50 protein-coding genes (1 of these 50 running past the window's edge) are annotated in these 57,671 nt (G+C 64.4%); 30 read left to right on the top strand and 20 right to left on the bottom strand.

The genetic code is table 11. The features are described 5' to 3' along the window. The 13 genes from ACUYMY_RS18445 to brxL form a co-directional block, all read left to right on the top strand. A protein-coding gene (locus tag ACUYMY_RS18445; RefSeq protein ID WP_481705150.1) for a DUF8175 domain-containg protein crosses the window boundary here: on the top strand, nucleotides 1-404 show its 3' portion. 325 nt of this gene lie to the left of the window's left edge; 404 of the gene's 729 nt are visible here — the last part of the coding sequence; its start codon lies beyond the left edge, outside the window; the stop codon is at nucleotides 402-404. Then, on the top strand, nucleotides 404-1,714 hold the full coding sequence (locus ACUYMY_RS18440) for a TrbL/VirB6 family protein (protein ID WP_481705149.1): 1,311 nt from the start codon (nucleotides 404-406) through the stop codon (nucleotides 1,712-1,714). Before ACUYMY_RS18445 ends, ACUYMY_RS18440 begins: the two co-directional genes overlap by 1 nt. A gap of 1 nt (nucleotide 1,715) precedes the next feature. Further along, entirely contained in the window at nucleotides 1,716-3,227 is a 1,512-nt protein-coding gene (locus tag ACUYMY_RS18435; protein ID WP_481705148.1) for an SCO6880 family protein, read from the top strand. Between the two features lie 32 nt (nucleotides 3,228-3,259). Beyond that, entirely contained in the window at nucleotides 3,260-4,825 is a 1,566-nt protein-coding gene (locus tag ACUYMY_RS18430; protein ID WP_481705147.1) for an ATP/GTP-binding protein, read from the top strand. Further along, nucleotides 4,825-6,600, top strand: a complete 1,776-nt coding sequence (locus ACUYMY_RS18425; RefSeq protein WP_481705146.1) for a type IV secretory system conjugative DNA transfer family protein — start codon at nucleotides 4,825-4,827, stop codon at nucleotides 6,598-6,600. Before ACUYMY_RS18430 ends, ACUYMY_RS18425 begins: the two co-directional genes overlap by 1 nt. After that, a complete protein-coding gene (locus ACUYMY_RS18420; RefSeq protein ID WP_481705145.1) occupies nucleotides 6,593-7,009 on the top strand; it encodes a DUF4913 domain-containing protein in 417 nt (138 codons plus the stop codon). The genes ACUYMY_RS18425 and ACUYMY_RS18420 overlap by 8 nt, the downstream gene beginning before the upstream one ends. A 108-nt stretch (nucleotides 7,010-7,117) precedes the next feature. Then, a complete protein-coding gene (locus ACUYMY_RS18415; RefSeq protein WP_481705144.1) occupies nucleotides 7,118-7,318 on the top strand; it encodes a helix-turn-helix domain-containing protein in 201 nt (66 codons plus the stop codon). A 54-nt stretch (nucleotides 7,319-7,372) separates the two neighbouring features. After that, complete coding sequence (locus ACUYMY_RS18410) at nucleotides 7,373-7,987, top strand: DUF1819 family protein (RefSeq protein ID WP_481705143.1); 615 nt, start codon at nucleotides 7,373-7,375, stop codon at nucleotides 7,985-7,987. Then, on the top strand, nucleotides 7,984-8,586 hold the full coding sequence (locus ACUYMY_RS18405) for a DUF1788 domain-containing protein (RefSeq protein WP_481705142.1): 603 nt from the start codon (nucleotides 7,984-7,986) through the stop codon (nucleotides 8,584-8,586). Before ACUYMY_RS18410 ends, ACUYMY_RS18405 begins: the two co-directional genes overlap by 4 nt. Nucleotides 8,587-8,588: 2 nt before the next feature. Further along, nucleotides 8,589-12,053, top strand: coding sequence for a BREX system P-loop protein BrxC (gene brxC, locus ACUYMY_RS18400; protein WP_481705158.1), 3,465 nt, complete (start codon nucleotides 8,589-8,591; stop codon nucleotides 12,051-12,053). Then, nucleotides 12,053-15,550, top strand: coding sequence for a BREX-1 system adenine-specific DNA-methyltransferase PglX (gene pglX / locus ACUYMY_RS18395; RefSeq protein ID WP_481705141.1), 3,498 nt, complete (start codon nucleotides 12,053-12,055; stop codon nucleotides 15,548-15,550). The genes brxC and pglX overlap by 1 nt, the downstream gene beginning before the upstream one ends. A gap of 16 nt (nucleotides 15,551-15,566) precedes the next feature. After that, nucleotides 15,567-18,035 (top strand): BREX-1 system phosphatase PglZ type A, encoded by a 2,469-nt coding sequence (gene pglZ, locus ACUYMY_RS18390; protein ID WP_481705140.1) that lies wholly within the window; start codon nucleotides 15,567-15,569, stop codon nucleotides 18,033-18,035. 14 nt (nucleotides 18,036-18,049) lie between these two features. Next, nucleotides 18,050-20,197 carry a BREX system Lon protease-like protein BrxL gene (gene brxL / locus ACUYMY_RS18385; protein ID WP_481705139.1) on the top strand — a complete coding sequence of 716 codons (2,148 nt, stop codon included), beginning with the start codon at nucleotides 18,050-18,052 and terminating at the stop codon, nucleotides 20,195-20,197. 107 nt (nucleotides 20,198-20,304) lie between these two features. On the opposite strand, the gene ACUYMY_RS18380 is transcribed toward brxL, so the two are convergent. Both ACUYMY_RS18380 and ACUYMY_RS18375 read right to left on the bottom strand, forming a co-directional pair. After that, a complete protein-coding gene (locus ACUYMY_RS18380) occupies nucleotides 20,305-21,024 on the bottom strand; it encodes a hypothetical protein (RefSeq protein ID WP_481705138.1) in 720 nt (239 codons plus the stop codon). A gap of 156 nt (nucleotides 21,025-21,180) precedes the next feature. Further along, nucleotides 21,181-21,405, bottom strand: coding sequence for a ribbon-helix-helix protein, CopG family (locus ACUYMY_RS18375; RefSeq protein WP_481705137.1), 225 nt, complete (start codon nucleotides 21,403-21,405; stop codon nucleotides 21,181-21,183). A gap of 450 nt (nucleotides 21,406-21,855) precedes the next feature. Here ACUYMY_RS18375 and ACUYMY_RS18370 point away from each other — a divergent pair, with 450 nt between their 5' ends. After that, nucleotides 21,856-22,194 (top strand): hypothetical protein, encoded by a 339-nt coding sequence (locus tag ACUYMY_RS18370; RefSeq protein ID WP_481705136.1) that lies wholly within the window; start codon nucleotides 21,856-21,858, stop codon nucleotides 22,192-22,194. Then, nucleotides 22,191-22,547 (top strand): hypothetical protein, encoded by a 357-nt coding sequence (locus ACUYMY_RS18365; RefSeq protein ID WP_481705135.1) that lies wholly within the window; start codon nucleotides 22,191-22,193, stop codon nucleotides 22,545-22,547. Before ACUYMY_RS18370 ends, ACUYMY_RS18365 begins: the two co-directional genes overlap by 4 nt. A 6-nt stretch (nucleotides 22,548-22,553) precedes the next feature. On the opposite strand, the gene ACUYMY_RS18360 is transcribed toward ACUYMY_RS18365, so the two are convergent. From ACUYMY_RS18360 to mobC, 3 genes are read right to left on the bottom strand one after another with little or no spacing between them, the layout of a single operon-like run. Then, nucleotides 22,554-23,342, bottom strand: a complete 789-nt coding sequence (locus ACUYMY_RS18360; protein ID WP_481705134.1) for a hypothetical protein — start codon at nucleotides 23,340-23,342, stop codon at nucleotides 22,554-22,556. A gap of 17 nt (nucleotides 23,343-23,359) precedes the next feature. Beyond that, entirely contained in the window at nucleotides 23,360-24,916 is a 1,557-nt protein-coding gene (locus ACUYMY_RS18355) for a relaxase/mobilization nuclease domain-containing protein (protein WP_481705133.1), read from the bottom strand. Next, a complete protein-coding gene (mobC, locus tag ACUYMY_RS18350) occupies nucleotides 24,916-25,221 on the bottom strand; it encodes a plasmid mobilization relaxosome protein MobC (RefSeq protein WP_481705132.1) in 306 nt (101 codons plus the stop codon). Before mobC ends, ACUYMY_RS18355 begins: the two co-directional genes overlap by 1 nt. A gap of 293 nt (nucleotides 25,222-25,514) precedes the next feature. Between mobC and ACUYMY_RS18345 the strand changes: the two genes are divergently transcribed. The 3 genes from ACUYMY_RS18345 (at nucleotide 25,515) to ACUYMY_RS18335 (ending at nucleotide 27,992) form a co-directional block, all read left to right on the top strand. Continuing rightward, complete coding sequence (locus ACUYMY_RS18345) at nucleotides 25,515-25,835, top strand: hypothetical protein (RefSeq protein WP_481705131.1); 321 nt, start codon at nucleotides 25,515-25,517, stop codon at nucleotides 25,833-25,835. Between the two features lie 451 nt (nucleotides 25,836-26,286). Next, nucleotides 26,287-27,060: a DUF5677 domain-containing protein gene (locus ACUYMY_RS18340; protein ID WP_481705130.1), complete on the top strand. Its 774-nt coding sequence runs from the start codon at nucleotides 26,287-26,289 to the stop codon at nucleotides 27,058-27,060. Nucleotides 27,061-27,080: 20 nt separating this feature from the next. Further along, nucleotides 27,081-27,992 (top strand): HNH endonuclease, encoded by a 912-nt coding sequence (locus ACUYMY_RS18335; RefSeq protein WP_481705129.1) that lies wholly within the window; start codon nucleotides 27,081-27,083, stop codon nucleotides 27,990-27,992. Between the two features lie 116 nt (nucleotides 27,993-28,108). On the opposite strand, the gene ACUYMY_RS18330 is transcribed toward ACUYMY_RS18335, so the two are convergent. After that, on the bottom strand, nucleotides 28,109-29,833 hold the full coding sequence (locus tag ACUYMY_RS18330; RefSeq protein WP_481705128.1) for a hypothetical protein: 1,725 nt from the start codon (nucleotides 29,831-29,833) through the stop codon (nucleotides 28,109-28,111). A 640-nt stretch (nucleotides 29,834-30,473) separates the two neighbouring features. On the opposite strand from ACUYMY_RS18330, the gene ACUYMY_RS18325 reads away from it, so the two are divergent. Then, entirely contained in the window at nucleotides 30,474-31,580 is a 1,107-nt protein-coding gene (locus ACUYMY_RS18325; RefSeq protein WP_481705127.1) for an SRA domain-containing endonuclease, read from the top strand. 186 nt (nucleotides 31,581-31,766) lie between these two features. Here ACUYMY_RS18325 and ACUYMY_RS18320 read toward each other — a convergent pair whose 3' ends face one another. From ACUYMY_RS18320 to ACUYMY_RS18305, 4 genes are all read right to left on the bottom strand, one after another. Then, nucleotides 31,767-32,789, bottom strand: a complete 1,023-nt coding sequence (locus tag ACUYMY_RS18320) for a zeta toxin family protein (protein WP_481705126.1) — start codon at nucleotides 32,787-32,789, stop codon at nucleotides 31,767-31,769. Nucleotides 32,790-32,806: 17 nt separating this feature from the next. Next, complete coding sequence (locus ACUYMY_RS18315) at nucleotides 32,807-33,286, bottom strand: helix-turn-helix domain-containing protein (protein ID WP_481705125.1); 480 nt, start codon at nucleotides 33,284-33,286, stop codon at nucleotides 32,807-32,809. A 214-nt stretch (nucleotides 33,287-33,500) separates the two neighbouring features. Beyond that, nucleotides 33,501-33,824, bottom strand: a complete 324-nt coding sequence (locus ACUYMY_RS18310) for a hypothetical protein (RefSeq protein WP_481705124.1) — start codon at nucleotides 33,822-33,824, stop codon at nucleotides 33,501-33,503. A 1,537-nt stretch (nucleotides 33,825-35,361) separates the two neighbouring features. Then, nucleotides 35,362-35,925 carry a hypothetical protein gene (locus ACUYMY_RS18305; protein WP_481705123.1) on the bottom strand — a complete coding sequence of 188 codons (564 nt, stop codon included), beginning with the start codon at nucleotides 35,923-35,925 and terminating at the stop codon, nucleotides 35,362-35,364. 261 nt (nucleotides 35,926-36,186) lie between these two features. Here ACUYMY_RS18305 and ACUYMY_RS18300 point away from each other — a divergent pair, with 261 nt between their 5' ends. Both ACUYMY_RS18300 and ACUYMY_RS18295 read left to right on the top strand, forming a co-directional pair. Then, entirely contained in the window at nucleotides 36,187-36,828 is a 642-nt protein-coding gene (locus ACUYMY_RS18300) for a recombinase family protein (RefSeq protein ID WP_481705122.1), read from the top strand. A 90-nt stretch (nucleotides 36,829-36,918) separates the two neighbouring features. Then, complete coding sequence (locus ACUYMY_RS18295; RefSeq protein WP_481705121.1) at nucleotides 36,919-37,602, top strand: hypothetical protein; 684 nt, start codon at nucleotides 36,919-36,921, stop codon at nucleotides 37,600-37,602. A gap of 139 nt (nucleotides 37,603-37,741) precedes the next feature. Here the strand turns inward: ACUYMY_RS18295 and ACUYMY_RS18290 are convergent, their stop codons facing one another. The 4 genes from ACUYMY_RS18290 to ACUYMY_RS18275 form a co-directional block, all read right to left on the bottom strand. Continuing rightward, the gene (locus ACUYMY_RS18290; protein ID WP_481705120.1) at nucleotides 37,742-38,686 is read right to left on the bottom strand and encodes a hypothetical protein; all 945 of its coding nucleotides are present in this window, start codon (nucleotides 38,684-38,686) and stop codon (nucleotides 37,742-37,744) included. Between the two features lie 77 nt (nucleotides 38,687-38,763). Further along, nucleotides 38,764-39,000 (bottom strand): helix-turn-helix domain-containing protein, encoded by a 237-nt coding sequence (locus ACUYMY_RS18285; RefSeq protein ID WP_481705119.1) that lies wholly within the window; start codon nucleotides 38,998-39,000, stop codon nucleotides 38,764-38,766. A 47-nt stretch (nucleotides 39,001-39,047) separates the two neighbouring features. Further along, on the bottom strand, nucleotides 39,048-40,043 hold the full coding sequence (locus tag ACUYMY_RS18280) for an ATP-dependent DNA ligase (RefSeq protein ID WP_481705118.1): 996 nt from the start codon (nucleotides 40,041-40,043) through the stop codon (nucleotides 39,048-39,050). 112 nt (nucleotides 40,044-40,155) lie between these two features. Further along, nucleotides 40,156-40,983 (bottom strand): PDDEXK nuclease domain-containing protein, encoded by an 828-nt coding sequence (locus ACUYMY_RS18275; protein WP_481705117.1) that lies wholly within the window; start codon nucleotides 40,981-40,983, stop codon nucleotides 40,156-40,158. A 59-nt stretch (nucleotides 40,984-41,042) separates the two neighbouring features. Here ACUYMY_RS18275 and ACUYMY_RS18270 point away from each other — a divergent pair, with 59 nt between their 5' ends. From ACUYMY_RS18270 to ACUYMY_RS18260, 3 genes are all read left to right on the top strand, one after another. Further along, nucleotides 41,043-42,242, top strand: coding sequence for a tyrosine-type recombinase/integrase (locus tag ACUYMY_RS18270; RefSeq protein WP_481703727.1), 1,200 nt, complete (start codon nucleotides 41,043-41,045; stop codon nucleotides 42,240-42,242). Between the two features lie 134 nt (nucleotides 42,243-42,376). Further along, entirely contained in the window at nucleotides 42,377-44,593 is a 2,217-nt protein-coding gene (locus tag ACUYMY_RS18265; protein WP_481703726.1) for a tyrosine-type recombinase/integrase, read from the top strand. Nucleotides 44,594-44,925: 332 nt separating this feature from the next. After that, nucleotides 44,926-45,192 carry an META domain-containing protein gene (locus tag ACUYMY_RS18260; protein ID WP_481703725.1) on the top strand — a complete coding sequence of 89 codons (267 nt, stop codon included), beginning with the start codon at nucleotides 44,926-44,928 and terminating at the stop codon, nucleotides 45,190-45,192. A 134-nt stretch (nucleotides 45,193-45,326) separates the two neighbouring features. Here ACUYMY_RS18260 and ACUYMY_RS18255 read toward each other — a convergent pair whose 3' ends face one another. The 4 genes from ACUYMY_RS18255 to nrdH all read right to left on the bottom strand — a co-directional run bounded on the left by ACUYMY_RS18255 (nucleotide 45,327) and on the right by nrdH (nucleotide 47,438). Then, complete coding sequence (locus tag ACUYMY_RS18255) at nucleotides 45,327-45,587, bottom strand: DUF1016 N-terminal domain-containing protein (RefSeq protein ID WP_481705116.1); 261 nt, start codon at nucleotides 45,585-45,587, stop codon at nucleotides 45,327-45,329. A gap of 96 nt (nucleotides 45,588-45,683) precedes the next feature. Further along, complete coding sequence (locus ACUYMY_RS18250) at nucleotides 45,684-46,271, bottom strand: DNA-binding protein (protein ID WP_481705115.1); 588 nt, start codon at nucleotides 46,269-46,271, stop codon at nucleotides 45,684-45,686. A gap of 112 nt (nucleotides 46,272-46,383) precedes the next feature. Then, a complete protein-coding gene (locus tag ACUYMY_RS18245) occupies nucleotides 46,384-47,166 on the bottom strand; it encodes a single-stranded DNA-binding protein (protein WP_481705114.1) in 783 nt (260 codons plus the stop codon). A gap of 14 nt (nucleotides 47,167-47,180) precedes the next feature. Further along, the gene (gene nrdH / locus ACUYMY_RS18240; protein ID WP_481705113.1) at nucleotides 47,181-47,438 is read right to left on the bottom strand and encodes a glutaredoxin-like protein NrdH; all 258 of its coding nucleotides are present in this window, start codon (nucleotides 47,436-47,438) and stop codon (nucleotides 47,181-47,183) included. 927 nt (nucleotides 47,439-48,365) lie between these two features. On the opposite strand from nrdH, the gene ACUYMY_RS18235 reads away from it, so the two are divergent. From ACUYMY_RS18235 to ACUYMY_RS18210, 6 genes are all read left to right on the top strand, one after another. Beyond that, entirely contained in the window at nucleotides 48,366-49,820 is a 1,455-nt protein-coding gene (locus tag ACUYMY_RS18235) for a DUF3375 family protein (RefSeq protein ID WP_481705112.1), read from the top strand. Continuing rightward, the gene (locus ACUYMY_RS18230; RefSeq protein WP_481705111.1) at nucleotides 49,817-50,518 is read left to right on the top strand and encodes a DUF4194 domain-containing protein; all 702 of its coding nucleotides are present in this window, start codon (nucleotides 49,817-49,819) and stop codon (nucleotides 50,516-50,518) included. Before ACUYMY_RS18235 ends, ACUYMY_RS18230 begins: the two co-directional genes overlap by 4 nt. After that, complete coding sequence (locus ACUYMY_RS18225; RefSeq protein WP_481705110.1) at nucleotides 50,515-53,958, top strand: ATP-binding protein; 3,444 nt, start codon at nucleotides 50,515-50,517, stop codon at nucleotides 53,956-53,958. Before ACUYMY_RS18230 ends, ACUYMY_RS18225 begins: the two co-directional genes overlap by 4 nt. Continuing rightward, nucleotides 53,958-55,157: a Wadjet anti-phage system protein JetD domain-containing protein gene (locus tag ACUYMY_RS18220; protein WP_481705109.1), complete on the top strand. Its 1,200-nt coding sequence runs from the start codon at nucleotides 53,958-53,960 to the stop codon at nucleotides 55,155-55,157. The genes ACUYMY_RS18225 and ACUYMY_RS18220 overlap by 1 nt, the downstream gene beginning before the upstream one ends. Before the next feature lie 76 nt (nucleotides 55,158-55,233). Continuing rightward, nucleotides 55,234-55,518: a hypothetical protein gene (locus ACUYMY_RS18215; protein WP_481705108.1), complete on the top strand. Its 285-nt coding sequence runs from the start codon at nucleotides 55,234-55,236 to the stop codon at nucleotides 55,516-55,518. A gap of 388 nt (nucleotides 55,519-55,906) precedes the next feature. Next, nucleotides 55,907-56,173, top strand: a complete 267-nt coding sequence (locus ACUYMY_RS18210) for a helicase associated domain-containing protein (protein ID WP_481705107.1) — start codon at nucleotides 55,907-55,909, stop codon at nucleotides 56,171-56,173. Nucleotides 56,174-56,361: 188 nt separating this feature from the next. On the opposite strand, the gene ACUYMY_RS18205 is transcribed toward ACUYMY_RS18210, so the two are convergent. Further along, on the bottom strand, nucleotides 56,362-56,757 hold the full coding sequence (locus ACUYMY_RS18205) for a ParB family protein (RefSeq protein WP_481705106.1): 396 nt from the start codon (nucleotides 56,755-56,757) through the stop codon (nucleotides 56,362-56,364). Then, nucleotides 56,754-57,671 (bottom strand): ParA family protein (locus ACUYMY_RS18200; protein ID WP_481705105.1); only part of this gene is annotated, 918 nt, incomplete at its 5' end. The genes ACUYMY_RS18200 and ACUYMY_RS18205, both read right to left, overlap by 4 nt.

The following is a 57,671-nucleotide window of genomic DNA, read 5'->3' as shown; positions in this document are numbered from 1 at the left end:
AAATGGAGCCCAACGGCCTCCGTTCATGCTTTGCGCATTCACCCACCGGTGCCCTCTATGCGGCGGCCAACGTGACAGTCCTTTCGGCTGCCGGGAAGGCCCGACTCGTGTACGAGCATCTTGCCGTCCCGAGCCCCGAACGTGATGCGCTCCTCGATCAGCCGGAACCCACCCAGTCGGCCGGGCCCACAGCACAGATCGCAGGGTTCCAGATCCGCTCCTACAGCAATGACAGAGCCGTGATTGTCATCGCGGCCAGAGGTGCCAACGGCGCCCTTGTCTCCGTCCCAGTACCCCTGGAATGGCACGGTGGCGATTGGAAGGTAATTGTCCCCGCCACCGGCACCACAGGCGGAGGACAGATCTCGGACTTGTCCCGCTTCGTCCCCTGGTCGGGCGCCTGATGGCCTGCGAGGGTTGGGAATCCCTCAGCCTCAGCTGCCATGCCGGCGAGGCTCTCCAGGACGTTGCCAGCGATTCAATCAAGAACATGGCAGATGCCATCGCCGACGCCGTTGGCCAGACCGTAAAAACGTTGGGCACATTCTGGGTGAATGTGGGGACCCCGGATCTGACTGCCGTACCGGGCGGGAGCACAGCGAGTGAGCCGGTGCTGTTCTTGCAGAACAGCCTCTACTTCTGGACTGCTTCACTGGCGGTGCTCTCCGTCCTAGTGGGGGCGGGCAAGATGATCATCGAGCGCAGGGGTGCTCCGCTGCGCGATCTGGCACGTTCGCTGGCAACGCTCGTGGTGGTCTCGGGAGCCGGCGTAGCAGCAGTCGGACTACTGACCGTTGCTGCCGACAAGTTCTCGGTCTGGATCATCGAGAGTTCGACGAACGGCACATCGTTCAACGACAACATCAGCGCCATGCTGGTGCTCTCGCAGAGCAGCCCAGTGGGGGCAGTCATGATCATCCTTCTGGGGCTGATCGCGATTCTCGCTTCGGTCATCCAGATCGTGCTCATGATCGTCCGAGGCGGCATGCTCGTCATCCTGACCGGGATCTTCCCCACGGCCGCGGCCTTCACCAATACCGAGGCCGGTAAAGGCTGGTTCCAGAAGTGCACTTCCTGGCTGATCGCCTTCATCCTCTACAAGCCTGCCGCCGCCATCGTCTACGCGACGGCGTTCCGGCTCACCGGCACCAAAGTTTTCGGCAATGTAGGCGACGGCAAGGACTTCGGCTCGGCTCTGTTGACGACGGTCACGGGCTTAGCGCTGATGGTCGTGGCCCTGTTCGCCATGCCAGCCCTGATGCGGTTTGTGACCCCGATGGTCGGCGCCGTCGCGGGCGGCAGTGGAGCGCTGGCTGTCGGAGCCGTCGCCGGCCTCGCATCCGGCGCGGTCAGTCTGGGCAGCGCAGGTCGGGGCGGGGGCGGATCGGCAAGCACGACCACCAGTTCATCCAATCAGTCCTCCGAGTCAGAAGGGCCCTCGGGCACCGCAGGCCAGGGCACAGCCGGGGACCCAGGCATGGCTGGCAAGACCGGCGGCCATGGAACGGCGGCCGCTCCCGCTGCATCCGGGGCACAGACCGCCCCGGCCGCGTCGTCGGCAGGAGGAAGTGCGGCTGCCGGCGGAGGAGCTGCTGCCGCTGGAGCGGGCCCGATTGGGGTCGGTCTGGCCGCCGCGCAGAAGGGCGTCGAGGCCGGCCAGGCTGCTGCGGGGGCGGTAAAGACCATTGGCGAAGAAGCAACGGGGGGTGCCTGACATGGCGGCTGTCGAGAAGACGTACCGGGAACCGACCTACGGCAATTGGAGACGGCCGCGCAAGGCGGGCATCGGCACCTTGGGCGGCCTTGCCACGGCCGGGCTGTTCGTCGGTCTCATTGTCACGGTGATCTGTCTCTTCGTCGGCGGCTGGCTCGCCGGCCTTGTCGCTCTGTTCGTCCTCGGGCTGGTGCTGGCCGTGGTTTCGGTGACTGACAAGCACAACAAGTCTGTGGGGGAGCGCGCCTTTGCGCGGCTGGCGTTTCGCGCGGCCCGGCGCCGAAAGGCGAATATCTACCGTTCCGGGCCGCTGGGGCTGACACCATGGGGCGAGTACCAGCTGCCGGGGATCTCGGCTGGGTCAAAGCTGTACGAGTTCGCGGACTCCTACGGCCGCCCGTTCGCACTGGTGCACCTTCCCTCCACGGCGCACTACACGGTGGTTTTCGGCACCCAGCCGGACGGTGCGTCCCTGGTCGATCCGGAGCAGATCGATGCCTGGGTGGCCAACTGGGGCGGTTGGCTGGCGTCTCTGTCCAACGAGCCGGCCGTGGTGGCTGCTTCCGTCACGGTCGAGACCGCTCCCGATTCGGGGGCGCGTCTGCGCCGGGAAGTAGAGTCGAACATCCACGAGGACGCCCCGGCGATCGCCAAGGCTATGCTCCGGGAGGCCCTCGAGACGTATCCGCAGGGGTCGGCCACGATCCGTGCCTGGGTCGCGCTGACGTTCAGCGCTGCGGCCCGCGCCGGCGGGAAGCGCCGGACGGCCGAGGAGATCTCTCGGGATCTGGCCTCCCGCCTTCCCGGACTGACCGAACGCTTGGAATCCACCGGCGCCGGGGCCTGCGCTCCGCTGAACGCGCAGGAGCTGTGCGAGCTCGTGCGGGTCGCCTACGACCCGGCGGCCGCGCGCCTCATCGACGAAGCCCACTACCAGGGAACACCGGTCGACCTATCCTGGGGCGACGTCGGCCCGTCCGCCCACCAAGCCGGCTGGGACAGCTACCGCCACGACTCCGGCCAGTCGATGTCCTGGACCATGACCGGAGCGCCGCGCGGCCACGTCCTCGCCTCCGTGCTCGCCCGTCTCGTGGCCCCTCACGGAGAGATCGACCGCAAGCGCGTCACGCTGCTATACCGGCCCATCGAGTCCGGCAGAGCCGCGGCCATCGTGGAGTCGGACCAGACCAACGCCCTAACCCGGGCCTCCTCGACCAATCGCCCCACAGCCCGCTCCCTTGTGGACGCCCGCGCTGCGCAGGCCACGGCAGCGGAAGAGGCCAAGGGAGCTGGTCTGCTGAACTTCGGCATGGTCGTCACGGCCACCGTGCTGTCCCCCCGAGGCCTGGACGATGCCGTGGCCGTCGTGGAGGGCAACCTCGGCCCCTCTGCCCGCCTGCTGCTGCGACGGGCCTACGGCTCCCAAGACTCGGCGTTCGCAGCCTCCCTGCCGCTCGGCCTGGTCCTGCCCAAGCACCTGAAGGTGCCTGAAGAGATCCGCGAGGCGATGTGAAGTTCGGCAGCAGGACGAAGCGCAAGCCCCCCTTGTCCCGGAGCAGCTCGAGCACGCCGGCACCGGCCGCCGCCCGCCGGCCGGGCCTCCGCGGCTGGCGCGGGGGCGGCCAGGGCGAAGCAGTGTTCGTCACGGCCGCCGACGAGTGGCGGGGCACCTCCGTCCAGGTCTGCGGGCTGTGGCCCTTCGTGGGCGGCAGCGGCACCCCGATCCTGGGTGTGCCGATCGGCGTCCACACGGACACCGGCGCACCCTTCGGGGGAGACCCGATCAGCTGGTTCATGCACGGGATGATCAACAACCCCTCGATGTTCGTCCTGGGGCTGCCGCACTACGGCAAGTCCACGCTGGTGCGGCACATCGTCCTGGGCCTGGCCGGCCGAGGGATCAGCCCCCTGATCTTGGGGGACCTGAAGCCGGACTACGTGGACCTCATCCGTGCTCTCGGGGGCCAGGTCATCAGCCTGGGACCCGGCCGTGGCCACCTGAACGTCCTCGACCCGGGCGAGGCCACAGGAGCGGCCGTCCGGCTGCTCGCCGCGGCAGAAGAGCACCGGGACGAGGCCAGCCGGTTTGTGGACCGGGATACCTCTGCGGGCCTGCTCGCGGCCGCCGTGAAGGCCGAGAAGCTGGCCGAGCAGCTCATGGCCGACTCGCACAACCGGCGCCTGAACATGGTCACGGCGCTGATCACGATCGTGCGGAACCAGAAGCCCAGCGCCCATGAGGAATCCCTGATCGACCGTGCCCTGCACATCCTGGACGAGCGCTTGGACCGGGCCCCGCTGATCGGGGACCTGATCGAGGTCATCAAGGACGCCCCCGCCGAACTGCGGGACATCGCACTGGACCGCGGCGACATGGAACGGTACCTCGACGCGACGGACCAGCTGCGGCAGTCGCTCTACTCACTCGACGGCTCGGGCCGGTTCTCGGACATGTTCTCCAAGCCCACGGACCAGCCGATGGACCTCACCAAGCCAGTGGTCTTCGACCTCTCGGGGATCTCCGACACCCAGCGGGACATCCAGGCCGCCTGCCTGCTGGCCTGCTGGTCGACCGGGTTCGCCACCGTCCAGGTGGCCCACGCATTGGCCGATGCCGGCCTCGAGCCGCGGCGGAACTACTTCGTCGTCATGGACGAACTGTGGCGGGCGCTGCGCTCTGGCGAGGGAATGGTGGACCGCGTCGACTCCCTGACCCGCCTCAACCGCACCGAGGGCGTGGGCCAGGCCATGATCACCCACACCATGAGCGACCTGGAGGCCCTGCCCACCGAGTCCGAGCGGATGAAGGCCCGCGGCTTCGTCGAGCGCTCGGGCATGGTCGTCTGCGGCGCGCTGCCCAGTGGCGAGATGGAGAAGCTGAACAAGGCTGTCACGCTCTCACGCGCCGAGCAGGCCCGCCTCATCTCCTGGGCCGACCCCGGGTCGTGGACCGACGTCGGCGGCTCCCGCAAGCGCGTCCGTCCCGGCCTGGGGAAGTTCCTCTTCAAGGTCGGCGGCCGCCCGGGCATCCCGGTCGCGCTCAAGCTCACCAGCGTGGAGGAATCGCTGCACGACACCAACAAGCGCTGGCACGACGGAGGGGAGAACTGATGGGTGCACCGACCAGCGGCAAGCGCTCCCAGCTCGACGGCGAGACGATCCTGCTCTGGATCTTCATCGCCGCCGTGGTGCTCGGAGTCGGCTCCGTCACGGGCGCCGTCCATCTGGGATCCTTGCTGGCCGACGACGGCCAGGTACTGCCGGCGAACCCGTTCGAGCTGGTCATCGGCCTGTTCACGGGGGCGGTCATCTGGCCGGCGGCCGCCACGTGGGTGCTGGTCGGCTTCGGCGCGATAGTCGTGCTGGTGGCCGTTCTGGTGGTCCGTGCCATGTTGCGCCGCCGCTCCCGGCGCTCTCGGGTGGACGTCGCCGCACAGCACATGGCCAAGGGCAAGGACCTGCGGGCACTGAGCCTGCGCGGTGCCACAGCGACTGCAGAGCGCCTGGGCGTGAAGGACTCGCCCGGTGTCCCCGTCGGCAAGACGGTCCTGGGCGGCCAAACGGTCTACGGCTCCTGGGAGGACATGCACATCGACATCTGGGGACCGCGCACAGGAAAGACGACCTCCCGGGCGATCCCCGCGATCCTCGCCGCCCCCGGCGCCGTCCTGGTGACCTCGAACAAGCGCGACATCGTCGACCACACCCGCGACGTGCGCGCCGCCGACGGCCCAGTCTGGGTCTTCGACCCGCAGGCCGTCGCGCTCGAGGAGCCCATCTGGTGGTGGAACCCCCTCTCCTACGTGACCGACGAGGTCCGTGCAGCCCGCCTTGCCGACCACTTCGCCGCCGGCTCACGCGGCCCCGACGCCAAGACGGACGCCTACTTCGACCCCGCCGGCCAGGACCTCCTGGCCGGCCTCCTGCTCGCCGCCGCCCTCGACGACCGCCCGATCACACAGGTCCACACCTGGCTCACCCGCCCAGCCGACGACGAGGCCGTGGACATCCTCAAGGTCCACGGCTACAGCCAGACCTCCAACGCCGTCGCCGGCATCGTCAACGCCCCCGAGAAGCAGCGCGGCGGCGTCTACGGCACCGCGCTCCAGATGGCCTCCTGCCTCACCAACCGGCAGGTCGCCCGATGGGTCACCCCCCAGAGCGCCGACGACAGCCGGCCGCAGTTCGACCCGGCAGCATTCCTCCAGTCCAAGAGCACGCTGTACAGCCTGTCCAAGGAGGGCAAGGGCACCGCCAGCCCGCTCGTCACCGCCCTGACCGTCGCCGTCGTGGAGGCCGCCGAAGAGCTCGCCGTCCACTCCCGCGGCGGACGGCTCGCCACCCCGATGGTCGGCGTGCTGGACGAGGCCGCGAACGTGTGCCGCTGGCGCGAGCTCCCCAACCTGTACAGCCACTATGGCTCCCGCGGCATCATCCTGATGACCATCCTCCAGTCCTGGTCACAAGGCGTGGAGGTCTGGGGCCGGGACGGCATGCGCAAGCTCTGGAGCGCCGCCAACATCAAGGTCTATGGCGGCGGCGTCGCCGAGTCAGAGTTCCTCAACGAGCTCGCCCAGCTCGTGGGGGAGTACCGCTACTCCAACACCACTAGAAGCCGCTCGAGGCAGGGCACCTCCTACAGCCACGACGACGACCGCAAAGAGCGCACCCTCGACGTCGCCGACCTCGCCGCGCTCCCGCGGGGCCGCGCGGTCATGTTCGCCTCCGGTGCCCCCGCCGCGCTGCTGAAGACCGTCCCTTGGAGTAAAGGGCCGCATGCGGCGGCAGTGGCGGCCTCGGCCGCAGGCCACGACCCTGCAAATCGGCCGGCGGCCGCCAGCACCGGCAGCCGCTGGGTCGCCGCCGCCGGAACCTCCGATGAGTGAGGGCCTGGGGGAGTGGGACGACGAGTTCGTCGACGACGGCCAGCCCGAGGACGAGACGATCGAGGCCGTACCCGAGCTGTTCTTTCCGAACCTCGCCACCTTCGTCAGCGAGCACCTTTCCCTCGTGTACCGGCGGCAGATTAATCCCGGAGGCGGGACCACCTGGTGCCCCCAGTGGTGGAAGCACGCCGAGGCCATCAGCCGCCTCGAAGCACTTTGGCGCGCATGGGAGCATCTTCGCTTGGACGGGGTCACTGGGATGAGCGTCTGGTGGCGCGACCACGCAGATCACCACATGGGGATCCTGCTCTCCGCTGACGGGCCGTTCAAGGGCTGCAGCCCAGAAGATGGCCATCGCTCAAAGCTCGGACCACTGCCGTGTGAGGAACCGCCGGTCGGGCTGTTCTAACCCCGACAGGGCTCAACCTGATATACATAGCGAAACGGGGTTAGACCCGGCTTCCTTCGGTCACTTGGAGGAACTGATTCTTAGCGCTACCGATCGGCTGGAGGTTTCATGCCCAACCCTTGGCTCTCAGCCGACGACATTGCGATTCACCTGGGGGTTACGAAGGAGACCGTGTACGCGTGGATCGCGGAGAAGGGCCTGCCCGCCCACAGGGTGGGGCGGCTCTGGAAGTTCCAAACGAGCGAGGTCGATGAGTGGGTCCGAAGCGGTAGCGCAGGTTCGTCGGACGGGAGCTCCGGCGATGCATGATCGATGCGCCTGACGATAGTTCGAAGGAAATCAGGTGAGAGGAACGAGGAATCAATGAATGGGGAAGTCGTGCCCGCTGTGCGGTACGCCCTCTCGTTCACTACCGGCACACTCCTCACCCGCGAGGCAACGCTCCTTGCACCGCTCTACCTCGAGCACCACGCCTGGGAGTCCGTTCGTAACCTTGCCGTCCAAGACAACCTTCTCCAGGCACGCACCTATCGCAGCGGGGTCCGGTTGGTTCGCGAGACAGTGAAACGCCTTTCAACACTCACTGAATCCGAGATCGAGCTCCTTACGGTTGCTACAGCCTCGGAGCGCGGCCACATTATGTGGGCAGCCGCATGCCGGCGGTACGAATTCATCGGGGAGTTCGCCGAGGAGGTCGTACGGGAGAGGTTCCTCGTTCTGGCCTCCACCTTGGACTACGGCGACTTCGACAGCTTCGTTCGGACGAAGGCCGTCTGGCATGGAGAGCTCGCAAAGGTCAAAGACTCGACACTGCAGAAGCTTCGGTCAAACGTGTTCAAGATGCTAGTGGAGGCTGGCCTCCTCACCGACGAGGGCCGCATAGCCCCTGTCTCATTGTCCGAGCGGGTTGTTGATCTGCTCGCTGCCCGCATACCGTCCGACATCCGCTACTTCCCGACCGGGACGATTGCCCGATGAGCAGCATCGACCTCGCCCAGCAAGAAGACCACCTCTTCGCCGTCCTCAGCGGCAGACGGTTCCTGCAGATGGAAGGCCTCAGCAACGAAGTCCCCTTCTTCATCTACCACTACCCGCCTGAGCACGCCCTGCAGGTGGCCGCGGCGAAGAAGCGGGTCAAGAGCCGCCTCAAGCGCGAAGGCATCGAGGTCTTCGAGATTAACCTCTACGACCTCGCCGTCGACATACTCAAGAGCCGGGGCGTGTGGGACCGGGTGCTGGCGATCGAGCCAAAGCAGAGCAAGGACGACTTCCGCGAAATGCTCCAAGGGATGCTCGACCCCCAGATCCACATTGCCCCCGCCATCCGTGATCGCCTAAGTGCTGCAGGGGCATTCGACATCTTCTTCCTCACGGGTATTGGAGAGGTCTTCCCCTTCATCCGATCCCACAATGTGCTCAACAACCTCCAGAGCGTGGTTACGGGCAAACCCATGCTCATGTTCTTCCCCGGCCGCTATGAACAGTCCGACACTCTCGGATCATCACTAGTGCTGTTCGGCCGCCTCAAGGACGACCAGTACTACCGAGCCAAGGACATCTTGGAACAGGAAGCGTGACCATGCTGCTCAACCAGATCTTTGCCAAGGATGTTCAGCGTCCCATCGAGGGCGTCATCAAAGCCGACGACACTGCTCACCTTGGCACGGAGGTCGAGGAGTACGTCCTCACGAATGAGGCCGCAAAGGGACTCGAACTACTCCTTGAGACCTACACGCAGTACACCAACGCTAACGGGGTGTGGATCTCGGGCTTCTTCGGATCCGGAAAATCCCACATGCTCAAGATGCTCGCCCACCTCCTCGGGGACGTCGAAGGCCAGACCTTCCCGCGCGAGCAGGTCTCTGAGACCTTCCGCACGAAGGCCACCGACGCCTTCCTCCCGCCGCTGCTCGATAAGGCCGCCCGTATACCTGCCAAGAGTCTGCTGTTCAATATCGACCAGAAGGCCACCCTCATCACCAAGGACCAGACCGATGCCCTGCTCAAGGTGTTCGTCAAGGTCTTCGACGAGAGCCGCGGCTACTACGGCAACCAAGGCCACGTCGCTCGGTTCGAACGCGACCTCGACAGCCGCGGCCAGTATCAAGCCTTCAAGGAAGCCTTCGAACGAATCGCCGGCATCCCTTGGACCCAAGGCCGCGAGCAGAGCGCCCTCGAGGGCCCCAGCATCGACCGCGCCTTTGCCGAGGTCAACGGCAGCACCGCCGACGGCATCATCAAGGAGTATTCCGCCTCCTACTCCGTCTCGATCGAAGACTTCGCCGACGAGGTCAAGGGCTGGCTCGACACCCAGCCCGAGGGGTTTCGGCTGAACTTCTTCGTCGACGAGGTCGGTCAATTCATCGGGTCCAACACCCACTTGATGCTCAACCTGCAGACCATCGCCGAGAGCCTGAACACCAAATGCCAGGGCCGCGCTTGGCTACTCGTCACCTCCCAGGAGGACATGGACAAGGTCGTCGGCGACCGTACCCGCGAGCAGGGCAACGACTTCTCCAAGATCCAGGCCCGTTTCAAGACCCGCATCAAGCTAACCAGCGCGGACGTCGAGGAAGTCATCCGCAAGCGACTCTTGGAGAAGAACGACATCGGCGCCGCCCAGCTCGCTGGCATATATGCCGCTGAGTCCGCCAACTTCAAGACTCTCTTCAACTTCGTCGACGGCGCAAAGACCTACCGCAACTACACCGACGAAGCACACTTCGTCGGCACTTACCCCTTCGTCAGCTACCAGTTCCCCCTATTCCAGGCAGCCATCGAAGGAATCTCCGATCACAACGTCTTCGAGGGCCGGAACAGCTCCGTTGGCGAACGCTCCATGCTCGGCGTCGTCCAACAGGTCGCCAAGGACATCGGGAATGTAGAAGTGGGCCGGCTAGCAACCTTCGACCATATGTTCGCCGGCATCCGAGCCTCTCTGAAGTCCGCTGCGCAACGCTCCATCGACGTCGCCGAACGCAACCTCGAAAACGAACTCGCGGTCCGGCTCCTTAAAGCACTCTTCCTCGTCAAGTACGTTGAGAGCTTCCACGCCACCCCGCGCAACCTCACCGTGCTCGTCTACGACAAGTTCGGAACCGATCTGCCCGAGCTGTCCAAGCAGGTCCAGGAAGCTCTCGCTCTCCTGGAAGCCCAGACCTACATCCAGCGCAACGGCAACGTCTACGAGTACCTCACAAATGAAGAACAAGTGATCGAGGAGGAGATCAAGAACGTCGACATCGACGCTTCAGAGGTCTCGGCCAGACTCTTTAAGATCCTCTCCGGTGACGTCATCAAGGCGAACAAGATCCGCTACGCCAAGAACGGCCAGGACTTCCCGTTCGGATTCAAGCTCGACGACCAGGTCCACGGGCAGCAGCGCGAGCTCTCGATCCACTTCATCACACCCGAGTATCCCCATTCACCCGACGAGATCCGGATGCATAGTGCAGGCAAAGACGAGCTGCGTGTCATCCTCGGGCCGGATGAGCGGGTCCTCTCCGATCTCCGGCTGCTGATCAAGACCGAGAAGTACACGAAGCGTAAGCACACCACTTCACTCACCGCCATCGAGGACCAGATTCTCCGTTCCAAGGGCGCACAGAACATCGAGCGGGAGAAGGAGCTCGTTACCCGCCTCCGGCGCTCCGTCGGCAACGCCGACCTCATCATCAACGCGGCCGACTTCGCCTCCACCTCCAGCGACCCCATCGGCCGGGTCACTGATGGGTTCCAGGAGCTCATTAGTCGGACGTACACCCAGCTCAGCCTCCTGAACGGCATTGCGTACAGTGAGCAACAGGTCGACGGCGCAGCCAACCCAGACAGGGGCCTCTTCGATGCTGACGCCCTCAGAAAGCTCACGGTGCCCGGCGAGGAAGTCCTGTCCTTCATCCTTCAGCGCGACAGACGGGGGGAGCAGGTCACGATCAAGACGATCGTCGACCATTTCCAGGGCAAGCCCTATGGCTGGGATCTCGCGTCGATCGAAGTCGTCACCGGCTCCCTTGTAGGTGGTTCCAAGGTCACGCTCAAGGTCGACGGCAACGTCCTCAAACGCACTGAGGTGGCCACGGCACTGCGCAATACACAGAAGCATGCCCATATCGTCATCGCACTTCAGAAGTCGTACGACGACCGGAAGGTCAACGCACTCCGGAAGTTCTGCAGCGATTTCTTCGACGAATCCAATCCACCCACAGACCCCATCGAGCTCGCCCGCCACACCGCCGACAAGCTCAAGGGCCGCCTCGATGAACTCGGCGCCATCATCATCAGTTCGAAGTACCCCTTCGTCGACCAGCTCGCCGGCCCGATCGCCCTCCTCGGACAGGCAGTCGGCAAGCCCGATGAATGGTACTTGGCCGAGTTCAATCTGGGGGAGGACCTCCTCGAGATCAAAGAGGACCTCATCGACCCCATACAAGCCTTCCTCAAGGGCGGCCAGCGCACTATCTACGACGACGCCACATCCCTCCTGACAGCCCACGCCACCAATCTCGGCTACCTCCCCGCTGAGGCAGCTGATGCAGTGAGGGCTGGCCTTGCCGATCGCAGCGCCTTCCGCGGCAACAAGATGACACAGCTCAGGCAGGCAGCCGACGCACTCCGCTCGCAGATTGACGCAGCCGTCGAGGCAGATCGCTCGACGGCCCTCGACGCGGTCGCTGCTCGGAAAGCAGACCTGATGGGAACTGAGTTCTATACCAACGCCGGCAAGGACACCCAGCAGAGCGTCGTTCGCCGCATCGACGCACTCATAGGACGGCTCAGAACCGAGACCCAGATCGCAGTCCTGCGTGAACTTAGTTCCAGCTTCGAAGCCACCATCTATCCGCGACTCCTCGACGAGCTCGCCGCCGCAAAGGAGAACAGCGGCGAGGGAGTAGGCAGCCAAAAGCAGACTGTCTCAGTCAAGACAATCTACGCAAAGGGCGTCGTCGGCGTCCTTGAGACCGAGGAGGACGTCGATAACTACCTCACGGCCCTCAGGGCGGCGCTCGTCCATGCCCTAAACGATGGAAAGCGAATCTCGCTCTGATGGAAACCGCACCGCTTAAGTCGTTCGCTATCTGGGCACGGACTGCCCTCATCGCCGAGGTCACTGCGCGCGTCGCCGCCGTCCTGGCGCCAGCATCACTGGAACGGGTCGAGCAACCGAAAGCCGTCGCCGCCCTTGAAAGGGCCGTGACCGATGCCGGAGCTGGGGAGAAGGGGCGAGCACTGGTCGCCGAGAAGGTTGCCTATACCTGGTTCAACAGGATCATTGCCCTGCGCTTCATGGACGCAAATGGCTATACAGGCGTTGGCGTCGTGTCACCACAGGCAGGTGTTGAGGGTGGTCAGCCCGAGATCCTGGCCGATGCCAAGCGCGGCATCATCGACACGGAGATTGTGCGTCAAGAGACGGCCGAAGTGGTCACTGCCCTGCTTGACGGGACTCGGAGCAGCGTTGACCCGCAGGGCGAGGCGTACGCCCTGCTACTGACAGAGTTCTGTCGTCATTGGAACCGTTCGATGCCCTTCATTTTTGAGCCCGAAGGCGACTTCACAGAGGTGCTGATCCCAGCCAACCTACTCGCCCACGACTCAGTCCGGAGTCGAGCTTCGAAGGTGCTGACGGCCGAGGTCTGTCGGGACGTTGAAGTGATCGGCTGGCTCTACCAGTTCTACATCTCGGAGCGGAAGGATGAGGTCTTCGCCGCGCTCAAGAAGAACAAGAAGGCTGGCGCCGATGAGATCCCGGCCGCTACACAGCTGTTCACCCCGCACTGGATCGTCCGCTATCTCGTCGAGAACTCGCTCGGTCGGCTCTGGATGCTCAATCGTCCGTCCTCTGGTTTGGCCAATCAGATGGACTATTACGTCGCACCGGTGGAGGAGGCTACTGACTTCCTTGAGATCGCCAAACCCGAAGACCTGAAGATTATTGACCCAGCCTGCGGCTCGGGACACATGCTCACCTACGCTTTCGACTTGCTCTATGCAATCTACGAGGAGGAGGGCTACAGCCCAGCCGAGATTCCTACGCTGATCCTGGCGAACAACCTGTACGGCACTGAGATTGACCCTCGTGCTGGATCACTCGCGGCTTTCGCGCTCACGATGAAGGCTCGCGCCAAGCAGCGCACGTTCCTTAGAAAGCAGGTAGAGCCAAACATTTGCGTGATCGACCCGATCCGCTTCACTCCGGCCGAAATCGCGTTCCTGCTGGCTGGTGGTGGTGGTGAACGGTATGCAGAATTGGCCTTCTGGAATCAGTTCGAGCATGCCGACACCCTTGGGTCACTGATTGAGCCGGACCCTGAACTGACTGCTCGAATAAAGCGGCATATCGCTCAGCTTGATGACCGAGGAGACATTCTCCTTGCCGACGTTCTCAGGCGTGCTGAGCGAGTCGTGGTCCAAGCCGAACACCTAGCCCGTCGCTACCACGTCGCTATCGCGAATCCGCCCTACATGGGTAGCAAGAACATGGATTCGCGCCTCACTGAATTTGCAAAGAAGCATTATCCAAGCTCAAAGTTCGACCTCTTTGCAATGTTCATTCAGCGTTGCCTCGGACTTACACTCGAACACGGATCGACGGCGATGATCACCATGCAGTCATGGATGTTCATCTCATCGTATGAAGCGCTCAGGAAGTCGATCGTCACCGCGGACCCGCCTTCGACAATGGCCCACCTGGGTGAACGTGCCTTTGATTCGATCGGCGGGTCAGTTGTTTCGACAGTGGCTTTTGTACTTGAGCGGGGCGGCAACCCTACGAAGTCAGCGGTTTACTTCAGGGTGGTCGATGGTGGCGGCGAGGCGGCGAAACGCCGAGACCTCCTCGAGGCAGTACGCACCCCAACTGATAGTCGTACCTTCAGCGCTTCGGGTTCCGATCTGACCGTGATCCCCGGAGCACCAATCGCCTACTGGCTCTCTGAAGCCATGCGAGCCGCATTCGCCAGAGGGAGGGCGCTGGGGGAAGTCGCTCAACCCCGCGAGGGTCTTACCTCCACCGACAACAATCAATTCAAGCGAGTTTGGTGGGAGGTCCAGCAGCGAAACACCTGCCTCACTGCGCAGTCGCGATTGAAGGCGAAGGAAAGCGGAGCAAAATGGTTCCCCATAAATAATGGGGGCGGATTCCGCAGATGGTACGGGAATGCCGATACCCTAATCAATTGGCACGATGACGGCGCGGCGCTCAAGCGATTTATTGAGGAGAAGTTCCGAGTATCATATTCGAAGCAGATTCGAAGTGAGCGATGGTATTTTCTGCCATCCGTATCCCTGGGTAAAATCGGAACAGCAGATCCCTCGTTCCGCTTTTACCCCCACGGCTTTATCGCAGATTCGGCAAGCAAGAATCTCTACTTAAAGTCCGAGTTGGATGAATACTCAGTCCTGGCCTTGGGCAATTCGAGCGTAGCATCGGCTCTTCTGAGGGCGATGGCGCCTACAGTCAATTTCACCGGACAGGCAATCGCGGCACTTCCATATATTGCCATCCCAGGAGCGGCCGCTGGCGTCGAGGCCCTGAAGCGAGCGTCCCGCGCCGACTGGGACGATTTCGAGACGTCATGGGAGTTCACGCGACCTTCACTGCTCGATTACGCGCCGGGACTGCTCCAAGACAACGTTGACGCCTGGTCAAGAAAGTGGCGAGAGCTCTCACTCGAGCAACAGCGGCTCGAATCGGAGAATAACCGCATCGTCGCCGAGGCTTACGGCGTTGAGGATGAAGTACCGCTTGACATACCTCTTCACCGTGTGTCGCTAAACCGAAATGTAGAGTTTGCCTACGGTCCTGGGAAGACGGCGGAGAAATATGAGTCGCTCCAGCGAGCCGATGCGATGCGCGATCTAGTCTCCTACGCGATTGGCTGCATGTTTGGTCGTTACAGCTTGGACCAACAGGGGCTTATCTTGGCCGACCAAGGCGCCACCTTGCAAGACTATATGGCAAAGGTACCCTCTCCCACATTTGCCCCGGACGAGGACAACGTCATCCCAATCGTCGATGGCGAGTGGTTCGAGGACGATATTGTTGCCCGGTTCCGCCAGTTCCTTCGGGTCGCTTTCGGTGAGCAGAGTTTCGAAGAGAATTTGCGCTTTGTCACTGCGTCGCTTGACGTGAAGAACCTGCGTGAGTACTTCGTGAAATCCTTCTACAAGGATCATGTGCAGCGATACAAAAAGCGTCCGATCTACTGGCTGTTTTCCAGCCCGAAGGGCTCTTTCAACGCGCTCGTCTACATGCACCGCTACACACCGTCGACTGCATCAACAGTCCTCAACGAGTATCTCCGAGAGTTTCAGGGGAAACTGAAAGCGAATCTTGAGCAGGCCGAACGCTCCAACAATGTGATGGAGGCTGATCGAATCCGCAAGATGCTCGTAGAACTGAGCGAGTACGAGCACGACGTGCTCTACCCGCTGGCGTCCCAGAACCTCGCGATCAACCTCGATGAAGGGGTGAAGGCGAACTATCCCAAGCTGGGCGCCGCCTTGAAGAAGATCGTGGGCTTGGGGGCAACCGATGAATGACGTCTCAGTCCGGGGCATGCTCGCCCGCCGCTTTGAAAGCCAACGTGTGGTGTTCTGGCACGACCCAGAGGGGGAGTACACGACGGATGTGGACGATCTCCGTCTCCCCGACGTAAGCGTTGTCCGTGTCAACGACAATGAGTTTGGCATCAAGAACCGGCTGCTTCAGGTCGAACCGAGGGCGAAGTTCCTGGTCTATCGGGTGGGGCCGGTCCCGAGCGGGATAGGGAACTGGCTGCTCGACCTCGAGCTAGCGTACGGGATCTTCACAGCTGATCGCACGGCGCTTTTGACTCATGAGCTCGGACTCACTGCACCTGGCATCGCTGAGGTGCTAACGACCCATGAGAAGTTCTTTAATGCCACAAAACGGCTGCAGACCCTCAAGACTCTGCTAAGCCCCAATGACGATGCACGCACACTCCAGGCGAAGATGAGCGCGGTCCTCCTCTCCCAGCGTGAACACACGCTGATGGAGATTACTCGCAGCCTTTTGGTCGAGAACGCCAATGGCACAGCCACCAAGTACCGTCAACTGATCGAGTTCGGTCTCGATGGCTTCTTCTGGCGTGGCGTCGCATCCATCTATGGCTACGAGAGTGACGCGCCCAGCATCGAGGACTTCGTGCTCTGGATCTTCCGACGTGCCATGGACGGCTTCAAGTCTGAGAGACCCGGTGGGTTGCGCAATATCCAGCTCGACTTCGCCGGCTTCCGGAACGATCGCCGGAGCCAGGATGCCCTCGCCATGTTGGCCAAACGAGCGGCCCGAGATCTCTCATACGCCGCCACCATCGAAGACATCAGCTTCCGCGACCTCGTTGATAACGACACGTTTGAAGAGGTTGACCAGAAGATCATCAGCGATCTCGCGCGCGCGATCGCGGATCAGGGAGTCTCCGCCCGCGAGGTGGCCGACGTTATCCGTGCCCGTCACACCAGCGTCTGGATTGACGGCTACAGGAAGCTGTACAACGCCCTCAGCGCGGGCTCCGAACTACTCAATGCGTTGAGCACATTCGACGCCTCTATCCAGTCCTTCGATCAAGGCTTGGAGCTCTACCGCGACCACTGGTTCAGGATCGATCAGCTATACCGCCAGTTCACAGTTGCCGTCCGCACCTATGAGGGCAATCACCCCCTCGGGCCGCTGCAGCGAGAGATAGAGAAGCGCTACACGAACAAGTTCATCTACGAGCTAGGCAGCGTTTGGCAGAAGCAGGTCGACCAAGTCGTCACCTGGCGCTCTCTCTCCCTCCGTCCTCAGACGTCGTTCTACAGCGACCACATTGAGACCCTCATTCGCGACGGCGACAAGAAGGCAGCCGTCATCATCTCCGACGCCCTCCGTTATGAGGTCGCCGACGAGTTGTGCTCCCGCATCCGCCAGGAGGACCGCTTCGACGCCTCACTCGACGCCGTGCTCGGCGTACTGCCCAGCTACACCCAGCTAGGCATGGCCGCCCTTCTCCCTCACCAGACCCTCAAGCATTCCACCGACGCCAAGACCGTCCTCGCCGACGGCCAGCCCACCAACGGCACCGCCTTCCGCAGCAAGATCCTCGAGTCAGTCGGAGGGACCGCCATCCAGGCCGAGAACTTCAAGGCCATGAGCCCCGAAGCACGCCGCGAGCTCTACAAGGCCCACCGGGTCCTATACGTCTACCACAACCGCATTGACGCCACCGGAGACAAGCCTGGGACCGAACAGATGGTCTTCGAGGCTGTCGACGACACCCTGCGCGACCTCGTCGACCTGGTGAAGAAGCTCGCGGGCGCGAACGCCACCAACATCTTCATCACGGCCGACCACGGTTTCCTGTTCCAAGACGACCCACTCGCCGAACCGTTCTATCTGTCCACCAAGCCCCAAGGCGACGACATCAAGGTCACCAACCGCCGATACGTACTCGGCAACGGCCTGAAACAGGACGCAGCCTTCGCAACGTTCGACGCCCACCAGCTCGGCCTCGAAAGCCACCTCGAGGTCCAGATTCCCAAATCGATCCACCGCCTCAAGCTCGCCGGCGGCGGCTCCCGCTTCGTCCACGGTGGAGCCACGCTCCAGGAGATTGTCGTGCCGGTGCTCGCCATCAACAAGAAGCGCAAGAGCGACACCCGACGGGTCAACGTTGAGATCCTCCCCGAATCGGACAAGATCACCACCGGCCAACTCGTCGTGAAACTCTTCCAGACCGAACCGGCAAGCGAGAAGGTCCAGGCACGCTCCCTGCGCGCCGGACTCTGGGTCGGAAACACACTCATCTCGAACGCACCCGAGTTCGTCTTCGACCGCGAGTCGGCCGACAAGCGCGACCGCTACCAGAACGCGCAGATGCTGCTCAGCCAAGACGCGGACGCCTTCAACAACAAGGCCGTCGAGTTCCGCCTCGAGGAGCTGATCCCGAACACCAGCCAGTGGCGGCCATACGCCAAGGCCACCTACACCCTGCGGCGATCCTTCACCACGGACTTCGACTTCTAAGGCAGGCAACGAACATGAGCCAGATGGACCAAGATCTGCCCGACGCCACCACTCCGGCCAAGAGCGACCTTGACTACAAGATCAATCTGCTCTTCCCCGGCGTCGTCGTCCGGAAGGATCTCGTCAGGGCCGTGAAGGGCAACGCGATCGTGCCCTCCTACGTCCTGGAGTATCTGCTCGGCCAGTACGCCGCCTCCGACGATGAGGCCACAATCCAGGCTGGCATCGAATCCGTGCGCAAGATCCTCGCCGACCATTACGTCCACCGCAGTGAATCCGAGCTCGTCAAGTCCACCATCCGGGAACTCGGCCGCTACAAGGTCATCGACAAGGTCACCGTCACTCTCAACGAGAAGGACGACGTCTATGAGGCCGAATTCGCTAACCTGGGCATCCGCCAGGTGCTCGTAGAGCCCAACATCGTCAAGGCCCATCCCAAGCTCCTAGTTGGCGGCGTCTGGTGCATCTGCGACATCGAGTACATGCACTCTGAGAACGCCCGCGTCGTGCCCTGGATCCTGGGATCCATCAAGCCGATCCAGCTCTCGCACTTCGACTACGACGGATACCTCGCCTCGCGTGCAGGCTTCACCACCGAAGAATGGATCGACCTGCTCATCCAGTCCATCGGCTTCAATCCCGAACTGTTCGGCCGACGCGACAAACTGATCCAGATCGTCCGCCTGATCCCGTTCGTTGAACGCAACTACAACCTCGTCGAGCTTGGCCCCAAGGGCACCGGCAAGTCGCACATCTTCTCGGAGTTCTCCCCGCACGGGATGCTGATCTCCGGCGGCGAGATCACCGTACCCAAGCTCTTCGTCAACAACTCCAACGGGCGAATCGGCTTGGTCGGCTACTGGGACGTCGTCGCCTTCGACGAGTTCGCCGGCAGGAAGAAGCGCACCGACAAGGCGCTCGTCGACATCATGAAGAACTACATGGCGAACAAGTCCTTCTCCCGCGGCGTCGAAACCCTCGGCGCCGAGGCGTCCATGGTGTTTGTCGGCAACACGTCCCACAATGTGCCCTACATGCTGAAGCACTCCGACCTCTTCGACGAGCTGCCCGAGAGCTACCACGACTCGGCCTATCTAGACCGCCTACACCACTACATTCCCGGGTGGGAGGTCGACACCATCCGCGGGGAGATGTTCTCCGAAGGCTATGGCTTCGTCGTCGACTACATCGCAGAAGTCCTCAAATCGATGCGTAACCTCGACTACTCCGACCGATACCAGGCCCACTTCACCCTTGGGTCCGACATCTCCACCCGCGACCGAGATGGCATCCACAAGACCTTCTCTGGACTCATGAAGATCCTTTACCCCCATGGCGACGCCTCATCAGAGGAGATCGAGGAGATCCTCCGGCTCGCCATCGAGGGCCGGAAGCGTGTGAAGGACCAGATCCTGCGCATCGACGGCACTATGCCCGAAGTCAACTTCGGCTACCTCGACAACGCGGGCTCCTGGCACTCGGTCACGACCCTCGAGGAAGACGAATACCCTGCCCACTACCATCGCAATCGCCAAGTCAAAGCCGAGGACGATGACCAGCCGGATGGCATCGATGAGCAGGGAGGTGGGGATGACGCAAGCGCCCGGACGGCCTCCCCCTCAACAGCGCTCCCTGCAGCTGTGCTCTTCGAGGGCCATCGCGAGTACCAGGAGAACCAGCGCGGGGTGTCCTTCACAGAAATCCTGGTGCCCTACCTGCGCGGGGCCACCGAGATAACCATCACCGACCCCTACATCCGCCAGTTCCATCAGGCCCGTAACCTTATGGAACTCCTAGAGGCACTCGCGGTCGTCAAGGACCCTGCCGATGAGCTCTACGTTCTGCTCATCACGAGCGAAAATACAGAAGGCTCCGACAAGCTCCAGAAGCAGATGGAGTTCCTGCTCCGCGTGAAACAGGCCGCTGCGGTCGCCGGTATCACGCTCGATGTGAAGTTCGATGCCACCATTCACGATCGCTCGATAGTGACGGACGCAGGCTGGCGTATCAATCTCGGACGCGGCCTTGATATCTTCCAGTTCGTCCCCAATGACCCCTTCGACCTCGCGGTGAAACTCCAGCAGTACCGCCAGGTCAAAGCCTTCGGTGTGACCTACGTCCGGAAAGCCGAAAGCAGGGGCATTGAATCACCGCTGGCCTGAGTGGTCGTTGCCGGCCTTGCTGTGCCCAGCGGATCGCCACCCATTCCACCGGGGCCTCCCCGCTGGCCTCGTTGAACCCATGTCCGCGTAAGGCTCGTCCAGCACGGCTACGAGGGCGTCATGTCGGCCCAGAATGTGCGCAGCTCGGCAGTCGCGGGGACGCGGTGAGTCCGAAGTCGTTGTGCCACCTCTATGGCGTCCCAGATTGCACCATCTGCCCGCCGATTGAAGTTAGTTGCGGCGGAGACCATGAGGTCACACGCGCGCTTGAACCACTGATCCACTTCGTAGTCCTCCTTGAAGGGCGTCTCGTGGTCTGCGGCCCAGGCGAGGCTCCTAAGATGTTCGCCCCAGAACCCGAGTTCGTGTCGCAAGTCCGCACCATCGGGCCCGTCAAGTTCAAAGCCCCACCGATGTATGGCGGCCGCGATCCGAAGACACAGCTCATCGATCCGCTCCGGCTTTCGGCGGTCGTCGAGGTCGAGCACTAGCGCGATCAACTCAGATCGCGCCGCAAGCTCTCTGGCTTTGGATGCTTCTTTCGCCTGGGCACTGAGCTGGACACTCACAGCGGCACTCTGATGGGCGAGCTGGTCTTCGACAGCCTTTGCCTGTGCGGCAAGCTGTTCGCCATGTGCCTTGTCAGCATCGGCCTGCGCCTTGGCGAACAGCTCCTGCTGGGCGCGGAGGGTCTTCACCAGGACGAAAAGGGCGATAGCTGCGCTGAAGACGGCAGCGATGAGGGCGCCCCAAGTCCCGCCCAAGAGGATGCCCCATTCATGGTGCGACAGCCATAGGAACGGGTCTGGAATCGAGTCAGTCAGCATGAGCGGAAGACTACCGAGCACTCATCATCTGAGCGGTGTCACGGCAGGTAAGCCGTCACGCGGTCCCCTGAGCCAGATCCCCCTCGACCTGAACGGCCAAGGCAGGAAGACGAGAAGGGCCCCTTCCAAAGGGGGCCCTTCTCGCGTCTTCTCGAATCAAACCAAGACGAGCTCGCGCTTGTTCCGATCGTTGCTGTCCATGGTCTGAATCTTCCGTCCCTGTCGCTGCTCATCTTCGATGAACTTCATCAGCGCGATTGCTCGCCGAATGATCTCGGTCCGCGAGACGTTCTGGTGCTGAACCAGCTCGTTGAGAGCTGCGGCCGTCTCTGGATTCATGTTCACGCTGAGTCTGGTTAGTTGATCAGTCATGGTTGACATGTGTGTGCTCCTTGAAGGCCTCCGTATTTCAGTACCGGGTACGACTGAAAGTGCGCAATGCGCACTAAGTCCAGCGGGGACTGAATCCTGTGATGCTCAGAGGCTCGGGCTGTGGCGGTGTGGCGTTGTGGCGGTTGGGTCGTGCTAGTTGCGGAGCGCTAATGCCTTGATCTGGTGTGGTTCATGGCACGTTCGTCCTTTCTTGTGGGCAGCGTCCCCCTTGCTACCCGGCTCTTGTGGGCGGCGTTCCCCCTGCTACCCGGTTGTGGATACGCCGCAGTGGTGGGCTGCTCGATCCACACTCCAAGTATCCTTGCGTAAACCCATCCTGTCAACATCAGATGTGCACCGGATGTACATGTAATACACATGATGTGCTATCATGGGAGCGTACGCAATTCGGGGTCGTCCCGGATCTGACCCCGCGAGCCGGGGATGAGGAGGTCGAACGTGACGGAGAGTCGCGACCCCCACCCGGAGGAGCCAGTCCCCGAGATGCAAGTGCCGGAACTGGATCTCCAAGAAGACAACGCTGCGCTCCACGCCTTGGCTTCAAGACCCAGGCTCTGGAAGGCGTTCCAAGAGATGATTGGCGCTCTGCGCGAAGAAGGGCCACCAGAGAACTGGTGGCTCGATTTCGGAGTCGACGAGTCGATGATGTCTGTCTCTCAGTCTTCGGGAAGGATCAACTACACGTACGACGACGCGACCGTGCATGAGACAGAGTCGACGGAGGGGCGCCGGCTGAACGGTGTGTACGCCGTCCTGGACTTGGACGACGAACAATGAGCACACCCGGGCCGGAGGCTCAGGACCCCTTTGATGAGGCGTCGCAGGGCATCGAGCCGAGCGCACAGCCTGTCATTTCCTTTGAGTCCCGTGAGAGTGTCTTCCGCTACTCGGCAGCCGAGGAGCGTAAGAAGCACGCCGATCAGACCCGGAGATGGCTCGCCGCCGGCATCTTGGGAGTCGTGCTCCTCTTAGACCTCATCCTGACATGTGCCTTCATCTGGAAATGGGGCGGATTCACCACAGAAGACTTCGGTCAGGCCATGACCAACTTGGCTGGTCCCAATGCACTGGCCGCAGCTGTGATCGGCTTCTACTACGGGAATGAATCCTCAGACAGGGACGACCGCTGACACCGATTATCGGCCCATGCCGCGCTGCGGGAACTTCGTCTTTGCGGAGGCTCCACGTGCCTTGCCTACCGTCGGGCTGCGCTCTGGGGCCTTGGCCACGGCAGCGTTGGGCGGTTTGGCCTGGTCCTGATCGGCGCTGAGCCGTGCCTGCACGGCTTCGCGATCAGTTAGACCGTCCAGACTGATGGCGAGTCCATGTCGGCGCTTCGCTGAGTCGTACCTGATGCCCGTCTCTTCGCCCAGGGACCCTGGGCGCTGGTTCTCTTCGGCGGAGTCTTGCTCGCGGTCCCGGTCCTCCTTCTCGGCCTCATCCAGCATCTGTTCCGTTTGCATCGTCTCGTCGCGGCCTGCGCCGTGCTCATGGCTTGCCTGCTCGCGTTCCCGTTCTGCCTTCGCAAGGGCGTCTGCCAGCGACGCCTCATCGACTCCCAGATGGTCTACGTCCAGGCCATAGCGGTGGCGGACCTGGTCGCGGATCACCTCGGCCGCGCTGCGCGCTGCGGGGTCGTGGTCTTTCCATGCCGTGGCCGACTCGTGGATGCGTTCAACATCGCGGGCGCTGGCGGTTTCCCACCAACGGTTGTCCATCACCGAGGCGAGCTGTGCCCGAACAGCTGCGCGCTCGGAGTCAAGCCGGGCCTGCAGCTCCCTAGCCTGCTGCTCTTCGGCCGCCTGCGCCCGACGCAGGGCCTGTTCGCGTGCTCTGGCGAGCTGCTCGCCGAGCCGCCCAGCAATGGCCAGCCCGAGACGGGACACGCCCTCGAGAGCCTCGTCGATACCATCCGCTTCGCTCATGGTCCCCCTCCTGAGTGCTATCTCTCGATGTCCGGGCGGCTGTTCCCGCTCCGGGTGCTTGTATGCGTCCGTGTGGGCTCGTATTTCGGGGGCAGAACCGAACCGGCGGGGCGGGCTGGAGCCTGGCCGGCAGCGCTAGTCCGTGCAGCCTCGGCCGCCTCCCTGTCCACTGGCGAACCTATCGGGGCGCTTGGCAGGGCTGCGGCGACCTGGCTCAGCTGGTGCTTCACGAGGTCGCTGATCTGGCGTGCGCGGCGGAGGTCATTGGACGCCTTGTGCATGTCGTGGACGGCTTTGCCGAGGTTGAGCAGCTGGCGAAGCATGATCGCCTGGGACACTGTTCCCTTCCCGCCCATAGCTGCCGCCATGAGGAGCAGGGAAGCGCCGCGCGCAGACGGTGCGACGCTCCTAATCGGTTGCACCGGGTAGCGGCGCAGCTGGGCTGTCTTGGACAGCTCGTCGGCCGCTGCGGCCAGCGGGCCTGGGGTCGGTTCTGTGGCAGTCGACCACGCGGCGAAGGCGCCTGCCGTCTCGCGTGCGACGTGTGCCCAGGTGGCATGGTCGTCGAGCGGGACAGACCGCAAATTCTCGCGAAGTCTGGCGATCTCGTCGCTGTACCGCTCCCACATCTGCGGATCCGGCTCGTAGGCTTCCCGCCCGACATGGACCGGCCGGCGTCCGCGTGCGGCCGCGCCCCACTCGGCCACGGCAGCGCCGGCCAGCTCCGGAGAATCTGACCAGGCTCCCCGCAGTCTGGGCAGCGTCAGGTCCTTTGCCAGGTGTCCGCCACCGAACCACACCGGACGCACACCTCTCGGCGGCCGCTCGGCCACCGAATAGCCCACCACGACGTCGTCACGGCCCGCCGCGTAGCGCGGCCTGATCATCGCCCCGGTGCGCCGGACTCGCCGGACGAACTCTGCCTCGTCTTGAGCAGCCGTGGAGCATGCGCGGACCTTGCGCGCTAGCGAACGGCGCTCGGGCTCGGGTGCACCACGGCGCTGCCCGGCCTCGCGCTCGCCCGGGCGCAGTCCCCGCATCGAGTACACCGGGGAGAGCTCTTCGAGGCCGTGCTTCTTCTCCAGCGCTCGGGCCGTGTCCTGGGCGCGCTTGAAGTCCAGGTGGCTGCTCCATTTGGTGCCGTCCTCGCGCACCATCGACGCCGCAATATGAATGTGGTCGTTGCCGGCATTGCTGTGTCCATGGCGGATCGCCACCCACGACACTGGGGCCTTGCCACTGACCTCAGTAAACCCCATGTCGTCCATGAACTCATGGGCGATTTCGGCCCACTTATCGTCCGTGAGGTCGCCCTCTTCGGCGCGCAGGCTCAGAGAGCAGTGCCAGACGTGACCACCCTTGACCTCCGTGCCCAGGATGTTCTTCGCCTGGTCCAGCTCTCGCGCGATCGACAGCGCCGCGTCACGGTTCAGCTGGTCGTCGTTGTGCCACGCCATGATCGCCGGCGACCCTGCCACAAGGTGCGGGTCGGTGTGCTCGTTCGCGCGCCCCGGGCCCGCAAGGTAGACAAGCAGCCCAGCCATGCGCTCGCCCTTGGTGATGTTCGGGATCATCAGCGTCCCAGACTGTCCATCGTGTCGTTGACCCGCTCGGCGATGGCACGCACACGCGTCAAGGCGACGCGGGCTTCCTCCGGGAACTCGTCAGTCGCGTTCGCCTGCCGCGCGAGCTGGTTGACGTTGTTCGACAGCGCAGCGAGGTAGCGGCGGATGGCCATCAGCTCGGACGCCAGTGCCCGGCGCTCGGCCAGCGAGTCGGCGTTCTGCGCGTGCAGCGCTGCGCTAACGAGGATCTCCGATGCGCTTCGCCGGGTCCGCTCCTCCAGCACGTACAGGCGCGCCCGCTCCTGCTCCGACATCGACACCCGAACGTACTGCGTCGGCCCCTCGATGTTCGCCCGGCGACGGCGCCCGAAACGACGGACGGAACCCCTTTCCTCCGCCATCCCGTACCGCCCTTCCATGCCCAGCGCAGCGCCCCGCAACCGTGGGCTACAGACGGCAGTCTGTCAGAGCGGCAGGCCTCAGGTCCGGCGCGACACGCCCGGTTATGGCACATAACCGTATAGCTTGCTCCGCCGGAGGCACCTTCGCTTCGAATGCGCAGCGTGTCTTCCCCATCCGACCCGGGACGCATCGTTAGGCTGCGGACATGCCCACAGCACTTGATGCCCAGAAGATCGAAGACGCCCTCCGCCAGCGCCTCGACGCGCGCATGGACTCGGTGCGCGCCTTGGTGCGCTCCAGACAGGAACTCGACGACGCCAAGGCGGTCCTGAAGGCAGCCGAGGACGAAGACATCCGTCGCTGGAACGCCGCCCTGAGCGCTGGCTGGAGCCCAGAAGAACTACGCGCCGCAGGCCTGACCGAGCCCGAGAAGAAGCTGCGCGTGCGCAAACGCGCCGCCCGCCGCCAGACACCCGAGCAGGGGTCCGCGTCCGAGCCGCAGCCCCTCGAGCAGCAGCACCCGTAGCCTCTCGCCCACCTGTGCACAAGCAAAAGCTCAACCGCTCCGCGGCTTTTCCTGCACACAGGTGGACGACAGGAACCAACCTGACCGCCCGCACACAGCAGCCGGCCCACCGAGGGGCCTCGGATATCGCCTCCGCAACCCGGCTGCTGTGCACGGACTCCATTCGCGTAAGGAACCGAGGAGGTCACTGGTTGGGCGAGATTGCGGCATCGCGAGGCTGGAGCTGCGTGGGGATCAGCTTGAGGGCGAGGCCCCGCCACCCTGGCCTCCGAGCTGGGCGACCACCTCGCGGAAGCGCAGAGCGCCACCTCGGCAAGCGATAGCGGGGGCGAGACGGCGTGTACCAGACCTGTTCAGCACCGGCCTTCGTCACACTTAAATCTCGGGGCTCGACAGCTAACGGACTGGGTCCCACAGACCATAGGCGAAGGACGTCACAGAGGGGAGTCGGATGGCTGGAGAGTTCTATAACGCCGCAGCGGTTCATGAGCGATTCCACGACCTCGCCGAGCTGCGTACCTTTGCGCGCAAGCTGATCCAGCACTGGCAGAACGCGCAGGAGAGGCCTTTCCGCATGAAGGCAGAGTTCGATGTGCAGAGCGGCGGGCCGATCATCTGGAGCTTCGCGAACCACGTCGCTAACTTGATGGGCACCGTCACCGAACTGTCTGAGAAGGACCGGATCCTCCATGCTGTGCCATTGATCCGGCTCATGGTCGAGAACACGATGACCGCAATCTGGCTCTACTTGGAACCAACCAACGCCAGAGCGATCATCAGGGAGGGATTCCGTCTGAGGAGAGCTGCGATCGAGAACATCATCGAGACTGGGGCTGAGGGGTTTGGCCAGTCCGACATCGACGAGGTCGACGCTGTCCTGGACGACTTCGACGCGGCCAAGCTTCCGAGCTTCGAGGAGAGGTGCCGGCAGATAGTCGGCGGCCTCAATGTCTACTGCACATGGCGGATGCTAAGCACGTACAGCCATGCGGGAATGGGAATGGGCGACTTCTACCTCGGGGAGATCCCGAAAGAACCTGGGCTGGCCTTTGTGCCCGACGCCAAGCTGCAGAGGCACGAGGCATGGCTCGGCACGGCGGTGTGCATGCTCATTGCTGCGATGAAGGTCTGCAACGCCATCGACGCAAGGGGCAGCCTGAAATCGCAAGTGGAGCGTGCCGAAAGGAGGATGGGCATCAATCCGAACTTGGCCAAGACTCCCTGAGGGACGCGCTACCCTGCCTCATGACCGTCTGGATCGTCGCCTCGAATCACGCCACCTTCAGGAGCGAGGATGCCTTCCGAGAACTCGAGGAAGTGAACTGGAGTGAGACCCAGAACGCGCACATCGCCCTCGGCGACATCGTCTACCTGTTCATCACGAAGCCGGTTTTGGCGATCGGCATGAAGTGCTCCGTGACGGCGGTCGGGCTTCCGGAGCCGGACATCAACGGCCGGACCTATTGGGGGGACGAGAAGGAGATGCTCGGGCGCAGGCAGGGCCGCAACTGGATGCGACTCAAGCGAATTGCGGTGTTCAGCGACGAGCAGCGCGCTCTATTGAAGGGCAGGGTGCTTGAAGGGTACGGGCTGCCTGGCGGAAGCGTGCAAGGCCGACAGCGCGTCCCAGATAGGCTCCTCGCCTATATCGAGTCAGTCGAGCACGGAGGTATGACCACAGGCGATGACGCGATCGCCGAGGCCGGCGAGTTCGAACCGAGCGAGGTCTCACGCTTCGCCGCTCAGATCGCGCGAGGCGATTACGCCGTGCACGACCACACCGTCTCTGCGAAGACCCGCGGCAGTGCCCAACGAGCATTCGCCCAGGCAGTCAAGAGCAACTACAACTGGCGCTGCGCGATCACAGGCATCTCGACGCCCGAGTTCTTGGTCGCATCGCACATCGTGCCGTGGAGTAAGGCACCAGAGATCCGGCTCGACCCGAGCAACGGGATCTGCCTATCAACCTTCGTGGACCGCGCGTTCGACGCAGGATTTCTCCAGATCGGAACGGATTACGGAGTTCGGATCGACTGGAGGAAGGTTAACGATGACAAAGCCTTGAAGGACGCCCTGAAACCCTTCGATGGCCGGCATGTGGCGACGCCACCGCGCGACATGCCGCAGCCGGACTACCTTCGGCAACGCCTTGCATGACAAGGAGACTGACGCTGCTTGAACCCCCGCCCACCTGGCGACTGGAGGCCGAGCTTGCTCTGGGTCCTGAGGGCGCGGGGGCACCGGGATGAGGGGTCCCGTTGTCGGCCCCAGCCCTACTTTTGGATGTACGGATTGGCGTCCATGTCGACGACTCCAGGGACATCCCGGAGAGCTGCCATAGCTTTCTCGAGCTCGGCTTGAATGAACTCCTCCCGGCCCTCATCTGGCAGAGAGGAGTGCATGCTGCCCGGCAGGCCGGCGGCGATCCTATGGGACACCACTCCGAGGCGCCGATCAATGTCGCGGCGGTCCGCGAGGTGGAAGGCTGCATCCAGGTAGTCGTGCAACGCGTGCTGAATCAGAATGAGGTGCCCGGCAGCGTCGAGGGCGTCCTTCCGGTCCCCGGTGTCTGTGAAGTGGGATTGGATATCGTCCCGATAGGAAGCCCCCCTGGTGTTCAGGCCGAGCAAGTGCATGTTGTCCTCGCTGTCGATCATGAAAAATGCACCGGGAGATTTCCCTCGGGTGACGCCGAAGGCCACGAATGACCGTATGAACAGTCCAGCGCCGTATTCCAGCCACGAAGCGTCGACGACGATTCCCTCAGTGAAGGACGCCCGCTCCGCCACCGCCCCCCGGAACGCCTCCAGAGCCTGAATGACAGGTTCCTCCAGATTGGGTCCGGGGGAGCCTCCGGAGTCCGCCATAGCCCGGCAGTCCCGCGCCACCGCGGCCACCGCCTCATCCAGGGCAGCCTCAGTTCTGGCACAGATGCACAAGTAGAGATCCATCAGCAGCCTCGCCGCCTGCTCCCACCTGCCCCGGCTGTGCCCCGTCTCCACCAGTGCGTCTAGAACGTCCCCCACACCCTCCGCGATCGGCACGCCATTGCCCAGGCCGTACGCACTGAAGGACGGGTTGCCCTGCGGTGCGGGTGTCTCTATGGCCAGGGCCAGCCAACGCGAGTCCACTTCCGATTTGAACCGCGCCGTGATGCGCGGGCGCCGTGAGGGGCCCGGCTCGACCCGAATCCGCTCGAGACCGATGGCCCGGCAGCGATGGACCCGACGGTGGATGGTCTCGGCGGAGGCAACGGGTTCCTCGTCCGGCGCCCAATCGAGGTCGTACTCGTAGTCGTAGTCCTCGTCGTCCTCCAGCTCATCCGCCCACGCCCCCGCCAGAATCTCACTCGCCCCATATGGCGACAATGGCTCATCGGAACGAGGGGGGAAGTCCACAGGATCGAAGTCGTCGCCATCGTCTCCGGGCCCGGCTGTCGTTTCCGGCACGGCCGCTTCTTCCCTGGCCCTTTCCCCTTCTGCTGCCAGCAGAAGCTCCCCCGCTCGAGGGACGTGGTCGATGACGAGCTGGGCACCGACCTCGATCCCGAACAACTCGATGCCCGCCGAGAGGATGACCTTCACCGCCATGTCCGATTCAGCGCCGGTCCGGCTATCAAGCGCCATCAACCGCATTTCCATGTCCTGCATCACCGCGATGGCATCGCCCTCCGAGAGCACACACTGGGCGGCTGTTCCACTGCGTTCAGACGGGGAGAAGAAGCACGTCTCGCAGAAAATCTGCGCCAGCTCATGCGGCACGCCGAGACCGAGGTGACGAAGGAACACGTCCTGTGGCGATCCAGGGACAATCCCAGCGGCCGCCCGCTCTGAATCCGGAACGAACTCCCCTGACTTGGAACGGGAGATCAGGATAGTGAACTCGCCGTCTTCTGGGCTCATTGGTGCCCGAGATGCCGTCTCGAATCCGCTGAGTCTTTGCAGCAGCGCTCGTCCGGGTCCTACACCGAACATCTCCTCGATCACTTCTCGGATCACACGCGCCCCCTCATCGGTGAGGCGTCCGACTTGGGACCCGGTACGTGGCACCAAAAAAATCAACCGGTCAGCGTAGGCCTGCGCTGCGCGCTGGTCCACCACACAGCCAGAAGCGGCGTCCCGCTGCCCAGGCGGACGAGCACAGGCGTCCGCGACCACCATCGAGATCAGATTGGGTATGCCCGCCCCGAGCAGCTTTGCTCCGACTGCCCCCATAATCTCTTGAGCCCTGCTCACTCGTCCCCCATTCCTGCAGAAGCTTCCATTGATGAGCCGAAGCAGCAGCTGCAGCAGACTCAACCTACGGCACCCTCAGCGGTCCGCTCTAGCCCTACTGCAGCCGGCACAACGCGGCGGCTTACTGGCCGGAGTCCAAGCGCCCTGCGTGGGGGAACGGCCACGCGCGTACGGCGTCGTCGAGGGCCTCCGCGTAGTCCTCGGCGGTGACCCTATGCCCGCTTCGGGTCGACTTGGGGGCACCAGGCCGTGTCTCCCCATTCCGTAAAGAGGGAACAGCCACAGGACACGCTGTGGCGGCCGATGGCGACAGCATCGATGGCAGCGTTCTTGAGGTCATCAAGAGCAGCCGCCAGGAGCGGCGCCCTCCAAGTGCCAGGCTGTGCGGACTAAGGTCTGGTTCATGCCCTTAAATCTGGACGTCGATGAGATTGTCACCCGGCAGCAGCTCAACGCTGCGTACGGCGGTGGCATCCAAGGCGGAATGCTCACGCCTGCAGGTGGACGCTATATTTTCCTTTTCTCCGACCCTGTGCCGGGAACCGAGAATGGCTACACCTGGGACGGCTGGGCAAACGGGTCCACGGACACGTTCTTCTACACCGGCGAGGGCGCTCTCGGCGACCAGGAGTTCACCCGCCGGAACCTGGCGCTGCGCGAATCCACCTCGGACAGTCGGGAAGTCCACCTCTTCGTCGCCGAGGGCTACACCCGCGGCAGCCGAGAGCGCACCCACAGGTACCTGGGACAGTTCACCCTTGACCCCAAAGCCCCCTGGCGTCGCGAGGACACTCCCGGAGCCAACGGCGAGATCCGCTCGGCCATCGTCTTCCGCCTGAACCGTCTCAAGGCCTCCCCCGCGCCTCAGACCCACACGGAAAGCCGCACGCCCGAGCTGGCCAGAACAAACGGGGCAGAGGTGATCAGCGCAGAGGCTTCCAACACCGCCGAATTCACAAGGCCCGCCCAGGACGAATCCGTGGCAGCCCGTCGGGAACGCACCCTCGAGGACGCCTTCCACCGGCATCTTCGCCAACAAGGAGGGACGCCCCAGCGATTGAGGATCACCCTCGCCGGCCAAGCCACCCTCCTCTACACCGACACCTGGGACAGCAGCGCCAGGGAGCTGTACGAAGCCAAAGGCAGCGCCTCCCGGAACGACGTTCGCCTGGCCATCGGCCAGCTCCTCGACTACCGGCGTCACATCAGCCCACCGCCCTCGCGCTGCACCGTTCTGCTCCCCACCGATCCCGGCGAGGACCTCACAGACCTCATTCACAGCGCCGGCCTCGACCTCGTCTACCAGGACAGAAACGACTTCATCCGCCGCCCGGCCAGCGCCCCAACTCTGGCATCAGACCACCGTCACGAGCTGGAGGCCGCACAACTGGCATCAGCCAGCTTCCCAACCCCGCACAGCGGCAAGCCCGCCCAGGGGCGCCCCCTCGGGCAAACCACCAGACCCTCTCGCCGTCCTCCTGCACCGGGCAAGGGCTGGGAACGGAACTGAACCCAGCAAGCCGAGTGATGACGCTCATCCCACTGCCCAACGCGGCTTCCGGCCCCAGCCGCGAAGGACTCCAGGGCTGGCCCCTGAGCTGCCAGTAGAACGGCAAGTGAGCGTTCAAGCCGAACGCCCCCCACGGCAGGGCGTCTCGTCCCTCCGACCGTCAGGAGGACGAAGGGTTCCACCCCACTACCTTCCGAAATCCCTGCCCGCCTGGGCCCGGCCCGCATGGTTCCCCTGCCGCGCGATGGAGGCAGCACGAATCGCTGCCAGGGTCTCAATGTCGACGAGGGGCCCGCCCGGCTTCGCCCGCCCCTTCACGGCCTCCGACTTGGGGCCGGCCTCCTTGTCGGCCACACGGTAGACCCGGTACTCGCTGACGCATCCGTAGTCCGCTGCAACGGCTGCCGCATTGCGCGCGCAGAGCGATTCGGGGGCGTCGGGTGAGCTGTAGAGCGAGGCAGGGAAGGACTGCGGAACCCAGCGCCCGCCCAGCTCGGCGTCGACGCCGGTCGCTGCACCGTTCTCGGCCTCCAGATAGCCGCGCTCCCAGCGGCCCATGGTGCGCGCCACGCTGACCTGCTGGGTCGACTCCACATCCGCGAGCAAGACGTCGTAGCCCGCTTCCTGGAGCCGGTCCATCAGCATCCTGGCCTGCTTCTCATGGCCCAGCGTGCCGTCGATGATGACGTTCATCCCCGACTCCAGCGCCTCGTTGCGGGCCTTCTTCGCGAGGATGGACGACTCCGTGTGTACCAGGGCGGCCAGCTCTCGCGGGTAGAACCTCTCCCCCGCCGCCTCGAGGTCGCGCACCTCATTCGGCACCAGATGGCTGACATAGCTTCCATCCCGCAACGCCTGCTGCAGCAGCTCGTCCTTGAAGTCGTCGGCATTGATCGGCAGCCAGTGCTCAGGCAGAGTCCGGGTCGACTGGATCAACGCGGCCTGCGCGGTGGACTTCCCCGCCCCCGGCGGGCCGGCCAGGACAATCGCCCGCCGGTCACGGCGGACCTCCGGACGGGACTCGATGAACCGGGCCAGGATCTCGTTGTGCAGCCGACGGCGCTCCTGCCTCGGCTCGCCCCGCCGGACGTTGAACCACTCCGGGTTCTGCACGGTGGCATTCGTGCTCTGCGCGGTCAGCGGTCCGCCGGGTGCGCCCAGGCGCTCCAATGTGGCGCGGTGGGCCGCAACCTGATCCTCGGTAGTCACGCCCTACAGCGTAGCCATCAGGCCTCGCCGGGCTCCTCAGCGGCATCCAGGATCCGGTCATAGGCATCCCCGTCGATGAGTCCCTCATCGAAGGCCCTGCCGACCTCGGCAAACGATCCCGGCGTATCCAGGTACGGCGTGGAGTCCCATTCGGCGGCCGCCGCGGCCGCACCCTCGTTCTCCGCATACGGCCACGCACACAGCTCGCGGATCATGGCCTCACGGTCGATGTCCCCCGCCGCATAGCGCTCCGCAATCTCATACGGGCTCGCGCCGCTGAAGCCTTCCGGGACCGGCTTCACTCCCCTGGCCTCCGCCTGCGACAGCAGCTTGCTGATCGCCGGCTGGCTCACGCCAAGCTCGCGGGCCACAAGCCGCTGGTCAGAGACCTCCACGGCCGCCCGGACGCTCCTGATGTAGTCCAGACCGCCCAGTTCGCGCCTCGCACGTGCACGTCGGGCTTTGGCGATTGCTACCTCGACACTGATGCTCGTCATATCAACCTCCTCCGCTATAACCAATGTTATCAGGCGGGGCGGAGAGACGCAGCAATGGCTGCCCCAAGGTTCGCGAGCCCGATCTCGTCCGACCAAGGCCGCTCGGAACATGAGGGAACCAGCGGCCCTGCAGAAACCACCCCGCCCCGCTCCTCCGGCCGCTCTCGTCCATTCGGAGCACGAAGGCGCCCTCCCCGGGCTCGCAAACGGCCCTTCACACTCGAAGCACGTCATGCTTGAAACTGCTCAAGATGCGTTCGATTTCTCTGACTGCACGCTTGGAGATCCCCAGGTCTTCACATTCCACGAGGTCAAGCGCAACAGTCAGAATGGTGGCAGGGTATTCCTTCGGCGACCCAAGTCCGCTCACTCTCAATATCACATTGCCCATCGGGTCGGAATGTAGTTTGTATTTGCTCACCAGCGATTCAAGGTCGCCTGGATCTATGTACCCCTCAGCGAAAGGGAGTGTCTTGTACCGGGGCCAGCCTAGTTCGTAGTGCATTAGCCGGAGGCATGATGCTCCGGTGAGGTTCATCGACCTCCGGATCTTCTCCAATGACCTTCGTGGGGCATTGCAGTCCAGGACGATGGCACGAGACCGCATACGCCAGATGAATGTGGCTGTGTCGATGGTCTTCAACGTCTCGCGGAGACGCCATCGAGCCTGGGGTGAGAGGTCAACAGGACGCCCATCAAGCATGTCGTGGGCCGCCCAGGCCGTTTCCTCGCTCCAGGGTCGTCCCGGTGCGCGCCGAAAGCGACGAAAACGCTCGAGGGAGCCCCTATCGATCCCGCGACCCCACGCCTGGGCATCTGTCCCCGCCCTCAACAGATCGCCGCGTACAAGCATCCCCCGGAGTCGCCGAGTGGAGACCCCCAGCGCGGAGGCGGCTTCTTCATGGCTGAGGGATTCCCCCATGGGGCACAGCCTCCCATGAAGCATGGTCTCCAGCCAGTCCCCAGAGGGCGCAAAGCGGAAACATTATGTAGATGAAGGGATCCCCGCTTTTCCCCGTGATCCCGGGGAAGAACCCATAGTGAGGCATCAGCTCACAAGACAAGTGAGCTGGGCGTGTGCATAATAGTTATTAGAGGCGCCGAACCGATACGGCGTCTCTTCTCGTATGCTCGGATGCGCCCCCTCAGCGCCCGCCGCGCAGCCCCCTCTCTATGACAAGGCGACAGCTTCCGCTGTCGCCTTTCGTGTTTAAGGAAGAACCATGCCCGAAGTGCACCTGCCCCCCGCTGATCACCTACGACGACGGCCGTTACTGGCTCGCCAGCGATCCTCGACGTTTGGCGTCCACAGGAGCGATCGAGTTCCGCGTCGCGCCATCGGTCGACGGCGAACCGTTTGATGATTTCTCTCTGGCCCGAGTGTCCGTGCGCAGAGAAGAGATCAGCAAGGCTCCAGGGCAGTCTTGGCCCCTGCGGCTCCACCTACCGAAGAGGCTGGGGTTCCCGTTCGCGGACACCCCAGTGGACGACTACGGCACAGTCCTCGGTCCGGGGCTGGCAACTCGTATCCTCTATCTTCTCGCTCGAGCGTACGAAGCAGAGTTCCACGGAAAGACCCTCGAAGGACGTATCTGGAGGAGCCCCAACCCGAGCATCCTCACCGACTGGAGACTCACAGTCGACCAGTTGCAGCGGCGGCGCGGCTCGTAGACCACGTCCCGCCGTCAAGTTTTAGCACAGGCCCATTCCGGGGCCTTTTTCTATTTAAGGAGGAAATAATGTGCGACCATCACGAGGGCTTTGATCAGGGAACCACGATTGAACACACCGCATTTTACAGTGCGGCTGCCTCAGAGGACGAAATGAGTAGGCTTATCGACCGCCTGATCGACATGGGCCTCGAAACAGATACTGACACCAAGAGATTCATCACCTACACGCTCGGCCGAGTCGCAGACCTTTGGTCCGCCCTAACCCGCGCAGATGTCCAGCAGATTATGCAGGCACTTCTCAGCACACCCCGATGGCACATTCCTTCGGTCATTTCCCGAGTCAGGGTGTAGCCGTGAATGCTCTGCTCCAGCAGGCAGTGGACCGTAGCGCCGGCCGCAGCGCTACTTCCCTTCCGAGTCAGTCGCCGCGCCCGAGCCGGTCTCTGCTTGTGCTGCCTTCTCGGTCTTTTCGGCCTTCTTGCGCTTGTACCACTCGACACCCTTGCGAGCACCGACCGTGACGCCTATGACCAGACTGCCAACGGCAGCGAGGAGCAATACCTTTCCTGGGTCAATCTCGACCGGCGTTTCGGCCGCTTTCTTGTCGTTCTGGAACGCGCGGAACCTCGCATCCGCCTCGTCCTGCGCAAGCTTCCTCGCGGCCCTCTGTTCTTGCCTGTCCGCAGAGATGTCAGCTCGCACCTTAGCGAGGTTTTCGGGCGCAGAGTCCAGCACGGCCATGATGCTGGGGTCGAAATGCGTTATCTCCCAGTAGCGTGCAGCAGAACCGCCATACCCGTTATCGCGGGACCGCTGAACTCCGAACTCCTCACCCTTCGAGGTGAGCCCGTACGCCCCCGGTTCACCGTAGAGGAACCCCTGGTCCTTGAGCAGGCGATTGACTTCCATGGCGTTCGCGCCGATCCGCGCCCCTATTTCTGTTGCGGATAGCCCGAACTTCCCCACGCCATGCCCCCTTCTATGAGGTCGCTTCTCAAGTTGGTCCAGTCTAGGTCCAAGATTCGGGAAGCGGCTCGATCGAGGCCTTCAGCTGCCAAGTCCTCCGGATCCTGCGCTTGGGAAGGAGGCATGGGATGTCACAGCGACCGCTCAGTTGACGTTTACAATACATAGAATAAGTGACGGGTTGAGTGAGAGCTTAGCAGTCGGCGTTCTTCTTCCCTCAGGCTGTCACGCAATCGGCCGTATAAGTGATGGGGGTGGGGGATGCTCGTCGGATATGTGAGGGTCTCGAAGGCCGACGGCTCGCAGACAACTGACCTGCAGCGGGACGCGCTCCTGGCCGCCGGCGTCGACCCCGAAGCGGTGTACGAGGACAGGGTCTCGGGCAAGCGCGACGACAGGCCCGATCTCGCCGCCTGCCTGAAGGCCCTCAGGAATGGGGACACCCTCGTAGTGTGGAAGCTGGACCGGCTCGGCCGAGACCTGCGGCACCTGGTGAACATCGTTCACGACCTCACCGAGCGCGGCATCGGCCTGCGGGTCCTCACCGGCCAGGGCGCAGCGATCGACACGACCACTGCCTCGGGCAAGCTCGTCTTCGGCATCTTCGCCGCCCTGGCCGAATACGAGCGCGAGCTCATCAGGGAACGCACCATCGCCGGCCTGGCATCCGCCCGCGCCCGCGGTCGTACCGGGGGCCGGCCCTACAAGATGACCCCTGCGAAGCTACGCCTCGCCCTGGCTGCCATGGGCAAGCCCGAGACCCACATTGGGGACCTCTGCAAGGAGCTCGGCATCACCCGCCAGACCCTCTACCGCCATGTCTCACCCACCGGCGAGCTCCGCCCCGACGGTCAGAAGCTCCTCACTCGGGGTCGGCCCCAGCGTGCGGACCAAGCCGGATGACTGGCGCGTCTGCCTAGGCTTCGTATCGCCGAAGGCCAAGGCACGGCGTTGGGGGGGGGCGAACGCCACTCTGATGATGTGATGGGGAGCATGAGCACCCGCGACAGCACCGCAGACGGTGCAAAGATCGCCGCCGCAGTTCTCGAGCACCTTGGTCCCCGTGGGGCCTGGATCTCTTGGCCCGGCGGCTACCCCCATCGTCCCGACCTAGCCCTCGTGGACGCCGTCATGTCCATCCGCGCCCGATATGGAAGGACACGTACCGACGGCCCCGCTACGGGCGTAGCGGGTGCCGTAGCCCGCTATCGCAAGCACGCGGGGGAGGCAGGCCCCGACTGGATGGGGCACCTCGCCCGCCAGGACCCATCCGCCCTGGAGGGCATTGTCGGACGGTCTGTCACCGGTGGGAGGCGCAAGGCCGCTGCGATCGTCGATGCAGCCAGACGGTTCCATGACGCAGGCGTCTTCAGCATGCGCCCCTTCGACCCGGAGGATGCAGCCCAACGCCGGCTCTACACGCAGGTACAGGGTCTAGGACCTGTCACCTGGGACTACTTCTGCATGCTGCTCGGCCACCCAGGTGTGAAGCCCGACACGTGGATCGGCAGGTTCGTCGCAGCGGTAGTCGGCCACGAACTCAGCCCGTCCGATGCAGGATCAGCCGTCAAGGCAGCCGCGACCAAGCTCGGTGCCGACACCTCCCAGCTGGACCACGCCATCTGGGACTATGCGAGGCGTACCCGGCTCTCGAGCCTCAGAGGCAGCGCAAGCTGAACAAAGGGACCTAGACGACAATCGTCACTACGCCACGCCAACGACTCCGCGGTCACGGTTTCCGGTGGCGGCTCGGAAGCCGCGGAGACCGTACGCGGGGCTTCTGTTCCTCTGCGATCCGGCCGGGGCCGCCGGGTGCTCATTCGAGGTGGAACTCGACTCGGTACTTCATGAACCGGATGCCGGTGGCGACGCTCAGGGCCCGGCGGATTCGCTGATCGTCCTCGCGGGCGATGATGACGCCCTCGACCGACTGCCCCTGCTCCAGCAGCTCGTCCTTCACGTAGCCCATGTACCGCTGGATCTGCCCGACGACCACGTCGCTGGCGCGTCCGCGCTTGAGTTCGACCACGAGCAGTCGCGTCCGGTCCTTGCTGATGGCGAGGATGTCCATGCGCTCGTTGCCGTCGGCCGGGTACTGCTGTCCTCGGACTTCGCCGTCTTCCTCGTAGATGTCGTAGTCGTGCCCGAGCGGGGTGCTGCCCCAGTTGTGCACGAGGAAGTCTTCGAGCTGCTTCTCCATCTGGAAGGCCAGTTCGTGCTGGACCTCGGCGGCCTGCGCAGCCGCCAGAGGTGCGGCCGCCAATGGTGCAGCCGGGGCGGCCGCGTGGGTCAGGAGGGCGAGTTCTGCGGCGTACCCCGAGAGCGAATAGACAGTCATCGGCACGCGGACCGCCGCGGCGAGCTCTGAGCTCATCTCGTGCTGCGTGAACGTCTCCGGGCGCCAATCGACTCGGCGGCGGTGCGGCAGGCTCGTTCCGGGGAAGTACTCGTAGCCACCAACGACGGTGCCGCTGGCAAAAGTCTGGTCCGCCTTCCGAGTGAGGACGATGTCGCCCTCCCGTATCCCTTCGCATGCCGCCCACGTATTGCCCATCGACAGCCCAGCGGAGATCTTCCCCTTCCCGGGGTTCTTGGCGAGCCAGACGTCGTTCATGACGCCGCGGAAAGCCTCGGCCCCCTTCCCCAAATGGGGGGTGAGGTCGAAGTCGATGCCGTAGCCCACGCCCAGATACCCGGCCTTGATCATCTCCTGTGCGTGGCTGCCACTGGAGCCCAGCCGGACCATCCAGTACTCGCTCATTGCTGTCCCCTCGATGACGGATCGTGCGGCCCAGTGCGTCCAGCATGCCCCAGCCGAGCCGAATACTGCTCCAGCCCTTATCGGCCGTCCTCGACCTCCGCGTCCTCCGGCAAGGCGGCCCGCTGCTGCTCTGCCTGTTCATAGGCGGCCTGGATGTATGCCTCAAGATCATCCCGCCCGATCCGCCAGATTCCCCGGCCGCCGATCTGCAGTGCGCGGAGCTCGCCCCGCTTGATCAGGCCATGCACGGTGGAGTCCCGAACCTGCAGGGCCTCAGCGACGTCCTTGACAGTGAGGAAACGGGGTTCGGTCATAGAGCGAGCCTACTGACATGACCGAGTCTGGGCAGTTCTACGCTGCCTCATGGGCTCTCCGCCCTGACTGATGCCGGGTCAATATCGGGCCGGAACCGGGCAAGTCGGACGGAGTGGCGGAAGGCAAGCCCGGAGCGTGCAGCGTCGGCGGAAACCTCGACGACGATCGGTTCCACGAGGGTCAGGCGGACTGGGCTGCGGTCCCGCGCGAAGCGGTCGAGAGCTGTGGCGGGAATTTCCTCGGGCCAGGGGTGGTCCCCGGCCGGTGGGTGGAGGAAGCCCTTCGCGATCGATGCCTGCGCGGCCGAGAGAGGCCCAGTGCGGCCGGCGAAGCGCAGCCGGCCGTCGGCGTCCCAGGCCCCCAGGACGAGCTGCTGCGGGCTCGAGCGGGTCCCGAGAACGGCGGCACAGAGAGCATCTGTGTTTTCGCGGTGCTTGATCTTGTACCAGGCCCTCTCCCCTGCCTTGTAGGGCTGGGACAAATCCTTGGCCATCAGGCCTTCTACGCCGCTGGGGGTGAGCTCGTCCAACCACTGCTGGGCGACGGCCCGGTCAGTGGTCGCGGGCGAGAGCTCCAGCGGCGGACTGAATGCCGTGGCGAGCTCCTCAAGCAGCCGGCGCCGGTCGCCCAGGGGCATGGCCCTCACATCACGGCCCAGCACGGCCAGGACGTCGAAGACCACGAGCGAGGCCGGCTCCTCCCTGGCCAGACGACGGGCCGACGCAGGCCCGGCACCCATGCGGCGCTGGAGCGCGTCGAAGTCGAGCCGGTCCTCTCCCCAGATGACTGTCTCGGCGTCGAGCACGCACCCGTCCGGCACCTGCTCGGCGGCCGCGGCAAGGAGCTCGGGAAACCTCGGACTCAGGTCGGCGCCATTGCGGGACACGAGCACCGGCTCGCCGCCCTCAACGATGAGGACTGTCCTGAAGCCATCCCATTTGGGCTCAAGCTGCATCTGCGCACGGGCAGGGACAGAGGGGACAGCCTTGGCCAAAGCGAGCTCGAAGGGCCCGCCCAGCGCGCGCGCCCTGGGGGAAGGCATGCTTCACGGTAGACCACGCCGTCGCACGATAGGGCATCTGGTCGTCGTTGCCAGCCGTCGGCTCCGCCCCGGGCATCCAGCCGAGGACACTGCGCCGGGATCCGGCCCTCACTCAGAGGCCTCGAGCAGTCACCGTTCCCTGCTCAAGGGCCGCGGTGATGGCCTCGGGCGAGGGCAGGGAGGCTTTCTCCTCTTCCGGGAGGGTGTCGTAGGTGTAGGCCGTGACGGCGATGGGCTTCGCGGCGCCGTCGAGCGCGTACCGAACGGTCTGGTCGTTCTTGGACCCGCAGACCAGGATCCCCACGGTTGGCGCATGGTGCGGCAGGCGGAGCATCCCGTCGACGGCGGCGACGTAGAAGTTCAGCTGCCCCAGATGCTCGGGCCGGAAGCGCTTGGACTTCAGCTCCACCACGACGTAGCGGCTGGAGGGTATGTGGAAGAGGAGCAGGTCGATGAAGTAGTCCTCGTCGCCTTCGATGCTCAGCCTGTACTGCCGTCCGACGAATGCGAACCCGGGCCCGAACTCGGCCAAGGTCTGGGACATACGAAGGGTCATGGCCTCTTCCATGGCCCGCTCGTCGGCCTCCTCGGTTAGGCCGAGGAAGTCGAGGACCAACGGGTCCTTGGCAACCTCCCTGGCCAGGTCAGTCCCCTCCCCCGGCAGGCGTGCCTCGAGGTTGTTCGGTGCGGCCCCTGCCCGGGTGTGGAGGCGGGTGAGGATGTGGTGCTCGAGCACGGCCCTGGACCAGCCGTTGTGGACCGCGCGGGCGGCGTACCAGGAGCGCAGCTCGCCGTCGTCGAACTTGTCCAGCAGCACCGTGATGTGCCCCCACCCCAATCGTGCAACAGGCTGTTGCACGATTGGCCCGCCCCCCGCCCAGGCCGAGGCGAAGGCGCGCATATATGCGAGATTCCGCCGATAAACTAACCGAACTATCAAGCCGAAATTGCTTCGTGTCGCTGTCTCTTTTGCTTCCCCACCGGTGCGATCTTGATGCCATGGACGCGGGAGACAGCGAACCAGCGCACCAGCGGGGCGAGTCAGTGTCGGTTGCCGAACTCGGCAAGGTGGTGCCGATCGCGGGTGTGCCGGGCTATCGAATTCTGGACGCGCTCGACGACGAATTCCTTCCGGCCACTGAGTGGTTTCGCAATCTGATCGCGTGCGACCGTTCGCAGCTGACGGTCCGGACCTACGCGAACAGCCTGTTGATCTATCTGCGGTTCCTCTGGAGTATTGGGCGGCCTTGGTTGGAGGCGCGCGATCGCGACACCCAGGAGTTCGTGCTGTGGATGCGAAGTGCCGACAAGTTCGTCGGAGCGAAGCGGCTGCCCGGAGGTCGTCCCGGCATCAACGGCGTTACCGGCAAGCCCAATCTGGGCTCGAAGTATTCAGCCTCGGCGATCAACGGGGTCCTGACCGCAGGGCGGAGCTTCTACGAGTTCCATCGCCGCGGCGGTGGGCCAGTCCTGGTGAATCCGTTTCCGCAGCGGAGTCCTCACTCGAACGGCCACCACAACCCTCTGGAGCCGTATAGGAGAGCGCCGCGCGAGCTCTACCGGCAGAAGACCATCCGGCGGGTGCCCCGGGCTATCCCCGATGACAAGTTCGAGTCGTTGTTCCGCCGCCTGCGGTGCAACCGCGACCGCGCACTGCTCGCCTTCTACGTCACCAGCGGCGCGCGTGCGAGCGAGATCCTGGGCCTCAAGGGAGGCGATATCGACTGGGGCGACTCGCTGATCACGATCCTCACCAAGGGCGGCGAGCTCCGTCAGGTGCCCGTCGGCGGTCACGCGCTGATCTGGCTGCGGCTCTACCTGATCGAGCGGGGCCATGCTGGCGCTGAGGACGAGCTGTGGGTGACCGAACGGGAACCACGCCGGCGGCTGGGCTATGACGCGTTCCGCGCGGTCCTGCGGAGGGCGAACGATGCGCTCGGCAGCAACTGGACACTGCATGACCTCAGGCACACGTTCGCGATCCGGGCCCTCGATGCAGGGATGGCGCCGCACCACGTGCAGGAAATCCTCGGTCACGCCTCTCTGGAGACGCTGACGGTCTATTCGACTCCGCGGATCGAGGACGTGATTGCCGCACACCGTGCAGTCCTGACTCCTCCGCCGTCGGATGCAACACCGGGTGAGACGCTGCGCTACGCGCAGGAGGACCTGGACATCCTGTGGGGGCAGTCGTCATGACGACCGCCGTTCATCGACGGGTGCCCAGGCGACGGGCGCCCTCGCAGGTGCACCCGGTCGGACCCGTCGACGCCGTTGAGGTGCCGTTCGGTGAGCTCGCTGGGGCAGGCTCTGAGGAGGTCGTCGCAGCTGTCGTGGAACGCGATCCGTCGTTGAGGTCGGCTGTCACGGAGCTGGTCGGCTTCTTGGGAGCCCATGACGGCGCCACGTGGCAGGAGCGCTGGCAGAGTGCGATCGAGGAGTCCGGGCCGACCGGTCGGAGCTGGCTCTATCCGATGGTCCGCCGGAACTTGGAACCGTGGGAAGCCGCTGACTACCACCGTTCGCTTCGTTGGCTGATCTCGCTGGACCTCGTGCGTCCGTCCTATGTCTGGATGAACCGGCGGCGCCTGCAGTTCTGGCCGACGATCGGCCGCGACCGGGATGCCGAGACCTGGAAGCTGTTCGAGGACCGGGTTGCGACGTTGAGCCTGGTGCCCGTCAGCCAGGCTGCCGTGCTGACAAGCGGCGGGCAGCTGGTCGCCCAGACAGGCAAGCCAATCCACCAGATCACAGCCGACGATGTGGTGACCATGTCCCGGGCATACAACGACGGCCGGACGGTGGCGTCAAAGCGACTGGCCTCCGTCTGGCACGTCCTGCGCGAACTCGGCTGGCTGCAGAGCAACTCCGTCAACTTCCCAGGCCGGGTCCACCGCCCGGGCCGCAGGACCTGCGAACAGCTGGTGGACCAGCACAACATCGCCGAACCCCAGCGCAGCGTCCTGGTCCGATACCTCAAGTCACGGCAGCCCTCCCTGGACTACACAAGCCTGAACAGCATCGCGTCCCGGCTGGCATCCCTGTTCTGGGCGGACGTCGTCCAGCACTATGGCCAACCCGCCGGCTTCGACTTGACGCCAGAACAGGGCGAGGACTGGAAAGAACGGATCAGGACGCTCTCGGACGGCAGGCCACGCCGTGGCTACCGAGAGGTGATGAACACCGTGGCCGCGTTCTACTCCGATATTGCGCTCTGGGCCCAGCAGGACGCCTATTGGGCCCAATGGGTCGCACCCCAGTTCATCTACGACCATGACACCGCCGGAAGCACCAAGGACCGGCGCCGGCGGATCTCGGAGCAGCACCACAAGATCAGACAGCTTGCCCCGATCCTCCCCCAGCTCGTCGCGGCCGCGGAAGCCGAACTCACACAGGCCCACGACCAGCTCCAGAAGGCTTCAGCCGCCGGAAACGGCGCCGTCGTGACCCTCGACGGGCACCAATGGGAGGTCGTGCAGGTTACTCCCAGTTCGCCGACACGGGTGCGGCGGCCCGGACAGACCAATGACCTGACCGACCGGGAAGACATGGCGTTCTGGATCTGGGCTGCTGTCGAAATCCTGAGGCACTCCGGGATCCGCATCGAGGAGCTGCTCGAACTCACACACCTGTCCCTCCAGCCGTACACCGTCCCGCAGACCGGCGAGGTCGTGCCGCTGCTCCACATTGCACCGAGCAAATCCGACGAGGAACGCCTCCTGGTCGCCGGCCCCGAGCTGGCCCATGTCCTGGCCGAAGTGATCTCGAGAGTGCGCGGATCCGACGGGACCGTTCCGCTCGTCCAGCGCTACGACGCCTACGAGAAGGTCTGGTCGGATCCGCTTCCGTTCCTGTTCCAAGGCAGGCAGAGAGGGGGCATCTCCAGAGTCGTCAGCCCCGGCGCCATCCGCAAACTCCTGAACGGGCTGCTCAGCCGCGCCGACATCCAGGTCTCCGGCCGGCCGATTCACCTTACGCCGCATGACTTCCGACGGATCTTCGCCACCGATGCCCTCGCATCCGGAATGCCACCACACATCATCCAGCAGCTGATGGGCCACAAGTCGATCATCACAACCCAGGGATACGCCGCGGTCTATCCGCAGCACGTGATCCGCGAGCACCGCAGCTTCATCGCCAGACGACGACAGGCGAGGCCAAGCGAAGAATACAGAGAGCCAACCCCCGAAGAATGGGACGAGTTCGAGCGCCACTTCGTCACCCGCAAGGTCGAGCTCGGGACCTGCGGCCGCGCCTACGGCAGCGGCTGCCAGCACGAGCACGCCTGCATCCGCTGCTCCCTCCTCCGACCAGACCCAGCCCAGAAAGAACGGCTGACCAAAATCGCTGCCAACCTCCGCGAACGCATCAAGGAAGCCGAGGCAAACGGTTGGCTCGGCGAGGTCGAAGGACTCCAGACCAGCCTCACCGCAGCGGAGGCGAAACTCGCACAGATGCACGACATCGACCGTCGACGGGCAACGACTACCACCTTGCCCATGCCCACGACTCGTAGCGGAAACCCCGAAGGAGGAAGCCGTGGTTCATGAGAGTGTGACCCGAACGTGACAGCACCGTAGTGACCCGCGGTGGAAACCGACACCTATCCTTCAGGCAGAGTTGATCGCCGGAGCGAGTCGAGGGGGTTGCGAAGGTGACGAAGCGGTGGCGTTGGGCGACCCTCCTTGCCGTGCTCGGCGGACTGCTCAGTTCGTGCGGAACGCCCGCTGCCGATCCCGGCGAAGCTCGTGCGGGGACCACGACAGCAGGGCCAACCGCCGAGTGCGCACAATTCCTGCCGACAGCCCACTGCGGCAGATACGCCAGCATCGCGAGCACGTCCGGCGGCGGCGCCGATCTCCCGTGGGTGCGAGCGGGTTCGGTGACGGCAGAGCTGGAGTCCATAGACGGAACCCTCTACCTGACGATGACGACCCCCTGCGGACCCTTGAGCGGACCGGTGACGATCACCGGCAGCACGATGGTCGTGGACCGCCTCGGTGTGGGCGCCATGGGCTGCCCCGAGGATCGCGCATCGCAGAAACACTGGGTGATCGACTTCGTGTCCCGCCCAGTAGAGATGTCGTTGGCCGGCGGGGATCTCCAATGGAGGAGCGGCTCCGACACAATCGCCTTCCGGATGCAGTAGACCACCAGTGGCCATCGCTTGCACCCGTTTCGGTTCCATTCCGGCCATCCACCGGAAAGTTGCCTCCCGACCCCTGTCGCGATGAGGGATCCGTCATCGGACAGCGGGGCCGACGAAGAAGCCTGCTCCACGACCTAGGTAGTTCGGAAAAGGGAGAAGCCTTTCATGTGGGGGAACTCTGCCCTCAGGTCCGCTGCCAGCCGGTCGAGGACCTTGCTCCCCCACGGCGCGGTCTCCTGCCGTTCCAAGATGGTGCGGCCGATACTCCAGTAGAGCTCGATCATCGCGGTGTTCACCAACCGCTGGGCGTGGTGCTGGGCTGCCCTGACCTGGGCCTTGAGCGAGGCGAGGGCCTCGGCGTATCCGCCGGGCAGGTTGGGCTCAAGCTGTGCCATGGGAATCACCCTAGCTGCGCCCGACGACGCCCCCCGCTGTCCTGCTTTCACTCCACGGTCCCCCTCGAGAGCGCTAGGCGAGGCCGACCGGTCCGGTCACCCCTTCTGCCTGCGAATCTCGTCGCGCAGTTCGTCCCGCTCGGTGAGGAGTGCCTGGCGCTCCTCGATGAGGCGGTCGCGTTCGCGCTCGACGGTCTCGGCGCGGGCTTCGGCGCGGTCGGCGCGGGAGCGCTGCTCCGCCAGGGCGTCCGCTGCTGTGGCCGCGGCCGCCGTCGTCTGCTCGCGCAGGCGATCTATTTCCCTGCGGGCCTCGTCGCGTTCCCTGCGCGCCTCGTCCCTCTCGCCCTCGAGCTGTTCGACCTCATCGGCGAGGGTGCGCCGTTCGGCGTCGAGCTGGTCGAGCTTGGCCTGCCAACCGGCCTTGGCATCCGAATGCTCGGCCCGGGCAGCCATCACGGCCTCGCGCCACAAGGCGGCGAACCTGGCCTCGACGGCGGCCGGTGGGTCGGGCACGACGGCGGCCTTCGCCTCGGTCTCGTTCCAGGTGCGGGCAGCCTCGGCGGCGACTGCCATGCGGACGCCGGAGCGGGCGCGCACGGCGCGGGCCGTCACGGCTGCGCCCTCGGAGCCGAGGGCCTCGGCGGCCTCGGCGGCTTTCTGCTCGGGGGTAGCCTCTTCGGGCATCGGCGTCTCCTCTCATGGGGGTAACGTTGGTATCAATGTTACCCGTTTCCAATGTTACCGCTTTCGCAGGATGAGAAGCCAGCCTTTGGGCGCTGTCGTAGCCTCCTGCAGGTCAGAACGGGGGCTCGGCGTCCCCTGCTTGGCTGCCGAAGGGGTCCTGGTGGGCCGCCCAGGGGTCTTCCTGCTGCCGGCGGTGCTGGGCGGGGCGCTGGTCTGGTCCCTGTCCGGCGGCGCGGTTGCTGCGGTTGACCTTCGCGGACGCGAACCGCAGGCTGGGGCCGATCTCGTCTGCCTCGAGCTCTATAACGGTGCGCTTCTCGCCTTCCTTGGTCTCGTAGGTACGGGACTTGAGCCGGCCGGAGACGATGACGCGCATGCCCTTGGTCAGGGACTCGGCTACGTTCTCGGCGGCCTCGCGCCAGATGGACGCGCGCAGGAACAGGGTCTCCCCGTCCTTCCACTCGTTGCTCTGGCGGTCGAAGCTGCGCGGCGTGGAGGCAACGGTGAAGTTCGCCACGGCGGACCCGTTGGGGGTGAAACGCAGCTCGGGCGTATCAACAAGGTTCCCGATCACGGTAATGGTGGTCTCTCCTGCGGCCATGATGACTGTCTCCTTCTGTGTGGTCGGGATCTCTGGCGTTTCTGCCGTTGGGCCTGGTTGCTCGGTGTCAGCATGGTGTCGGATCTCGTCGGCGATGGCGGCGACGGCCTCCCGGCAGGCGATGGCGACGTCCGGCTCGAGGTGGGTCCAGTAGCGGGTTGCGCGCAGCTGCTCGAGCGTCTGGTTCAGCGCTTGGACCTCGGGGTGGTTGATGTAGGGGGCTTCGGCAGCGGGAAGGGAAATGGGCTGGCCGGCGAGCCATGCGGCGTCAAGGTCCTCCGTATAGTCCGACATGGGTGTCTTCCCCCTCAGGCGGCCGTGGTGGCGATCCGGTCGATGAGGTCGGGGCGGAAGCCGGACCAGTGGTTGTGGTCGTCGATGACGACGACGGGGGCCTGGGAGTAGCCGAGTTCCTCGCTGATGTACTCCAGGGCGCTGGGGGTCCGGGTGACGTCGACCTCCGTGTAGGCGATGCCCTTGCTGTCGAGCGTGCGCTTGGTCGCGGTGCACTGGACGCATGCCGGCTTGCTGTAGACGGTGACCTGGGCGGGAATCTCGGTGTTCATGGGTCTCAGTCCTTCGTTGCGTATCACTCTGGTTTCATTCGTCTGAGGTGACCTTATTTCCGTCGCCTTTTGATGCTTCAATTCTAGTTTATGCATCGGTTTATCGGAAGAGGTTTCCGCGCGGCATTTATCCGCAATCTTCGCAGTGCCTCCAATTTGAACAAGGAGGCGAAATCATAAGTGGGACCGTCAGCAGCCAGCGCATAGCTACAACCGCGCGAGTCCGCGGAATGAAGCCCCCCCTTCGCCCGACCCAGCCCGCACGCGAGGAGGCTCGACAGCCGAGGAGGAACCGGCTTTGCATGCGCCTATCCTAAGCCTGCTTTTGTCCTTTTTGTCGAGGGTGAACCGCGAGCCTTGGGTGCGGGACTGCTTCGCAAAGGTCGAATTCGACTAATTCAAGGATTGTGGTACGCCCGAGAAAGAATGCGGGGCACCCGGCCACCACAACCGGGCGGGTTTCCAATGGAGGAAAGCGCAGCGCCGGAGCAGGATCCCCTGTCGTGCCGGCCCGACGCAGGAGGGGCCGGACGGGTCCGGGCTGGTGCGTACAATCCACAGGACAGCCGGAAACACGAGAGAAGTCCCCGGGGCGGGGGCGGGCGGCGAAGCGCAGCGGGGACGACTGGCTCGCCCCGGGCCACAGCCTGAGCGGCAGCGATGACCGCATGTCCAGGGCGGAGCTCCGTGGGCCCAGCGCCGTCCCGGACTTCGACGTCACCCCAGGAGCGGGATGCTCGGGCCGAACACGGGTCTGGATCGAGCCCCGCCGCGGTGGCCCGACTGGCCAGCCTGAGCGCTGCCGCCTGCCCCCGATTTTGCGTTCCCTCCATAGCAGCTGGCTTGGCCGCCGCGAAGAAATGTCGGTGGCGTCCGGCACAATCGGCCCCGTTGGGGCGTGCAGGCGTTGGGGCGAGGGCAGAGGGCATGAAGATTACAAGCGAACAGGTCAGAGGAGCGCTGGAGTCGAACCCGACCTTGACACTGCTCAGGGCGTACTCCAGAGACTGGGTTCTGCCGTTGTTCGCCGAACACCTCGAACAGGTAGAGGGTTCAGTGTCAGCGGAGTGGTTCCACGAACGGGTAGCGGAAGTGCGAGAGCAGATCCGCGAGTTGCAGGGCAATGTTGCTCCGGCCGAGCACTGCCGCGAGTGGGTCGAGAAGCGGTGGTTGGAGACTGAGACGCTCAATGGCCGCCTCCGCTATCGGCTGTCGCCCTACACGCTGCGAGCACTGAGGTTCGTGCGGGAACTGGTCGAAGGTGAGACCACCGTTAGCGGCGCTCGACTCGGTTCCATCTCGCACGCAGTGCGCCGTCTGGCGGACCTGACGAACCCCGACAGGGAGGTGCAGGTGCGGCGTATCGACGAGCAGATCGCCGAATTGAGCAGGCGCCGCGAGGAGATCGCATCGGGCCAGGCCCGGTTGGCGACGCTCGAGGAGATGAAGCAGCAGCTGCGCGAGGTCCTCGCCATGACCCGGTCGCTGCCCGCCGACTTCCGACAGCTGCGCACGATGGTCGAGGATCGCCATCAGCAGGTCGCCCGCCGAGCAATGGCGCAAGGACCCGCGAAGGCGGAGCTTGTCGAGGAGTACCTGCGAGAGAATGATCTGCTGACCCGGACGAGCCAGGGCACTGCCTACTTAGGGTTCTCGCAGCTGCTCTCGTCCCGGCAGACCGACCAGATTCGTGCCGACATCGATCAGATCCTCGCCCAAGAGTTCGCATGCGAGCACATGACCCCCGCCCAGCGCGAGGAACTCGACACAACACTCTCGACCCTCTTGATGGCAGAGCTGGAGGTACAGACCAGCTACGTGCGCTGGTCTGCATCCCTTCGCCGCTTCCTGACCCGCGCCGCCCATGGCCGTCATCAGAGGATGCTCAGCCTTGCCGATCGCGCCCTGAGTGCCGGCGCCCAGTGGGTGCAAATTGACCCCGGCCAGCGGCACGTACCGCAGGACGTGCTTGGCGTGGGCCCTCTGGCTCTGACAGACATCTCGCAGACGCAGCTGTGGCGCGACCATGGCCCGCAGGAGGTCGTCGTCGAAGCCGCCCACGAGCGCAGAGCGCTCCCCTCCGAGGACCGCGCCGCCCTCCGCCTGGCCGCAGGCACCAGCCCCCGCGCCGTCGGCCGCACGATCAATCGGCTGCTCGCCGATCGGCCGGCGGTAACAGGGTCCGAGGTATTCGATGCGATCCCGGTGGAGTTCCGACGTCTGGGCGCGTTGGTGAGCCTGCTGGACCTCGCCGTCACGCATGGGCGCGTCACGGACGGCACGGACACCGTGCAGCTCGCCGGCGACAGAGTCACCGCCCTGCTGGCCACCCTGCCTCACATCATCTTTGATGTGCCGGTACCCACCAAGGAGAACGAATGAGCGACCGCACTCACCCCATCCCCGACGAGTGGGCATCAGACGACGAGACTGATCTCCTTGATGAGACGGGCTTGCACGCCCAGGGGGACGTGGACTCCGGCGGCTCCCATTTGCCAGTCGCGGCTCGGCGGGCGCTGGCAGCCCTGATGACCACCCGGTTCATCACCCGAGCCCGCAATCGCCCCACATGGAACGCGCTGTTGGCGTACGAAGACGAGATCCGCGAGCGGCTCGCAGACATGTTCCTGCTTCTCGTCGTAGACAAGGAATACGAGGTGGCCTTCAAACGGCAGGATCCTGCCGAGGATGCACCGAGAGTGCTCCGCCGCGACAAGCCCCTGCCGCGGGACGCGTCCCTGCTGCTGGTGCACCTGCGCAAGGAACACATGTTCACCGACGCGATCGATGGTCAGGTCGTGATCACCCGGGCCCAGATTGCGGAGTTTCTGCATCCCTTCCGTGAGGACGGCGACGGGGACGAGGCCAGGTTCGAACGTCGCGTCGACGCCGCGATCCGGGCGGTGGACGAGCTCGGGCTGCTGACACAGGACCCGGACGCACCCTACCTGTTCAGCGTCTCGCCGGCCGTCGTGCCACTGATCGGTGCCGATGAGCTGATGCGGATGGAGCAGTACTTCCTCCAGGCTGCCAAGGACGGCTGTGGCGTGAGTGCCGAAATTAGCGGAGGCCACGCGTGAGCGCTGCAAGAGACGTTGCCGAAGCAACCCTGCCGGTGCTGCCCATGTTCATCACCGATGGGCAGGGACGAAACCAGTTCCGCATCAGCCAGGTCCAGATCCTCAACTGGGGTGCGTACTGCGGACTGCAGACCATGACGGTTGCGCGCTCGGGCACAGCAGTCGTGGGTCCATCCGGTCGAGGCAAGTCCACGCTCCTGGACGTCATGGCGTCGGTGATCTTCCCCAATCCCCAGGAGTTCAACCAGGCCGCACGCGATGACCGCGGCAAGAAGCGTGAACGAACCGTCTACTCGTATGCGCGCGGGCACACCGATCAGCGACAGGACGAGAACCGGCGCTCGGCGACCACCAACTACCTGCGCCCGCCGGGCGGGCCGGGCTTCCCCAGCGGGGCGGCCATCACCTGGGAGACAGGCGACGATCGGCGAGTCACGGCGTTCCGACTGGCGTGGGTCGGCACAGACGCTGACGGGCCCGAGGCAATTGGTTCCGCCACCGTCTACGGCTTCGTCAACGACCACTTCGACCTGGCGATGCTGAACGGAATCACAGCGGTCCGTCAGGGAACCCATCCGCTGTCGAAGTCCTCGCTGGAGCGTTTGATCGACCCGGGACGGGGCGACATCGTGGACCCCTCACAGGCCCGCGTGCATGCGAAGATGCGCACTGTCATGGGCATGGGGTCGACTGACGAGTCCCAGCGCTTGGCGATGCAGCTGCTGCGGCGCGCGCAGGCCTCCAAGGGCATCTTCTCGATCAATTCCTTGTTCAAGGAGTTCGTGCTGACCGAGCCGCTGGCGCTCACCAGATGGGATATAGCCCTTGAGGCGTACCGGGAGGCGTCCCGGCTGTATGAGGAATTCGAATCGGCACGTCGCCGCACCGACACGCTCTCGCCCCTGCCCGTGATAGCAGAACAATATGGTGCGGCGGGAGCCGACTACAGCGCCAAGAACCGGCTGCTGACCGCAGACGGGGACAGACCGACAAGAATTCACGTGTGGCATGCAGAGAAGATCGCCAACTGGGCTGAGGACGGCATCGACGAAGTCCGACTGGCGAAAGCCGACGTCGAAGAGAAGCTCGTCGCGGCGCAGGAGATGGCTGACGCCGCCGACCGACGCGAACAGAACACGATCGCCCAACTCACTGCCGCGGGCGGAGACCGATCCGAAGCTGTCAGGGCACGGCTCGACCACGCGAAGGAGCGCCTAAGCCGGGTCGAAGACGAGCGAGCCAAGATCGAACGACGGCTGTCTGCGTTCGGGCTCGTCCTTCCTTCCTCCCCCGGGGACGTCACGCTCACCCGCGCCAGCATCGACCGGCTCACCGCACAGGAAGAGGAGAACCTCAAGGCCGACAGTGAGTCGTCCGGCAAGGCGGAGGCGCGCCACTGGCGGCTCCGGGACGACATCACGGCCAAGAACGCCGAGATCAGCGGCCTGCGCTCACGAGGCAGCCTGATCCCGGAAGACGCGGACAGGCGCCGAAACGGAATCGCCTCCGAACTTGGGATCGGGCCAGAGCGAATCCGCTACGCAGGCGAACTCCTGCAGCTCAAGCCTGAAGAGCGACGTTGGGAAAAAGCCGTCATCGGACTGCTGCTGCCCCTGGCGAGCACGCTTCTGATCGACAGTCGCGACTTCGCCAAGGTACGTCGATATGTCCACGATCACGACATGCACGGCACCATCACGATCGCTCCCGCCGTCTCCAACGCAGCCAAGCCTCCCCCGGCACGTGGCAGCGTCCCGGAACTGCTGGACATCGCCGAGCATCCATTCCAGGGCTGGCTTGCCAACGAACTGAACGAAACTGCGAACTACGCCTGCGTCGAGAACGAGGCCGACTTGGACAAGGCGCGCCCGGAGTGGGCCCGCGGAGCGATCACTCCGGCAGGGATGCGCACCGGGGCCCGCAGCCGCCTCACGAAGGACGACAGGCGGCCCCGCTATCCCTGGATCGGGTGGGACACCCGCAGACTGCAACAGGAACTGGCGGATGAGCTCGAATCGCTGGAACGAGAGGCCCAAACCGCCCATACCGCAGCCCGGAAGGCCGCCGAACGACGCGAGTCCACACGCACCCGCGTGAACGATCTCCAGACGCTCCGCGCCGACCTGACCTGGGACCGGATCGACCCCGGACCAGCCCAAGACGAGGTTGACGATCTCAATGTTCAGCTCGCGGAGGCCAACTCCCCCGAAGCAAGACATCTTGCCAAACTGCTCACAGAACAGCGCACCGAGACCGTCACAGCAACTGGAAAGGTCCACCAGCTACAGCAGGAGCATGACAAGCTCGACAAGGCGTGGGGCGATCTGGTCACCGTCTCGGACGACGCGAACCGACTGATCGAGGCCGAACCACCGCTGGACAACGACGAACGCGCGGCGCTGGCCGCCACCCCGTTCACCGCACCGGATGATGCCAGCGGAGTCTGGGCGAGCCTGAGCGCTGCCACCACGAGTCTGCGCGAGCAGATCGATCGGCACAGGGAAGACCGGGCGAAGCTTGAGAACGCCGTGCTCGCGCGCCTTGAGGCATATCGGAACCTCGACGAGCGTACGGCGCGGGAGACAGACGGGACGATCGACTCCCTGCCCTCCGTTCTGGCCATATATGAGCAACTGGTGACAGACGACCTGCCACGGGCCAAGAACGCTTGGCTCGCCAAGGTCGACGAGGACATGAACCGCCAGCTACGAGGACTGCTCGTCCAAATCGACGACGACGCCCGGACGATCAAGCGCGGGCTGGACCCGATCAACGACGTGCTGCGCAACGTGCGGTTCCGACAGAACGCGACGCTGAGCATCGAATCGGTCGAGCGAATCAGCAGCGACCTCAAGGAGTTCCGCCAGATCGTCACCCGCTACACCAGCAACACCATCGGCATGGACACAGAACGCGACGCCGACCAAGTGGAGAAGTCCTTCACCCTACTGCGCAAACGCCTTGCTCTGCTCGATGACCAATCACGGGCCGGAGACGCCTGGCGCCGTCGAGTCTTCGACGCCCGCGAGCACGTCGAGTTCCAGGCCATCGAAACCCGAACCGACGGCGTCAAGGTCGTCCATGACGGCGTCTCCGGGATGAGCGGAGGCGAAGGCCAGGAGCTGATCGCGTTCATCCTGGGGGCCGCACTGCGGTTCCGGCTGGGCGAGGGCCAGGACGGCCCACCCAGTTACGCGACCATCATCCTCGACGAGGGCTTCGTCAAGGCCGACAGCGAGTTCACGGGTCGATCTTTGTCTGCTCTCCGTGCGCTCGGCTTCCAAGTGATCGTTGGCGCGCCACGCGAAAAGGCGACCGCCTTCGAGGACTACGTCGAGTCCGTCGCCTACATCAACATCGACCCCGACAGCCCGGAACAGGTGCGCATATACCCGATGACGATGGCAGAGGCACTGCATCTCGAGGAGGATCCCAGCTGATGCGCACTCCTGAACAGGTGCTCGAGTTGGCACGTACCCGATACCGCAAGAGCTGGCGCGACTGGCTGCTGCACGGCACGTCGGCAGAGCTCGCCTTTCCCCTGGCTCCGCCCTCCGCTCAGCTGATAGCCCGGGATTCGGATGCCGTCAGCGAATGGGCCAGGGACTGGCGTTCATGGGCAGGTGCGAACCCGACTGCGCGGCTTCGACGCGCAAGCCGAAGAACCATCGTTGGAGACCAAGAGGTCTTCACCCACCTCGACCTGGCCACAGTCGACGACCTCGTGAAGCTCGACCAGGAACTGGGCGACCATTGGCGGGGGGCGATTGAGCGTTGGGCCCGGATCCAAGCGCAGCCCGGGACCGTGCCCGAGGAGCGCCTCCGCCCCTGGCTGAACCAGATCATCGCCTTGGACGACGCCGACTTCGAGATCCTCCTCCAAGCCATTACCTGGTTCAGAGAGAACCCCCGCTCAGGGCACACAGTCAGGCAGGTGCCCGTCACCGGCATGCACACCAAGTGGCTGGCTCGACACCGTCGGCTCGTCCTTGCCTGTCTCGACGTCACTGACCAGGCGGCGGAAGACAGCACTGGCCTGGAAGACGGTGAACTCGAACAGAGCGATCTCGACGTCCTCGGATTGAGGGCGCTGCCTGTACACGTTGACCTGATACTCGCTGACCATGGTGACCGGGCACGGATCGGCGGGCTCCGGCACCTGCGAGCACCTCTGCCAGAAATCGCTGCGTTACCCCTCCAGCCAGACCTTGTGGTGGTCGTCGAGAACAAGGAATCCGCCTATCTCATCCCTGACAGGCCCCGCACAGTCGTCATCCACTCGCTAGGCAACCACCTGAACATCCTCGATGAAATCGCTTGGCTCAGCGGTGCACGCCACCTGTACTGGGGAGACATCGACCGAGCCGGCATGACGCTGCTGTCAAGAGCTCGCGGGCGGCTGCCTTCTATCGTCTCTGCGCTCATGGACACCGAGACGCTCGAGCAGCATCTCTCGCTCGCCGTCATCGATGAAACCCGCGCGGACGCCCCCGAGACCAATCTGACCACCGAAGAACTGGCGACGCTTGCAGCGCTTACTACGTCGGATGGGCAGCATCTTCGGCTTGAGCAGGAACGCATATCCGAGTCCTACCTCCTGAAGCGGCTCGCCCGAGCGGCGGACGCCATGAGCGGCTGACTCAGTGCCCTTCTCGAGCGTGGTCGAGGAGGTCAGAGAAGCCCCATCGCTCGAACATATATTCTAAACTTATGTCGTGATCAAGCATGGCTCCCCCGACGACTTCGACCGCATGATGGCGCGCATGCATGCTGAGGAGAGCCGGCCCATCGACGACCAGGCGCCGATCAAGGACTTCCCGAAGTACGGCCGGCCGCTGGTCGCCGTGGGCGAGCTGTACGGCAAGGCTGTCGCCTGGACCCCGAGCTACGGCCTGATCGAGTGGCTGGACGCCTCCGGCAAGTACCACGTGGGATGGGCTCGCTCGTCGAGCATCAGGCGAATTGCGGCCGAGGAGTGGAAGGGAAGCAGCCGGCTCTAGAGAGTCCGGCGGCCCCAGTCGCCCATACCGGCATCGGGCTGTCCTCGGCTCTAGAGGAGCCAATGAACTGATTGGAGTCCCACGGGTCCCTGGGCTGGACGGGTTATGCTCCGAAGCGATGACAAGCCGCGATCTTTCCACCGAAGAGGTCCGTGCTCTCGGCCAGCAGCTTGTCTACCTCAGCGGGGTCCGCCCGCGCTCCAGCGCAGTGCCGGCGTCCGCTGGCAGCGACGAGCCGGGTGACTCCAACCGCTCGGCCCCTGCTCGCTTGGCCTCGCGCCGGGGGCCAGCGCCTTCTGGCCTCTCCGCTGCCGAGCTGCGGTCCTTGATAGCTCAGCTGCGGGACGCGAACGGCGTCCCCCCGCCGGGGACCGGGCCAGGATCCTCCATGCTGGCGGATGAGCCGCCGCCCGGGCCTGCCTCGGTGAACGTCAGCCGCTATCTCCCCATGCTCGTCGCCTTCCGCAACGAGCATGGTCGGTTGCCCCGGACGGGTCCAACCGTGCCCCAGCCGGAGCGCACGCTGGGCATGTGGCTCTACCGCCGCCGGCGCGCAAAGGAAGCAGGCAAGCTCACGCCAGAGGATGAATCAGCCATCACGAATGCCCTCGGCTTCGGCTGGTCGGATCGCAAGCGGCGTCGCAGCTCCCAGTAGATCTTCCCTGGGACTGTGCGCCTCAGCTCGCCGTGGAGGTGCCGGGGTCGACGCTGCGAGCACCAACCCCTCGGCCCCAGTTAGTAGACCCGCGGATGCTCAAGGTCCCAGCCATTACCCGGCGGCTGGGACCCTTGCCCTGAGAGGGACTTTCTATAGGAGCTTTACTGTCATTGAGGTCATTACTCTCAATCGGAGATCTTGCGCCCGGGCCTTAGCCGGCGAGAGCTGCCTTCGTACCGCCGCCCCTCGTTGTGGAGCTGTTCACGACGGGCTACTTCGTTGAGCACGGCCAGCTCGATGAAGTCCGACCAGGAGTCGTCTCCTTCTGCGTTTGAGGTCGCCCGGAAGGCCGCGCGAGCACGGTCTCGTTCCTCGGAATCCATGTAGAAGGTGACCTGGACGCGACGGCTCTTAGGCGCGGGCTTCTCCGGGGCAGGTGGCTCGGCCTGGGGCACAGTCGCGGGATCGGGCGTTACAGAGGACTGGTCGGGAACGGCTGTTGGGCGGTTGCTGCGCAGGAGGTTCCTGACCTTGCTGGGATCCCTGGGCGGGAGGCTGAGGGCCGGTCGGGTTTCGCTCATGCGCTTGCCTTCCTGGTCTCCGCGTCGGCCAGGCGGCCGACGAGTTCCTGGGCGATTCGGTGGAGGTCCTCTGCCACTCCCCCGGCCGAGCGGGGTCCTGCTATGGCGGATGCTGCTCCGCGGACGACTTCGTACCATTTGGGGCCGTCCTTGACGCTCTTCTCGAGCTCATGGGCGAGCATCCCGCGTTCGCGCATGGCGGTCGCCGTGGCCTCAGCAAAGCGCACGGTCGACTCGAAGAGGACCTCGCCGGTGCCGAAGGCCTCGGCGATCTTGTCCCGGGCATCGCGGCGGACTGCCGTGGCTCCTGTAGTCGTCGCAGTGAGGACGACACCGAGGAGGTCCAGTTCGGGATTGACGTCGGTCACGGTGTCCAAGCGCTCTGCAACGCTCACGAGGCCCTCCCGGCTGGCCTTGTCGGTGTGGGTGGGCACGAGCGCCCATGCGGCCGCACCGAGCGCCGCGATCTGGAGCGATTCGTTTCCGGGAGGGCAGTCGATGAGGATGATCTCGAATTGGGCCGCCACGGCTGACAGGCCCTTGGCGAGGGCCAGCTTGGCGCCGCCCGAATCCTTCTGACCTTGGGCGAAGAGCCCGGCAGCGGCCTTGTCCAGGTGGGCGCCGCCCGGGACTACGAACAGGTTCTCTCTCGAGGTGGGCATGGGCTCTATGGGAGAGCCGAACATCAGGGCGGCTGCGAGTGCCCTCCCCTGGTCATCAAGCTCGGTGCGCGCGTAGCCGAGGTCGATGCCGAGGTTCCCCTGGGGGTCCATGTCCACGGCGAGGACCCGGTACCCGCTGGCGGCCAAGAGGCCGCCGACATTGGACGTCAGAGTGGTCTTGAGCACTCCGCCCTTGCCGTTGATGAACGCGATGGTGCGGTCGAGTGCTGCACGATCGATCAGGTGTTCCAT

It is taken from the genome of Sinomonas sp. T428B (genome assembly GCF_056780155.1).
Note: the sequence above shows the minus strand (reverse complement) of the source record. Positions and strands in the feature narration are given on the sequence as shown.

Excerpts from the sequence above, each read along its gene's own strand:
- ACUYMY_RS18340 (WP_481705130.1), top strand. The coding sequence starts at position 26,287 with ATGGCTGGAGAGTTCTATAACGCCGCAGCGGTTCATGAGCGATTCCAC.
- ACUYMY_RS18315 (WP_481705125.1), bottom strand. The coding sequence starts at position 33,286 with ATGACGAGCATCAGTGTCGAGGTAGCAATCGCCAAAGCCCGACGTGCA.
- brxL (WP_481705139.1), top strand. The coding sequence starts at position 18,050 with ATGAGCCAGATGGACCAAGATCTGCCCGACGCCACCACTCCGGCCAAG.
- ACUYMY_RS18355 (WP_481705133.1), bottom strand. The coding sequence starts at position 24,916 with ATGATCCCGAACATCACCAAGGGCGAGCGCATGGCTGGGCTGCTTGTC.
- ACUYMY_RS18360 (WP_481705134.1), bottom strand. The coding sequence starts at position 23,342 with ATGAGCGAAGCGGATGGTATCGACGAGGCTCTCGAGGGCGTGTCCCGT.
- ACUYMY_RS18230 (WP_481705111.1), top strand. The coding sequence starts at position 49,817 with ATGAGCGACCGCACTCACCCCATCCCCGACGAGTGGGCATCAGACGAC.
- ACUYMY_RS18220 (WP_481705109.1), top strand. The coding sequence starts at position 53,958 with ATGCGCACTCCTGAACAGGTGCTCGAGTTGGCACGTACCCGATACCGC.
- mobC (WP_481705132.1), bottom strand. The coding sequence starts at position 25,221 with ATGTCGGAGCAGGAGCGGGCGCGCCTGTACGTGCTGGAGGAGCGGACC.
- ACUYMY_RS18380 (WP_481705138.1), bottom strand. The coding sequence starts at position 21,024 with ATGCTGACTGACTCGATTCCAGACCCGTTCCTATGGCTGTCGCACCAT.
- ACUYMY_RS18270 (WP_481703727.1), top strand. The coding sequence starts at position 41,043 with ATGGACGCGGGAGACAGCGAACCAGCGCACCAGCGGGGCGAGTCAGTG.
- ACUYMY_RS18365 (WP_481705135.1), top strand. The coding sequence starts at position 22,191 with ATGAGCACACCCGGGCCGGAGGCTCAGGACCCCTTTGATGAGGCGTCG.
- ACUYMY_RS18250 (WP_481705115.1), bottom strand. The coding sequence starts at position 46,271 with ATGCCCGAAGAGGCTACCCCCGAGCAGAAAGCCGCCGAGGCCGCCGAG.
- ACUYMY_RS18245 (WP_481705114.1), bottom strand. The coding sequence starts at position 47,166 with ATGTCGGACTATACGGAGGACCTTGACGCCGCATGGCTCGCCGGCCAG.
- ACUYMY_RS18325 (WP_481705127.1), top strand. The coding sequence starts at position 30,474 with ATGCCCTTAAATCTGGACGTCGATGAGATTGTCACCCGGCAGCAGCTC.
- pglZ (WP_481705140.1), top strand. The coding sequence starts at position 15,567 with ATGCTCGCCCGCCGCTTTGAAAGCCAACGTGTGGTGTTCTGGCACGAC.
- pglX (WP_481705141.1), top strand. The coding sequence starts at position 12,053 with ATGGAAACCGCACCGCTTAAGTCGTTCGCTATCTGGGCACGGACTGCC.
- ACUYMY_RS18295 (WP_481705121.1), top strand. The coding sequence starts at position 36,919 with ATGAGCACCCGCGACAGCACCGCAGACGGTGCAAAGATCGCCGCCGCA.
- ACUYMY_RS18420 (WP_481705145.1), top strand. The coding sequence starts at position 6,593 with ATGAGTGAGGGCCTGGGGGAGTGGGACGACGAGTTCGTCGACGACGGC.
- ACUYMY_RS18205 (WP_481705106.1), bottom strand. The coding sequence starts at position 56,757 with ATGAGCGAAACCCGACCGGCCCTCAGCCTCCCGCCCAGGGATCCCAGC.
- ACUYMY_RS18255 (WP_481705116.1), bottom strand. The coding sequence starts at position 45,587 with ATGGCACAGCTTGAGCCCAACCTGCCCGGCGGATACGCCGAGGCCCTC.
- ACUYMY_RS18410 (WP_481705143.1), top strand. The coding sequence starts at position 7,373 with ATGAATGGGGAAGTCGTGCCCGCTGTGCGGTACGCCCTCTCGTTCACT.
- ACUYMY_RS18375 (WP_481705137.1), bottom strand. The coding sequence starts at position 21,405 with ATGTCAACCATGACTGATCAACTAACCAGACTCAGCGTGAACATGAAT.
- ACUYMY_RS18335 (WP_481705129.1), top strand. The coding sequence starts at position 27,081 with ATGACCGTCTGGATCGTCGCCTCGAATCACGCCACCTTCAGGAGCGAG.
- ACUYMY_RS18235 (WP_481705112.1), top strand. The coding sequence starts at position 48,366 with ATGAAGATTACAAGCGAACAGGTCAGAGGAGCGCTGGAGTCGAACCCG.
- nrdH (WP_481705113.1), bottom strand. The coding sequence starts at position 47,438 with ATGAACACCGAGATTCCCGCCCAGGTCACCGTCTACAGCAAGCCGGCA.
- ACUYMY_RS18285 (WP_481705119.1), bottom strand. The coding sequence starts at position 39,000 with ATGACCGAACCCCGTTTCCTCACTGTCAAGGACGTCGCTGAGGCCCTG.
- ACUYMY_RS18440 (WP_481705149.1), top strand. The coding sequence starts at position 404 with ATGGCCTGCGAGGGTTGGGAATCCCTCAGCCTCAGCTGCCATGCCGGC.
- ACUYMY_RS18280 (WP_481705118.1), bottom strand. The coding sequence starts at position 40,043 with ATGCCTTCCCCCAGGGCGCGCGCGCTGGGCGGGCCCTTCGAGCTCGCT.
- ACUYMY_RS18405 (WP_481705142.1), top strand. The coding sequence starts at position 7,984 with ATGAGCAGCATCGACCTCGCCCAGCAAGAAGACCACCTCTTCGCCGTC.
- ACUYMY_RS18290 (WP_481705120.1), bottom strand. The coding sequence starts at position 38,686 with ATGAGCGAGTACTGGATGGTCCGGCTGGGCTCCAGTGGCAGCCACGCA.
- brxC (WP_481705158.1), top strand. The coding sequence starts at position 8,589 with ATGCTGCTCAACCAGATCTTTGCCAAGGATGTTCAGCGTCCCATCGAG.
- ACUYMY_RS18415 (WP_481705144.1), top strand. The coding sequence starts at position 7,118 with ATGCCCAACCCTTGGCTCTCAGCCGACGACATTGCGATTCACCTGGGG.
- ACUYMY_RS18210 (WP_481705107.1), top strand. The coding sequence starts at position 55,907 with ATGCTGGCGGATGAGCCGCCGCCCGGGCCTGCCTCGGTGAACGTCAGC.
- ACUYMY_RS18435 (WP_481705148.1), top strand. The coding sequence starts at position 1,716 with ATGGCGGCTGTCGAGAAGACGTACCGGGAACCGACCTACGGCAATTGG.
- ACUYMY_RS18345 (WP_481705131.1), top strand. The coding sequence starts at position 25,515 with ATGCCCACAGCACTTGATGCCCAGAAGATCGAAGACGCCCTCCGCCAG.
- ACUYMY_RS18310 (WP_481705124.1), bottom strand. The coding sequence starts at position 33,824 with ATGAACCTCACCGGAGCATCATGCCTCCGGCTAATGCACTACGAACTA.
- ACUYMY_RS18300 (WP_481705122.1), top strand. The coding sequence starts at position 36,187 with ATGCTCGTCGGATATGTGAGGGTCTCGAAGGCCGACGGCTCGCAGACA.
- ACUYMY_RS18425 (WP_481705146.1), top strand. The coding sequence starts at position 4,825 with ATGGGTGCACCGACCAGCGGCAAGCGCTCCCAGCTCGACGGCGAGACG.